We start from the raw sequence: 57,671 nt of genomic DNA on the forward strand, positions 1-57,671 counted from the left end.
GGGGTTGTCCTGGCGCGCCGCCTGACGAACCTGCCAGGCAATCTGCTGGTCCCCTCAGACCTGGCTCAAGCTGCGCTGGAGCTTGCTGAGCGGTATGGTATGGAAGCGGACATTATAGATGAAGAAAGATTGGCGCAGCTAGGCATGGGAGCACTGCTGGCTGTCGGCAAGGGCAGTGCCCACCCTCCTCAGATGATCGTGATCAAGTATCAGGGGACAGATACGTGGGAGCATGTGACAGGACTTGTCGGCAAGGGGATTACCTTTGATACTGGAGGCATATCTTTAAAGCGCGGCAGCGGTATGGAGGAAATGATCGGTGATATGGGCGGCGCTGCTGCCGTCCTTGGCGTCATGGAGGTGCTGGGACAGCGCCGGCCCAAGGTGAATGTGGTCATGGTGGTGCCAACAGCAGAAAATATGCCAGACGGCAATGCCGTCAAGCCCGGCGATGTGATCACCACGCTGAGCGGCCGGACCGTTGAGGTGCTCAACACCGATGCCGAGGGAAGGATGGTGCTGGCGGACGGGGTAACCTATGCCAAGGCGCTGGGAGCCGAGCGAATTATCGATGTAGCGACATTAACCGGCGCGGTTGAGGTGGCACTGGGACAGGCCGCGACGGGAGCGGTCACCAACGATGATGTGTTTATGCAGGAGCTGATCACCGCTTCCCGGAGAGCGGGAGAGAATGTGTGGCCGCTGCCATCGTATCCGGAATACTGGGATATGCTCAAAAGCGATGTAGCAGATCTCCGCAATTCCACGGGACGTATGGCGGGCGCAATTACAGCGGGATTGTTTGTCGGCACCTTTGCAGACGGACTGCCATGGATTCACCTGGATATCGCCGGCACCTCCTGGAGCCGGAAAGAGAGCGGCCTGGAAGCGAAGGGCGGTACCGGTGTCATGGTGCGCACCCTTACGGAATGGGTACGCTCCCAAGAGGAAATCTCCGACATTAGGCCATAGGTAAGAGGCAAAGTCAGGCATTGCCTGCTCTGTGAAGTCCGCGTTCAGCGGACTTTTTGCTTTACTTTTCCACAGCCATTCAAGTATGATGAAGAGAAAAACCGGGGTGAAGGGAGTTTAGCTTGGATGAAAAGTAGTCATACCAAAATCGTAGATTGTACCATCCGTGACGGCGGTTTGGTCAACAATTGGGATTTCAGCGTGGAATTTGTTCAGAATTTATATGCCGGCTTGAATGAGGCAGGCGTAGAATATATGGAAATCGGTTATAAGAATTCACCAAAGCTGCTGAAGGGAGCCGACAAGGCAGGGCCTTGGCGCTTTTTGGACGATGATTTTCTGCGTGAAGTCATTCCGAACAAGGGCACCACGAAGCTGTCCGCGCTGGTCGATATCGGCCGCGTTGAGGTGGACGACATTCTGCCGCGTGAACAAAGCATGCTGGATTTGATCCGTGTAGCCTGCTACATCAAGGATGTGGACAAGGCGCTGGAGCTGGTTCGCGTATTCCATGAACGCGGCTATGAAACCACCATCAACATTATGGCATTGTCCAATGTGATGGAGAACGAGCTGCTGGAAGCTTTTGAGATGATTAAGGACAGCGTTGTCGATTTCGTCTATATCGTGGATTCCTACGGAAGCCTGGATCACAAGGATATTGAATACCTGGTCAACAAGTTCAAGTCGCATCTGCCGAACAAGCGCCTGGGTGTGCACACGCATAACAATATGCAGCTGGCCTTCTCCAACACGCTGGTGGCTGCAGAGCATGGTGTAGAGCTGCTGGACGCCTCGGTATATGGCATGGGCCGTGCGGCGGGCAACTGCCCAACTGAGCTGCTGGTTACCCACCTGAAGGGCACTAAATATCAGCTGCGCCCTGTGCTCGACATTATTGAGCGCTTCATGATCCCACTGCGCGAGAAGGAAGAGTGGGGCTACATTATCCCGTACATGATTACAGGTACGCTGGACGAGCATCCAAGATCCGCGATGGCGCTCCGGGCCTCCGAGGACAAAGATAAGGCTGTAGACTTCTATGACAAGCTGACCACCCCTGAAGTGACGTTTGACAAGTAAGTGCACTGACAGTCCCGAGCCTGAAGAGGCTTGGGGCTTTTTTGCTTGCTCAAGAGCAGGTGAACTGCTGAAGTCATTCCGTTGCACCGTGCGCTTCAAGCTTAAAAAAAGAGTTGCAATTTATATTGCTGCGTGATATATTTATTTTTGTCGTTAAGACGGCTTACTGCTAACGGGACGTAGCTCAGCTTGGTAGAGCACCTGGTTTGGGACCAGGGGGTCGCATGTTCAAATCGTGTCGTCCCGATTTTTTAGTTGATGCGGGTGTAGTTCAATGGTAGAACTCCAGCCTTCCAAGCTGGTAGCGTGGGTTCGATTCCCATCACCCGCTTAATCATGAAGAACCCTTGCGCTGCAAGGGTTTTTTGTTTGCGCATTTTTCGAGATATTATGTCTTGCAGCTCATCCGGCAGCAAGAAAGGAATAGCGTATCCTAAACCACGACGATGAAAGAGCGCCGGACCCCATTCACAGGATGGGGTCCGGCGCTCTTTGCTGTCCGCAGGGAACAAGCCTTTATCCCCGCTTGGCTTTGGTTACCTTCAGATTGTAGCGTCTGCCATAGGCGCAGCCGTACGCAACGATTCTGCGAATAAACCGCTGGTGATCCGGCAGCAGCATAAATGGCTTGGGGTCCGGGATCGTATTCACTTCCAGAATCCAGGGCCGAAGATTGCGATCGAGGCATATATCCAGGCCCAGCTCATTCAGTTCACGATGGTGCACTGAGAGTGTGGATGCAGTGACGTGGGCGAGCCGGTTCATGTGCCGCAGCAGCTGCTGCGTCCGGCGCTGGCTGGCGAACCGGCGAAGCAGTACCGATGGCGGATAGATCGAGCCGCCTTGGCTGCCGTTCGTTACCGCTTTGCGAGGATGCGCCAGTCGAGCGAAGGTGCCCGTGCACTCCCACTGCCGCGCAGGATTGCGCTGAATCATAACCCGAAAGTCAAACGGTCTTCCCTGAGAGCGAAGCAAATGTACTCCGCGCTGGACCAGATATTTGCGCTGCTTGAAGTAAGGGCTCAGCGATACATACAAGTCCTGAAACGTCTTGAAGCAGTAAACTTGGGTGCCATATTGATAGCAATAGCTCTCTTTGAGCCGCTCTACACGGATCACGCCGCGGCCCTGAGAGCCGTAGTCGGGCTTTACGTACACCATGCCGTATTGATGAAGCATGTGGAATAAGGCTTGTCGATTCAATCGCTGGGTGTGGGGGATATGTTGAGCCAGCATGCGGCTGGACTGCATCATGGCTGTTCGTTTCAGCTTCCCGCCCAAAAGCTTTTTGGCCACCTTGGTTTCCTTCCTTTCACAGATTCAGGATGTCAATCAGCACCTTATTATATGGCGCTGTAACCGTATTGGGTATGGTTTACAGCCCAGAGAGGCGGAGGAGAATGATCTCCGAAAGTGTACAGATGCTGTAAGCATAGCCGTCTGTGACGGACCTTGCGGCATGGATTTGCATAAGCTGATTTGAATCGCACATCCATGAAAGGGGAGCTTCTGCCCATGATATCCTCGGAACAATGCCATGAAATGATTGCCCGGGTCAGCGGCTGCTGTCCCTGGTATGTCACCTGGGCCGGGCTGGATTTCAAAAATCGGAATCTCCGGCTATCCTCACTTCCGCTGATGACTTCTTCGGTGCTGGAGCAGTATTACTACACGCCGGATTCCGGCCTGTCTGCTCAAAGCGGGATGCTGGAATACCGCACGTCCGGTACGAGCTCGGGGCGGCGCAAGTCGATTTTTTATAGCCCTTCTGATGAAAATCATTACGTTAACATCAAGCTGGACGTATACCGTACCATCCTGGGCGCTGACTCCTACCGCTCTGCCTTGGCGGACATGGGCACCGGTCACGCCGAAGCGACAGCGGTGGAGGTGTTTCGGCGGCTCGGGATGACGGCGGAGTCCATTTCCTTCAGGCTGCCCATTGAGCAGCATTTGGAGAAGCTTTTGGAGTTTCAGCCAGAGGTGCTGTATACCATGCCTTCCATTTTGGAGCGGATCCTGCTGGCCTCTCCCGACCCGGCGGCTTACGGCATTCGGAAAGTGATTCTCGTCGGTGAAATCGCGCCGAAGGGCTGGATGGCCCGCGCCGCGGAGCAGCTAAACCTGACGCTTGCGGACATGACAGATACGTACGGCTCGATTGAGATCGGAACGATGGCCTATTACTCTCACGAGCACGGACGATACGTGCTGACAGACGGGCTTACAGCCGAAGGCGTGGGGGCTGAGGAGCTTGGAGAGGGGCTGGAGCCGCTGCCGCCCGGAGAGCAGATTCTGGTGCTGACCTCGTCGGTCAGAGAGGCGTTCCCCGCCATCCGTTATGTCACCTACGATGTGGTGCGGGACTTGAGACCGATTGAGGTAAACGGGGTGCAGCGGATGAGCTTTGACAGCATTGTTAAACGGGTAGGGCCAGATCTGAAGCATGGCGAAAAAATCAGCATCTACGATATTGAGGATGTCCTTTACCGTCGTTTGGGAACGGGAAGTGTGCGGGTTCATATGGATCTTCACGGATTGCAGGTGATCGTCTATTCCCCTGCCCATCCTACTAGCGGAGAGCCTGCGTTTACATCGGCTGAGCTGGAAGCGGCAGGAAGAGAGCTGGAGCAGCGGATTCCGGAAATCGCCGCAATGGTTCAGGCTGGAATCATCGGAAGGATTACCGTCACCGAGCAGCGCTTTCAGGACGAGGACCACCGCAGCGCGGTCAAACAGAAAAAAATACATTATAACCATCGTGAGGGATCGGCATGAAGCTGGAGGGAGGCATTGTAGATAGCATCGGGAAGACCCCGCTGGTGCGGCTCTCATCTCTGTTTGCCCGCGAGCCGTTTGCTGTATACGGGAAGCTCGAGGGCATGAATCCCGGCGGCAGCGCCAAGGACCGCCCGGCGCTCTATTTGCTGAAGGAAGCCATTCGGCGAGGTGATCTTACTGCCGGCAGCGTGGTGATCGAGTCCAGCTCGGGGAATCTCGCGATCAGCCTGGCCCAGCTGTGCTGCTTCCTTGGTCTGCGCTTTATCTGTGTGGTGGACCCGCGTACGACAGAGCAGCATAAGTCAATTATCCGCAGCTTTCAAGGGGAGATCGAGCTGGTGGAGCAGCCCGACCCGGTGACCGGTGAGTATCTGCCTGCACGGATCGCGCGAGTCCAGGAGCTGATGTCCCAGATTCCACAGGCGTATTGGACCAATCAATATGGTAATCCAGATAACAGCCGGGCGCATTATGAAACGACCATGACTGAAATCGGAGATGAGCTTGGCGAGGTGGACTACTTGTTCTGCGGTGTCAGCTCCTGCGGGACGATTCGCGGCTGTGCCGATTATATCGCGGCGAAGGGCTGGAGCACGAAGGTGGTCGCGGTGGATGCGCGCGGCAGTGTTATTTTTGGCGGAGAGAAGGGGTCACGTCAATTTCCGGGCCTGGGAGCAGCCATGATTCCGGGGCAGTTCAGATCCGGGATGACGGATCAGGTCCGGTACGTCACCGACCGGGATTGTGTAGAGGGCTGCCGGCTCCTGGTGGAAAAAGAAGGCATCATGGCCGGCGCCTCCTCCGGCGGCGTCATCGCGGCCTTGCTGGGGATGAAGTCATCCATTCCGCGGGATGCTGTTTGCTGCGCCATTTTGCCGGATCGGGGTGAGCGGTATCTGGATACAGTGTACAACGATGACTGGGTGCAGCGGGTGCTAGGCTGGAATCCCCGCGGTAGCAAGGGAGGCCTATGATGCTGTATTTAAATGATAAAGATATTGCCGCTATGGGTACGGATTGGCATGCTCTGAGGGATACGGCCCGGCATGCGCTGATGATGGATGCTGCCGGGGACAGTGCTCACCCAATCAAGCCATATTTACGCTTCCAAAATCCGCAGAATCGCATCATTGCTATGCCGGCTTACGTCGGGGGCGACATCGGACTATCCGGGATGAAGTGGATTGCAAGCTTTCCGGGTAATGTGGAAAAAGGGCTTCCGCGTGCGCATAACACAGTTATTTTGAACCATATAGATACGGGCGAGCCGTTGGCCTTCTTTCACAGTGCCCGGCTTAGCGGACTGCGGACCGCCGCCGTCAGCAGCCTGATGGTGCAGGCCTATATGGATGCGCGGCAGCCTGTCAGCGTCTGTCTGGGCATTCTCGGCTGGGGACCGATTGGACGTCTTCATCTGGAGATGTGTGCCGCTATGCTGGGTGAGCAGCTGGAGCAGGTGTATATTTATGATCCTCGGGGAATCGATCCCATAACGACTCCTGAGGTCCTGCGGTCCAAGACCGTCATCACAGAAAATTGGCAAGAGGTATACCGGCTTGCAGACATCATGGCCACCTGTACGGTAGCCTCCTCCCGCTATATTGATGAAAAGCCGAGAGAGGGTATGCTGCTGCTGGGCGTTTCTCTTCGGGATTATCTTCCGGAAAGCGTCGCCCATCTGAAAGGAATTGTGGTGGACGACTGGGATGAGGTGTGCCGGGAAAATACCGATATTGAACAGCTGCATCAGAAGTATGGCCTGCACAAAGAGGCTGTTCACACGCTTGCAGATGTCGTTTGCGGGCAGCGCTTGCGTTCTATGGATCGATTGGAGCCGATCTTTTTTAACCCGATGGGTCTTGCTATCTTCGATATTGCTGCCGCGGGCTATTACTGGCGTAAGGCTGTGGAGCATGGTATCGGAGTGAAACTCTCGGTGTAATAGCTAATCGAAGGCGCAAAAGTAACATTACCGGAACATCTGTCGGTATTGCGAGGGGGATATCTGTGTCCAGCGCTTGAACTGTTTGCTGAACTGGGAAGTGTCCTTGTATCCTAACCTCTCCGCGATGGCGTCGATCGTTAGCTCTCCATTCAATAGAAGCAGCCGTGCCTCTCTCAATTTCATCTTAGATAGATATTGTCTCGGAGACATTCCAAACACCTTGCGGAAGATGCGATTGCAGTATGCCGCGCTGTAGCCGAGTTCTTCCGCGATGGCAGATATACGATAATCATCGTCAGCATCTCCATGTCGCTCAGCGAGCAGTCCATTGAGCCGCTCTGCAATCCGGTTTGCGAGTCCACCAGACTCCTGCGAGGATCCTAACAATCCTTCCGGTGCATTTGACAAAAGGCGGCTTAAGGCGGTGAGCAGCTGGAAAATAAACGGGAGCGCTTCCCACTTCGTAGGCTTCGCTTCAGCAAGATGGACCAGAATCGGCCGAAGCGCGGCTGCCAGCGGGGACTCCGCCTTATGATATGTATGGTGAATGCTACACAGAGCCTGGCGCAGCGCTGGCTCGTCGAGATCAAAATGAACGCAGCAATAATGCACCTTCAATAATCCCGTGGCCTCACACTCATGCTTTACCTCCGGCTTTAGCAGCACGATATCGCCTGGCTCCATGATGTACTCTTTGCCATCTGCGCGGCAAAGTTGCTGCCCCGAAAGCACCATATTTAATTCGAACATGGGATGGTTGTGGCTCTGAAACAACCATCCTGGCTCAACGATCCGGCTGTGAGCAGCATATGACCTCACGGCGATGTCCACGTCCGTAAGGAACAATTCCTCGAATCTGCTTTCATGTGAATCAGTCCGTTTGTTCGCCATCGATAAACCGCCTTTAGATTTAGAATCCTTCATGCTCTCTATTATAGTCAATTCATTATTAGTCAGGTAAGCTTTGTCCATAAAGTTGCACGGTTTGCCCATCCATTTTTACTCATTTCCTTCGTATTGTTAGACTATTATGAAGGAAGGGAAGAAAAACTGAATGACAACTCCACAATTTTTCAACGCACATCATTCTCCGATCGGGGCATTCTCGAGCTTTACACTCGGATTTCCAGGGGCAAGCGGAGGTTTTGACTTGGAGAGAGGCCAGCCACCAAAGGAGAACGTATTCTTGCTGCTTGAGGACGCCGCTGGTGCAGTCTACCGTGGGCTTCCTTTTTTTGAGGCGGGTGAAGATGAAAGTAAACGGTACAGTTCAGAGCACTCTCCGGATGAGCCTAAATCACAGAGACTGCTGCAAAGGTACGACCAGGAGGAGATTCATCGGAGCTTCAGTGTCGGCAGTGACGTATGGCGCGCTGGCGACTTGACCTTCTCGATTTATTCTCAAATGAGTCCTGTTCCCGATCCAGAGAAAGCTGGAGAAGAAGAGCTGCGTATGGCACTTGTTCCGGCCGTGATCGCTGAAGTGACAGTCGACAATACTCAAGGGAAACAACCGCGCAAGGCATGGTTCGGATACCAGGGTGCCGATCCGTACAGCGTAATGAGGAGACTAAAGCCGGAGTTAACCGATGGCATCTGCGGCGTTGGGCAAGGCCGCATGTCCTTGATAGCGACTATGGATGAAGGCGTGACGCCGACACAGCATTTCTCGATGGAGAAGCTGATTACAAATGTGCATGAAGAAAATTATGATTTCGGGCTGGGCGGTGTCGGTGCACTGCTGATGGAAACACCTGCAGGGATGAAACGAACGTACCGATTCGCCCTTTGTTTCTATCGTGGCGGCTATGTGACAACCGATATCGATGCCAGCTACTGGTATACGAATTACTTCGCAAATATTGAAGCAGCCGCCAGGTTTGCTCTGGAGTACTTTGAGGAATTAAAGTCCCGTGCTCTCGAGGCGGACACTTGGTTGGCTGGCACCGGATTGTCCGAGGAGCAGCGCTTCATGCTGGCTCACTCGATCCGAAGCTACTACGGCAGCACTCAACTGCTGGATTGGAACGGCAAGCCGCTCTGGAATGTGAACGAAGGCGAGTATCGGATGATGAATACATTTGATCTGACCGTGGATCAGCTGTTCTATGAAATCCGGATGAATCCGTGGACGGTTCGCTGTGAGCTGGATCTTTATGCAGACCGCTACAGCTATCAGGATCAGGTCTTGTTCCCCAATGACGATACGCTGTATCCCGGCGGGATCAGCTTCACGCACGATATGGGTGTGGGTAACTCCTTTTCACGTCCCGGCCATTCTGCGTATGAATTGGCGGGGCTGGATGACTGCTTCTCCCAGATGACTCACGAGCAACTGGTTAATTGGCTATTATGCGCTGCGGTATACGTTCATCGTACGAATGACACGCTGTGGCTTGAGAAACGGCTCCCGCTGCTGGAGCAATGTCTGACCAGCATGCTGAACAGGGATCATCCGGATCCCTCGAAGCGCAACGGCATTATGGGACTGGACAGTTCTCGCTGCAAGGGAGGGGCAGAGATTACGACGTACGACAGTCTGGATCAATCGCTCGGTCAAGCGCGTAACAACATCTACCTGGCCGGTAAATGCTGGGCTGCCTATGTGGCTCTCGAGCAAATCTTTCGCAATGCCGGCAACGACGTCTCCGCAGGCATTGCTGCGGAACAGGCAGATCGCTGTGCCGCATCAATAGTCTCCTTCGCCAAGGAAGACGGCTATATTCCTGCCATCTTGGGAGAAAATAACGATTCCAAGATTATTCCTGCTATTGAAGGACTTGTATTTCCGTACGCGTTCGGCTGTATTGATGCGCTTGACGAGAATGGACGTTTCGCATCCTACATCGCTGCCATGAAGCGCCATCTTGAGCATGTGCTCCGCCCCGGCATCTGTTTGTTTGAGGATGGAGGCTGGAAGCTTTCTTCAACCAGTGATAATTCATGGCTGAGCAAAATCTACTTGTGTCAATTCGTCGCCCGCAGCATACTGGGTATGCCTTGGGATGAGCAAGGACGTCAAGCTGACGAAGCTCATGTCGCATGGCTGACAGATCCACGGAATGCGTTCTGGAGCTGGAGTGATCAAATGTTGTCAGGAATTGCGATTGGCAGTAAATATTATCCACGGGGTGTGACGTCAATTCTGTGGACAGAGCTCCCGGCAATAAGCTCACCCGCTTGTCATCTGCACCAATAATGCATATAATGATACCAGATCATTTTGTGCATAGTTTGAAATGCTGGGATGGAGAAGAGTAAGCAGTGCTTCTGTACAGGGAGCGGACGCCGTGGATTGAGAGTGTCTGCATAGAATCAGGCTGGTGAAGTTCGCTCCGGAGCAGTTCTTTGAACTCTTGGGTCTATAGACGCGAGACAGTAGGAGATATCGGGCGCCGATCCGTTACGTCGGTTAAAGTGAGCCCCATAGCCATGGCATGTTTCATGGAGAACGGGTTAACAAGGGTGGTACCACGGTCTTTTCGTCCCTTTACGGGAGAGAAGGCCTTTTTTTGCTGGTTCTGTGCACAGCGTGGAAGAGGACAATTATGCAAGGAGGCGTGAAAGACCATGAAAGACAAATTATTGGCATTGAAGGAAGAAGCGCTTGGACAGCTGCAAGGAGTCACGGACCCCGGGACCCTGAATGATCTGCGCGTCAAGTATTTAGGCAAAAAGGGAGCGCTCACGGAAATTCTGAGAGGGATGGGCGCACTCAGCGCCGAAGAGCGTCCGGTCATCGGACAGGTGGGCAACGAGGTTCGCGGTGCGATTGAGGAGCTTATTACCAGGAAGCAGGAGGAGTTTCAGCGCCGGGAGACGGAAGAGCGCCTGCGCGCCGAAAAGGTGGATGTGACGCTGCCGGGCCGCCCGATGACTCAAGGTGCAGTGCATCCGCTTAGCCGCGTAATTCAGGATATTGAGGATATTTTTATCGGCATGGGGTATCAGGTGGCAGAAGGACCTGAGGTGGAGACGGACTACTTTAACTTCGAAGCGCTCAATCTGCCCAAAAACCATCCGGCACGCGACATGCAGGACTCCTTCTACCTGACCGAGGACCTGCTGATGCGCACACAGACATCCCCGGTTCAGGCCCGGACGATGCTGGCCAAGAAGGGAGAAACACCGGTCAGAATTATTTGCCCGGGACGCGTGTTCCGCCGCGACGACGACGACGCGACGCATTCCTTCCAGTTCCATCAGATTGAGGGGCTTGTGATTGGCGAGGGAATCCGCATGAGTGACCTGAAAGGCACGCTGCTGCAGTTCGTTCAGGAAATGTTCGGCGAGCACACCCAGATACGTCTGCGTCCGAGCTTCTTTCCGTTCACCGAGCCGAGTGCCGAGGTTGATGTATCCTGTGTCAAATGCGGCGGCAGCGGCTGCCGGGTGTGCAAGCACACGGGCTGGCTGGAAATTCTGGGCTGTGGCATGGTCCATCCGAAGGTGCTGGAAATGGGCGGCTATGACTCGCAGACACTCAGCGGCTTCGCCTTCGGTATGGGTGTAGAGCGGATTGCGATGCTGAAATACGGTGTCGATGATATCCGCCATTTCTACAATAACGATCTAACGTTCCTGAAGCAGTTTGCGCGTATTTAATTTTTGGTGAAAAGGAAGTGAGCTTGTCATGAGAGTATCAACCGAATGGTTGTCCCAATATATTTCCCTGAGCGAGGTAACCGCGCCCGAGCTTGCCCGGCGTATTACAGCGGCTGGCATCGAAATTGATGTCATCGAGAACCGGAATCAGGGGATTCACAAGGTCGTTACCGGCTATGTGAAAAGCAAAGAGAAGCACCCGGATGCCGATAAGCTGAACGTATGTATCGTGGATGCCGGACTGGATGAGGATATTCAGATTGTATGCGGCGCGAAAAATGTAGATGCCGGTCAGAAGGTGCCGGTTGCTCTGGTGGGGGCGAAGCTTCCCGGCGGACTGGATATTAAAAAAGCGAAGCTCCGCGGTGTTGTATCCCAAGGAATGATCTGCTCCGCCAAAGAGCTGGGCATGAACGACAAGCTGCTCCCGAAAGAACTGCAGGAGGGCATTCTGGTGCTGCCGGAGCAGACTGCCATCGGCTTGCCGATTGAAGACGTACTGGGCTTGAATGATCAGGTGCTGGAGCTCGATCTTACGCCCAACCGTTCAGACTGCCTCAGCATGCTCGGCACCGCGTACGAGGTGAGTGCTATTCTGGGCCGCGAGCTGGTGCTGCCTGATCCACAGGAGCAGCTTTTCGAGGTGAGCAGAGCGGCGGCGGAGCATATTTCTGTAGCCATTGAGGCCGAAGAGCAGTGCCCTCATTACAGTGCGCGCTACATTACCGGTGTAACCGTCGGCACATCGCCGCTGTGGATGCAGAACCGTCTCATGGCTGCCGGCATCCGCCCTATTAACAACATCGTCGATATTACGAATTATGTCATGCTGGAGTACGGTCAGCCGCTGCACGCGTTTGACGCCGACCGTCTGCCGGGCGGAGGGGTTACGGTGCGCCTGGCCCGTGAAGGCGAGAGCATGGTTACACTGGATGGACAGGAACGCAAGCTGGAGCCTCATATGCTCGTCATTGCGGGTGAGAATGGTCCTGCTGCGCTTGCGGGCGTGATGGGCGGACTTCATTCCGAGGTTACAGATCAGACCGTAAATATTATGCTGGAGTCTGCCCGTTTCGATGGCGGTACAGTGCGCAAGACATCAAGACAGCTGGGGCTACGATCGGAAGCCAGCTCCCGCTTTGAGAAGGAAGTGGATCCGGCTGCCGTGATTCCTGCCTTGAATCGCGCCGCAGCCCTGATGGCGGAGTACGCCGGAGGAGCTGTTCATCAAGGCGTTGTCCAGGACGGCAGTGATGTGACCGAGAAGACGACAATTACGCTGTCCTTGTCTAAAGTGAACAAGCTTCTTGGTACGGCGCTGTCGCTGCTGGAGGTCAAAACCTTGTTCAGCCGCCTGCACTTTCCATTCGGCGATGCCGGCGAGGATCACATCGAGGTGGAGGTGCCGACCCGCCGTGGAGATATTACGCTGGATGTGGATCTGATCGAAGAAATTGCAAGATTGTACGGGTATGATAACATTCCGACGAGCGCGATTGAGGGCGAGACCACACCGGGCTCCCTGACCAAGCCGCAGATGGTGCGCCGCGCGCTGCGCCGCTTCCTGACGCATGGCGGCTGGCAGGAGGTGCTGGGCTACTCCTTCATCGACCCTCAGCAGGCGAAGACCTTCCACTCGCTGGTTCCCGGCCGCAAAGCGGTTCCGCTGTCCATGCCGATGAGCGAAGACCGCAGCGTGCTGCGCACAAGCCTGCTCCCGCAGCTGCTGGATATGGCCGTCTATAATATGAACCGCAAGCAGCCGGACCTGGCTCTGTTTGAGCTGGGCAATCTGTTCCACACCGAAGAGGACCAGCTGACCCGCCAGCCGGAGGAGCAGCCAGCGCTGGCGCTGCTGCTGACAGGACGCCAAGGGATGAAGCAATGGAATGTTCAGCCTCAGCCTGTGGATTTCTTCGATCTCAAGGGAGCGGTAGAGTCTATTCTTCATTATTTGGGAGTAACTTCAGATCAGGTGAAATATAAAGCGGATGAGCCGGCTGATTATCATCCGGGACGTTCAGCTACACTCTATGCGGATACACCGCTGGGAGAGGTCAAGCTGGGCACACTGGGTCAGCTCCATCCTCAGCTGCAGCAGGATAAGGATCTGGAGGACACGTATGTGGCCGAGCTGCTGCTTGCTCCGCTGTATGAGCTTGTCAACAGCACGGTCGTCTATCGTGATTTGCCAAGATATCCGGGAATGGAGCGGGATCTGGCGATTGTGGTGGATGAGCAGGTGGAGGCAGCCGCGCTGATCGAGACGGTGCAGAAGCATGCCGGTGATTTGCTGCAGCGCGTCCGGGTGTTTGACGTGTTTAAGGGCAGCAAGCTTGGCGAAGGCAAGAAAAGCATCGCCATCTCCCTAAGCTTCCGCCATCAGGAGCGTACGCTGACTGATGAAGAGGTTAGCAGCGCTGTCGAGACAGCGGTTGCGGCACTGGAGCAATCTTTTGGAGCGGAATTAAGAAAATAGCAGGAATTCATAGAAGCCGCATCGAATTACACCATTCGATGCGGTTTTTTTGGCATCCTAAGGTTTCCCGTTTGCGTGAATATGAGCATTCACGAACCTATACATGACTGGATAGGCGGCTCTTTTCCGGGCAGGAATTTCTCATGGGCAGGCATCTCCTATATAATCATATATATAGCATAGTGAAGACCCGGCAAGGCCGTGAAGACATCCTAGAATCCACAGACCATACAAGGAGGGCACAACTGTGACTACACCGGACCGTAATCGCGTGACCGTAGAAATCTACGGCACTTCCTATAAGCTTGTCGGCAGCAGCAGTGAATACATGAAGCAGGTTGCCAATTATGTAGATGAGCGTATGCGCTCTATATCCAAGAATCATTCCCGCCTCGACACGCCGCGGATCGCGGTCCTGGCTGCGGTACATATGGCTGAAGAGGCTGTGCAGCTGCAGCAGTTTCAGCAGGAGGTCAAGCTGCTTACGTCTGAGCGCAGCGAGCTCCGTTCCGAGCTCGCCCGGGTGCAGGGCCTGCTCTCTGAGCAGCAGCAGCGATTTGAGCAGATGAAGGGTGGCCTGGAGCAGCAGCTGAAAGAAACGAAGGGCAGCTTAGAGCAGCAGCTGAAGGAGACGAAGAGCAGCCTGGAACAGCAGCTGAAGGAGAAGACAGGGCTCGTAACAGAGCTTCAAGCAGCCAAGGAGAGCCTTACTGCAGATGCCAAGCGCAGCAAGGAGCTGCTGGAGAAGGAGAGCGGGCGTTCTGCCGAGATTTCCAAGGAGAAGCAGCAGCTGCAGGATCAGCTGAGAAACAAAACCCAGGAGTGGGAGAAGAAATATAAGCAGGCGCAGGAAGAATGGAAGGCCCAGCAAGAAGTGCAGCTGCAGGCGCTGCAGAAGAGCCATAAGCAGTCTGCCGAGCAGTCGGAGCAGAGCTACAAGCGCAAGCTGCAGGAGCTGGAGCAGAAGTACAAGGGCGATATGGACAAGCTTACCCAGGATCAGCAGCAGCTCCTGGAGCAGCTGCAGCAGGAGCTTGCTGCGGCGGTGCAGTCCGCGGAGCAGATGAAGCAGAAGCATGCGGAAGAAGTGGAGTCCTTGCAGCGCGAATATCTGGAGCTGGCCGAGCAGCTGGAGACCCAGCAGCAGGAGCTTGTGCAGCAGCTGGAGAGCCGCCATCAGGCAGCCATAGAAGAGCTGAAGCAGCAGCACCAGGCGAAGATGGAGGCTTTGGAGCAGCAGCATCGGGACGAGGTGGAAGGCTTGCAGCAGGGACATCGAGCCGCCGAAGAGGAGCTGAAGCGGGAGCGCCAGGAGGCCCTCGAAGAGCTGGAGCTTCAGCATGCACTGCAGGTGGAGGAGCTGGAGCAAAGCCGGGAGCAGGCAGTGAAGCAGCTGACAGAGCAGCATACCGAGGCTGCAAGCCAGCTGGAATACAGCCATTCCAAGGCGTTAAGAGAGGCAGAAAGCCGCCATACTCAGAGTGTTCGGGAAATGGAAGAGAAGTACAAGCAGTCGGCTTCCCAGCAGGAATCGCGACACCAGTCCGCCGTGAAGGAGCTGGAAACAAGGCTTGCCTCCCAGCAGGAGGCAGCAGCAGCTCTGCATAAGCAGGCTGCCAGCCGGGATCAGGAGCTGGCCGTCTTGAAGCAGCAGGAATCATCGCTGAAGAACCAGCTGGAGCAGGCTCGGAAGAAGCTGGAGACCGTAACCGGGGAGCACCAAGCCTTCAAGCAGCAGCTGGAGAATGCAAAGACCCAGGCCGAGAAGCTGATTCAAGAACGCGATGGCCTGAAGAGCCAGGCTGCTGCTTCGGAAGAGGAACGGCGGCGGCTGCAGCGCCTGGTGGTCGATGCTAATGAGCATTCCCGCAAGCTGCATGAGGATCTGGAGCAGACTGTGAATGAATGCTCGACCTGGAAGTCCTTGGCGGAAGAGCGTCAGGGCGAGAAGGATCATCTGGAGCTTCAGCTTGTACAGGCACTGGAGGCTGCTGAAGGGCAGGATCGGGAGCTCTCCGAGCTGCGTGAAGAGGCTGAGGGTCTGAAGGAGGAAGCACGCCTTCAGAGCTCCCGCCGCCAGACGGCGGAGCAGGAGCGCAAAGAGCTGCAGCTGCAGCTGGAGAAGGCTGAGCAAGGAAGAGCCGAAGCGTATCGTCAGGAAGAAGAGACCCGCAAGCTGTATGGAATGCTGGAGGAAGAATATCATGAAGCATCCGTGCAGCTGGAGCAGCTGCGCAGACGTTCCGCCGAGCAGGAAGCCAAGGAGAGCAGCCTGACAGACCGCCTGAAGCAGGTGGAGGCGGAGCTAGAGGAATGGCAGTCGGAGGCGGACTCTTTATCGCGCTTTAAGGATCAATGGGAGCAGCAGGAAGCCGCATGGAAGGAAGAGCTGAAATCCTGGCAGGAGCAGATTGCAGCGTCCGAGCAGAGCCAGGATCAGCTGCTGCAGGAGAAACAGGATATATCCCGTCAGCTGTCGGAATTAGGGGAACAGTATGAGATTATTTCCCATCAATACCGGCTGCTTCAGACGCAGCAGGAAATGCAGTCCGGACATGCAGCCCAGCTTGAAGAGGAGCATCAGAAGCTTCAGGATGAATATGCTAAGCTGCAGGTAGAATATAATGAGTGGATTGAGCTGATTGAGCAAGATCAAAGCTGACAAACAACAACCTCCGGCTTTCGATGGATCGCCATCGAACATGCCGGAGGTTGTTGTCTTGTTTATTCTTCAATAATAAGCTTGGAGATCATCTGTGAATGTCCTGTTCCACACATGATCGAGCAGGAAATGTCGAAGGTGCCAGTCTTGTCCGGGGTCACCACGATCGAATCCTTGTTGCGATCCAGCTGCACACCAAGTGCCGGGATCATAATGCCATGATTTCCTTCCTTATTTTCATACTTGATTTCAACCGGAACGCCCTTCTTCAGCGTATACTCCTGCTGATTGAACTCATAGTTCGTTGCCGAGATGACCAGCTCCGCTTCAGGCGCAACTGCGGGATCGGTAACTGCTCCCCCGGAGGACGCGTCATTATTTCCACCGCATGCTGCAAGCACGAACAGAAGCATGAGGGATAACAGAGACATTAAGGCTTTTTTCATGAATAGCTCTCCCCTTACCATAAATAATGTAAAACCGTATCTTTGTTTATGATAACGTAAAATGCGGGACAATGCCTCATGTTCATTATGTAGAATTGGTGAACAAGAGTTTAGAGGTTTAGAAATAGCGAAACACGGAGCACTTCGTTATAATAAGGTCATGCATGAGAGGAGTTGTGCTTCTTGGACGAAAAGATTCTACACACACTAGAATACCGTAAAATTTTAAATACATTGGCAGGATATACCCAGACTACGATGGGCAAGGAGGCCTGTGAGCAGCTGCGGCCCAGCGTGATGCTGGATGACGTGATCCGCCTGCTGTCAATTACCGATGAAGCGTACACGGTGGATCGCTTGAAGGGAACGCCCTCCTTCCGGGGAATTAGTAACATAAACGAGCCTCTCAAACGAGCAGCGATCGGCGGTACGCTCAATGCGCATGAGCTGCTCGCTATAGCCAATACCATTCTTGGCTCCCGGCGGCTGAAGCGGTTGATCGCGCAAATTCATGAGGATGAGAAGATTGAACGGCTGTATCAGCTGAGTGATTTTATTTCGGAGCAGAAGCCGCTTGAGGACAGCATCCGCCTGTGCATTGATGACAGCGCAGAGGTGGTGGATACGGCAAGTGCAGAGCTTGCCAAGATTCGCCGGGAGCTGCGGGGCGGTGAGGCGCGGATTCGGGAGAAGCTCGAAGGCATGATCCGTTCCCAGAGCGTCGCCAAAATGCTGCAGGATCAGCTCATCACCATTCGGGGAGACCGGTTCGTCATTCCGGTCAAGGCGGAGTATCGCTCTTATTTCGGCGGGATCGTGCACGATCAGTCAGGCTCGGGAGCGACACTGTTCATTGAGCCGGAGTCCATTGTCATGATGAACAATAAGCTCCGCGAAACGCGAATGAAGGAAGAGCGCGAGATTGAGATCATTTTGCAGAAGCTGACTGCGCTTGTCGGAGAACAGGTCGAGCTGCTTGCTTATGATGTCGAGGTATGCGGTCAGCTGGATTTTATTTTTGCTAAAGCACGCCTGGCTCATGTGAGTAAATCCACCCTGCCCGTGATGAACGACAGAGGCTATCTAAAAATTAAAAAGGGCCGCCATCCGCTCATTCCTGCAGAGCAGGTCGTGCCGCTGGATGCAGAGCTGGGCAATGATTTCACCTCAATTATTGTGACAGGTCCTAATACGGGCGGTAAGACGGTAACGCTCAAAACCGTCGGTCTCCTCAGCCTGATGGCCATGTCCGGGCTGTTCATCCCGGCGCAGGAAGGAAGCCGCATGTGCGTCTTCGATGCCATTTATGCGGATATCGGCGATGAGCAGAGCATTGAGCAGAGCTTGAGTACTTTTTCCAGCCATATGACAAACATTATTTCTATTCTTGGCCGGATGACAGAGAAGAGTCTGGTGCTGCTGGATGAGGTCGGTGCCGGCACGGACCCTGCTGAGGGCTCCGCGCTTGCGATTGCCATTCTGGAGCACATTCATCAAAAGGGCTGCCGCATGATTGCAACAACTCACTATTCCGAGCTAAAGGCTTATGCCTATGAGCGCAAAGGGCTGATCAATGCCAGCATGGAGTTTGATGTTCAGACGCTGAGTCCGACATACCGGCTCCTTGTCGGCGTACCGGGCCGAAGCAACGCGTTTGCGATTGCCGAGCGCCTGGGACTGCCCCTGCACATTCTGGAGTTCGCCCGCGGAGAAGTGAAGGAAGAGGATCAGCGTATCGAGCATATGATTGCATCGCTGGAAGAGAACCGTCACGGAGCCGAGGTAGAGCGGGAGCAGGCTCAGGCGGTGCGTCAAGAGCTGGAGGAGCTTCGGGCGCGGCACAGCCGCGAGCTGGAGAGGCTGGAAGAGCAGCGTGACAAGCTGGTGGACAAGGCGCGGCAGGAAGCCCGCAGCCTGGTGGACAAAGCACGCAGCGAGGCAGAGGAGATTATCGCGGATCTGCGGAAGCTGGCGCAGGAGGAAGGCGCCTCTGTGAAGGAGCATAAGCTGATCGCCGCCCGCAAGAGGCTGGATGAGGCAGAACCGGAGCAGAAGAAGAAATCGGCGGCGAAGCGAAGCGCGAATGAGAAGCGGGCCATCAGCGCCGGGGATGAAGTTATGGTATACAGCCTGAATCAAAAAGGCCATGTTGTGGAAATGGCAGGGAGCAAGGAAGCTCTGGTTCAGCTGGGAATTATGAAGATGAAGGTCGCTTTAAGTGATCTGGAGCTGGTGTCCAGCGGAAACGGCAAAGAGGCCGCCAAGCCGCAAAAAACAGCAACCGTCCTCAAGCGTACCCGGGACGCCAATACCCGAAGTGAGCTGGATTTGCGGGGCGAGAACCTGGAAGAGGCGTTAATCGCCGTAGACCGCTTTATTGACGAGGCGTTTCTTGGCAATCTCGGACAGGTGTACATTATCCACGGCAAAGGGACGGGCATACTGCGCACCGGTATTCAGGAATATTTGCGGAGACACCGTCATGTCAAGAGCTACCGGCTTGGCAATTACGGCGAAGGCGGTACCGGCGTGACGATTGCAGAGCTGAAATAACCGCCAGGTGATGTGGCAACGCAGCGGGGGAGGGAATCTGAGATGATGGAAGCCGTTGATGAGCTGCTGTCCCATCCGGTGGGAGCGCTAATCGGCTATTTTTCGGTCGCTATTCTGGCTTTGATCGTATATCTGGCCTGTTTCGAATGGGTCACCAAGTACAAATGCTGGGACGAGATTCGGAAAGGCAATGTGGCGGCGGCCATGGCGACGGGCGGCAAAATTTTTGGCATCTGCAATATCATACGTTTCTGCATTGAGCATAATGAGACCGTATATGGCATGATGAAATGGTCGTTCTTCGGCTTCATTTTGCTGCTGGCTGCTTATTTGCTGCTGGAATTTATGACGCCGGTGTTTTCCGTAGATGAGGAGATCGGACGTGACAATCGGGCTGTCGGCTTGATTGTTCTGATCATCACCGTTTCTCTCTCCTATGTGATCGGAGCTGGCATTACTTAACGGAGGTTGAGGAGCTTGAAATATTTACCTAGAATTTTGTTTGTGGCCGCCTTGCTTTTTATGGTGTCAGGCATTGTATACTTGTCGATGAATTAATTAGGGGTCATAAGACTGCATTGGCGATGACGCCAAAGGCTGTGAAAGGATGAATGAAACAATGGAACCGATAGTCTGTCCCTGGTGTCAGAGTGAGATTGTGTGGGACGAAGAGATCGGACCGGAGGAGCATTGCCCGCACTGCGAGAATGAGCTGAAGGGCTACCGGACGATCAATGTAGAGATGGATACAGAAGCTGAGGCAGATGAGGCTTCAGAGGATGAATATAGTGAAGATCCAGAAGAGGTTGTAGGGTTTAACCAGCCTTTCTGGAGCGGTGAAACCACTCTGGATCCGGGCGTTCGGGTGCTGGAGCAGTACGGTGATGATTATGACCTCATTTCTTACGAAGAGGGGGTCGAAAAAGCACTGGATCATCAGGATGAAGTGCCTGAATGCATTCACTGCCGGGAGTACATGCTGTTTGCCGGCAAGCAGGCTATGGGCGGCGAAGGCTTCCAGCCTATCCAGCTCCCCCATCTGCAGGGCCCGCTGCTATCCTCGCCGATTCATGTGAATATGTACGTCTGCTCTGGCTGTTTCCAGGTGCAGTACACCTTAGACGAGGATGATCGTCAGCGACTGATCCAAAGGCTGTCGAAGCCGTCTGTGGAATAAGCAAGCATATATTAATCAAGCAGCCCGTTCAGGGCTGCTTTTTTTAGTGAGAGTCTCTTCTAATGCTTCTGCTTTCTCCGAATCGGAGAGAACCAGGACAGCTCCTCCGGCTCCTTTCCAGTCAGCGTATCTGCCAGCATGTCTGCCGCGATCATGCTGTATACCGTGCCGTTGCCGCCATATCCCTCTACGAAATAACTGCTTGGAAAACGGGGGTCGCGTCCAATCAGCGGCAGACCGTCCTTGGTGGAGCCAAATACGCCGGACCAGCTGCATTCTATATTTAGAGGGCCGAGCTGTGGAAAAAGTGCCATGACTTCCTTCAGCAGCTTCCGGCTGCGCTCCTGAACAATCTCCTCGGTCAAGCCGCCTTCGGCGAGCGGCTCGTCCAGCCCGCCGGCTACTATGCGCCCGTCAACCGTTGTGCGCAGGTACAGATAAGGCCTGGCAGCTTCCCAGATGAGCGCCCGCTCATGCCACGAGGAAAGATCCTCGACAGGCTCGGTCGTAATGGCATAGGTGTATTCAAGCACAGCCTGGGCGTCCTTTTTCCAGTCCTGGGCTTCATAGCCGACGGTCCAAATCAGTGTTTTGGCGTGAACCTTGCCCATGCCATGAGTATATGCAATGGCCCTGCCCAGATGATCCTCCTCCACCCGGACTACACCACTGTGCTCGTAAATACGCAGGCCCTGCCGGATGTGGCTGTAGTTCAGCAATGCCTTGACCATATGTACCGGATTTACCTCGGCATCTCCATGGCAGTACAGCGCCGCCGGCTTCGTGAACGGAAACCTTGCAGCAATGTCCTGGGGCGTCCAGTACTCGACATCGAACCCGTAACGGCGCAGGTTCTCATACTCCTGCTGCAGCAGCTTCACATCCTGCCGGGTGCTGGCGCAGTAGAGGCTGCTCCGGCGGCGAAAGCCGATATCTTCCGGCAGTTGGGAGGCAACGGAAGCGAGGCGCTCTACAGCTTCCAGACACATTTTATAGAAACGGCTGCCTTTATATTCACCGAACCTCTTCATCAGCTCGGTTATGGAATCATCATTCATAAATTGCAGCAGAGCTGTACTGGCAGAGGTGCTGCCGCCTGCTACGGTGTGCTCTTCCAGAAGCAGGACATCCAGTCCGCGCTTTGTAAGCTCATAAGAGACGAGCGCTCCACTGATGCCGCCGCCGATGACGAGGACGTCACATGTGACGCTGTCCTCAAGCTGTGGATAGGAAGGATAAGTATTGTTGAATTCCTGTTCCCATGGACTTGGCCCGCTGGTAAGCTTCATGTCAAATACCCTCTTTCTTTTTATGGGATATCAGCTCTCTTGCACAAGCTTTACTATTTACCACATAGAACCATACAATCCAAGCCATACTATTGAAGCTACTTCAAAGGGAAAGGTGGATGGAAACCGTGAACAACGCAGAAATGAAGCCGCTGACGTCCAAGGAGCTGGACTACCTTGTAGACTGCATCTCTAATGAAAGCACGCTTGCGAAGCACTGCGCAGCTACAGCTGCAGCGATAACAAATCCGGCAGTGCAGCAATCTCTGCTCGGTATGATGCACAAGCACGAGCAGCATATGGACAGGCTCGTTCAGTCCCTGCAGCAGCACCAAAGCCTGGCTGTATCCCCGTCGCATTAAAGGTTAGCTTTGCATGATTCAATCGCAATCTATGACCACCATTAAAGGAGGAGCCAACATGCCATCCCAACAAGGGACATCCTTTCTTCCGGAAGAAGATCTGCTCAACAGCATCCTGAATGAATTGAAGCGTACCGTACGTGAGTACACCACAGCAACGACCGAGGCTTCCTGTCCTGCAATTCGCCGAATGTTCTCGGAGCTGACGGCTGAAACCCTGCAAATGCAGGGTGATCTGTATCAGCTTATTGAGCGGCAGAAGCAATACCCGGCTTCCGTGCCGACGGCGATTAAAGCAGATGTCGATAAGCAGCTGCAGGCTATGCAGCAAACGAGTCAAGCGACCCGTGACTTTACAGCACAGAGAACCTCGGGGCTGGAGTCGTACTCGCATACGCCCAACGTGACCAGTCATCCTACGAACGTACAGCCTGGTCACTAATTTCTTGTACCCGGTCCGTTGACCGGCGACTCAGCACCCATGAACCGATGGTTTGATCGGACTTTATCCGAGCCATCGGTTTTTCTTTGCACAGAAAGCAAAAGTTATTGTAATATAGGTATTAATCTCTTTACAGGAACCGGCTGAATGCAGCCGAATGGCCTGATAAATGCGCTGGAGGATGGCAAGTATGGAAGAGCTGAGCCCGTTTAAATTGAAAGTGCTTGACCTGTTGAAAGAGGATGCGAGAAGGACTCCGGCCCTTTTATCGACCCTGCTGGGGGCATCTGAAGAGGAAGTGAAGGAAGCCATCGCGGAGCTAGAGCGTGATCATGTTATCGTCAAATACGTGACGGTTGTGAATTGGGGCAAGGTGGAAGAGGAGAAGGTGTACGCACAGATTGAAGTACAGATTACACCGGAGCGCGGAAGAGGCTTTGAGGGAATTGCGGAGCGTATTTATTTGTTCCCTCAGGTGAAGTCGGTGTACTTGATGTCCGGAGCCTATGATCTCTTGGTAGAGGTAGAGGGGCGCAGTCTTCGAGAGGTCGCGAACTTTGTCTCGGAGAAGCTGTCTCCCATTGATTCGGTGCTGTCCACGAAGACGAATTTTATTCTCAAAAAATATAAACAAGACGGGATTATTTTCGAAGAAAATCCAGAAGACAAGCGTCTGCTGATCTCGCCGTAAAGGAAGAGTGGATATGATTGTGAATCAGGAACGTTCAACCGGAAATGACAACAAATCAATGAGCTCTTATTTGGCCACGGGAGTCAAGAATATTCAGCCGTCAGGAATCCGCAAGTTCTTCGATCTGGTCAGCGGGAACAAGGATATTATTACACTGGGCGTCGGGGAGCCGGATTTTGTAACTCCATGGCATGTCAGAGAAGCGTGCGTGTACTCTTTGGAGCGGGGATTTACTCAATACACATCAAATGCGGGCATGCCGGAGCTGAGAGAAGAGATTTCCCGTTATCTGGAGAAGGGCTTCCAGGTTTCGTATGATCCCAAAGACGAGGTGCTTGTTACCGTCGGAGGCAGTGAAGCGATTGACCTTGCACTGCGTGCGCTGCTGGAGCCGGGAGATGAGATTCTCGTTCCGGAGCCTTGCTATATCTCTTACTCACCCATTACGTCGATTAGCGGCGGCATTCCCGTGGGCATCGAGACGACTGCGGATAACCATTTCAAGCTGACAGCAGAAGCGCTTCAAGCCAAGATCACACCGAAATCCAAGGTACTGATTCTGTGCTATCCAAGCAATCCGACAGGGGCCACAATGACATATGAGGATTGGCTTCCCATTGCAAAAGTGGTGGAGGAGAATGATCTCATCGTCATTTCGGATGAAATTTATGCAGAGCTGACGTATGACGGCACTCATGTCAGCTTCCCTTCTATGCCGGGCATGAGAGACCGGACGATTCTCGTCAGCGGCTTCTCCAAAGCGTTCGCCATGACCGGCTGGAGAATGGGCTATGCCTGTGCTCACCCGGACCTGATTGGGGCCATGACCAAGATTCACCAGTACACGGTCATGTGCGCACCGGCTATGGGCCAGGTGGCAGCGCTGGAAGCGCTGAGAAACGGACTGGGGGAGAAGGACCGGATGGTGGAATCCTACAACCAGCGCCGCCGAATGATTGTTCAAGGCTTGTGTGAGATTGGACTGGATTGCCATGAGCCTCAAGGTGCGTTTTATGCCTTCCCGAGCATCAAGCGCACAGGCCTGTCCTCTGAGGAATTCGCGCAGCGCCTGCTCACAGAAGCCAAGGTAGCTGCAGTTCCGGGCACAGCCTTCGGCTCGGGAGGAGAGGGCTTTATTCGCTGCTCCTACGCTACGTCGATTGCGCAGCTTGACGAAGCATTGAAGCGTATGGGGAAATTTGTCGAAAAGTTAGTATGACAAGAAGATAGTTGTTCCTTTTCCTTGATTTAGCAAAAATAAATCTTTTCATAACTCAAAACTATGATATAATTTTGTTTCGGGAGAAGAAATACTTTATCAAGGAGGGAAGCTTATGTTCTGTGAATACGAACTGTCGAATTACAACGGTGATCTCACAGCAGAACGTTCTGACCGTGAAGAGTGGAACGTAGAGACGGCAGACTCTGAACCGCAGGACATTTCCCTAGAAGAAGAGATTCATCTGCTTCGACAGAGAATGGAGCAGATCTTTCTGGAAGAGCAGTCCTTTACTTCTGAAATTGTGATCGAGATCAGCAGCCTGCTGGATCTCAAGATTAATGAATATATGAAAGCCCAGCCGAAGAAGAAGTAGGCTGAGCCTTTATGAGGCCCTGCGGTAGTCTGCAGGGCCTCTTTTTCGTGGAGAGCGGGATATGATATAGTGAGACGTGAGAATAGCTGAACCACGAAATTGTGTAGTGATATGGAGGGCAAAATTCATGAAAATGTATACAAGAACCGGCGATGCCGGAGAGACTTCCATCATTGGCGGACGCGTGCTCAAGGATGATCCCCGGATCGAGGCTTATGGCACGATCGATGAGCTGAACAGCTTCGTGGGTCAGGGGCTATGCCTTGCGCAGGACGTCGGCTTTACCAAACTGGCGAAACAGCTGCTTCAGATTCAGCACGAGCTGTTTGACTGCGGCTCGGATTTGGCCTATGCCAAGCCTAAAGAAGATCAGGTTAAGGTTCATGCCGGAATGGTGGAGCAGCTCGAGCAGTGGGTGGATCTCTTTGAAGAGGAGAATCCGCCGATTGAACGGTTTATTCTTCCGGGGGGCAGCCACCTTGCAGCATCCCTTCATGTCTGCCGCACCGTCTGCCGCCGTGCCGAGCGACTGACGGTTACACTGTCCCGTACGGTGGACATTAACCATGAGGTGACTCGATACTTGAACCGGTTATCCGATTACTTCTTCGTGGCAGCGAGAACCGCAAATGTCCGCGCCGGTGTGCCGGATGTAGAATATGAGCGCAGCGGAAAGGTGTTCCGGTAAACGTATGACGCAGTATTACCCGCCAATCACTTATATGGTTTCAGAGCAGGAGGACGGGATGCTGCTCAAGACCATTTTGCAGAAGCGGATGGGGGTGTCCCGGAAGCTCCTGTCCCGGCTGAAGCTGACGGAGGAAGGAATTCAGCTTAACGGTGTCCGGGTATTTATCAGCGCAGCCGTCAAAGCGAGGGACCGGGTCGAAATCCGGATGGAGCAGGAGACCTCGGCGGATATTATGCCGCAGCCGATGGAGCTGGACATCCTCTATGAGGATGAGGATCTGCTGGTGCTGAACAAGCCTCCGGGAGTTATTGTTCATCCGACTCATGGACATTACACGGGAACGCTGGCGAACGGTGTGGTGGACTATTGGGAGAAGCAGGGCTTGAAGTATCGTTTCCGGGCGGTCCACCGTCTGGATCAAGATACCTCCGGCGTGCTCTGCATTGCAAAGAACCCATACGTTCATCAGCATATTTCAGAGCAAATGATTGCCAATACCGTAGACAAAAGATATGTGGCGCTGGTGCATGGGGTTCCCGCTAAGGCTCAAGGCGAGCTGGACGGCCCGATCGATCGTGATCCCGAGGAGCCGCACCGCCGGATAGTCACGCCCTCCGGCTATCCCTCGCTGACCCGGTATGAGGTACAGGAGCGCTACGGAGACTGGGCGTCCATGGTGGGACTGAAGCTGGAGACCGGGCGAACCCATCAGATTCGGGTGCACATGAGCAGCCTGGGCCATGCATTGATCGGCGATACCATGTATCCTCAGGAATTATTGCAGCCGGAGCGTAAAGAAGAGTGGGAGCGTCTGGATTCGCTGATCCCGCGGCAGGCTCTTCATGCCGCCAGCCTTACGCTGTTTCATCCGATCCAGCGAACGGAAATGATCTTCAAGGCGCCGCTGCCCCAGGATATGTCGCTGCTGCGAAGCCGGCTGATACAGCACAGCGATGACAGATAGCACGAGACGCTATTTCCAATGTGAGATGTGAGAGCATACGGCTGGCTTGTTTTATAAGATTAGATTTCTTTAAAGGAGTGTCGCGCGATGAGATTATTAACCGTATATCATTATCCCGCCTGCGGGACCTGCAAAAAAGCCGTGAAATGGCTGCAAGGCGAAGGCCATGAGCTGGATCTTCAGCATATCAAGGATCAACCGCCGTCTGCAGAGGAGCTGCAGGCCTTGATTCAGCGAAGTGGGCTGGATATCAAGAAGTTCTTCAACACTAGCGGGGAAGTCTATAAACAGATGAATTTGAAGGACAAGCTCGCCGGCATGACCGATGATGAAAAAATCCGCCTGCTGTCCTCTAACGGAATGCTGATCAAGCGCCCGATCGTCAGTGATGGAGCGAAGACGACGGTCGGCTTCAAGGAAGAGGTCTTTAACGAGAATTGGAAGGCGTAAACTGCGTTTTCCCCGCCATTCGAAATGCGGAATATGATATACTGAAACGAGCTGTATGTAAGTCTGAGAGAAAGGGGAGCTTTAGATATGACAACATTACCGCAGCCGTCCCTGATGCTCGTTGACGGTATGGCTCTATTGTTCCGCGCGTATTATGCCACAGCGTCGAGCGGATATATCCGCAGAACGAAATCCGGCCTGCCCACAAACGCGGTGTACGGGTTTTTGAGATATTTATGGGATGCAATTGACCAGTTTAAGCCGACCCATGTTGCCTGCTGCTGGGATATGGCATCGAAGACCTTCAGAAGTGAAGAATTTGCCGCATACAAAGGCAACCGACCGGAGGCACCGCTGGATCTCGTGCCGCAGTTTTCATTGGTGCGTGAGGTGACCGACAGCCTGGGCATTCCGAATCTCGGGATGGAGGGCTATGAGGCGGATGACTGCATTGGTACCTTGTCCTGCCGGTACAAAGACCAGATGCATATTATGATCTTATCGGGAGACCATGATCTGCTGCAGCTGGTTGATGACTCCACCTCGGTTATTATTATGAAGAAGGGCCACGGCAATTATTTGAAATATACACCGGAGGTGCTCCTGGAGGAGAAGGGGCTGACCCCGCGGCAAATTATTGACATGAAGGGGCTTATGGGCGATACCAGCGATAACTACCCCGGAGTGAAGGGCATTGGAGAGAAGACGGCATTAAAGCTGGTTCAGCAGTTCGGATCCATTGAGGGGATCCTTGCGAATATGGATGCTCTGGCGAAAGGCGTGCGGGCCAAGATCGAAGCTGATCTGGACATGCTGCACCTGTCCCGCCGGCTCGCTGAAATTCATTGTGAGGTCCCGCTGGAATGTGAAATCAGGCAGTGCTTGCTTCACATTGACGATCAGGTGGCGCATGCCAAGCTGGAAGAGCTGGAGATGAAGAGCCTTAGCCATCTGATTGGCGCGGCGAGCGTATCATAGCAACACGGAGTACAACAAGTTTTAATCAGCGCCTTGAGCTGTGCTTGGCTTGTTTAAGGCGCTATTTTCAATTACATATAAACAGCTTGCGAGAGGATGACAGAGATGAGATTGGGAGCCATTGAAGCAGGAGGAACCAAATTTGTATGCGGCATCGGTACGGAGGACGGGACAGTTCTGGAGAGAACAAGCTTTCCAACGACGACACCGGAAGAGACGATGGCGCAGGTATATGACTTTTTTGCAGATCAAGGGGTTGAAGCGATCGGAGCAGGCTTCTTCGGACCGATTGATCCCGTGATTGGCAGTCCGACGTATGGATCGATCACGACAACCCCCAAGCCGCACTGGAGCAACTTTAATGTTGTGAATGCCTTGAAGGAGCGGTTCGATGTCCCTGTCGGCTTCGACACTGACGTCAATGGAGCCGCGTTGGGCGAGTATACGCTGGGTGCAGCACAGGGTCTGGATAGCTGCCTGTACATTACGATTGGCACAGGCGTCGGTGCAGGGGCTGTGGTAGGCGGCAAGCTCGTGCATGGACTATCCCACCCCGAAATGGGACATATCCTGGTGCGCCGTCATCCGGAGGACCGCTATGAAGGCACCTGTCCGTACCACAAGGACTGCCTGGAGGGTCTGGCAGCAGGTCCGTCCCTTGGTAAACGCTGGGGCGTTGCCGGTGCAGAGCTGACGCCGGATCATCCGGCATGGGACATGGAAGCCTATTATCTGGCGCAGGCGTTGATGAACTATGTGCTGATTCTGTCTCCGCAGCGGATCATTATGGGCGGCGGTGTGATGAAGCAGCCACAGCTGTTCCCGCTGATTCGGACCAAGCTGCAGGAGCTGCTGAACGGCTATGTCCCTCATCCGAGCCTGAATGATGGCATTGACCAGTATATCGTGCCGCCGCAGCTGACAGACAATGCAGGGCTGTGCGGAGCGTTGATGCTGGGCAAGCTGGCTGCGAAGGGCTAAGACAGGCTGAAGCCGTAGTGAGGCTCTTCTGGAATCTAAACCATAACAAAAGACATGGCGATGCGGGAGATCATCCTGCGCTGCCATGTCTTCTATTTATTGTAGCCTATGAATTCTGCCGCAGATCAGTCCGTAAAATGAGGGCTGCCCAGTACGAGGCTCAAAAAGCTGCGCATATCGTCGGCCTCTTCCCGCTCCAGCCGGAAGGTGCGCTCCAGTAAGCCTTCTTCCTCCAGATCATCATCGGCTAGGATCGCCGAGCGTCCGAACTGCAAATCGGTCACGAGCTTCTTGCCGTAAAAACGATCTGTGGAGGTCACTGCGAGATCGAAGCGCTTCAGGGACGGTCCAATAAAGGTAACGAACCGTGTAGAGGTTGATTCCGTGCTGTCGGATAAATAGTCAAGCTGCTCTTTGTCTTGATCCATGAGTAGAGATGCTCCTTTTCTGCGTGCTATGAATACGAAACATTATAACGCAAAATTAAGATGGGACAAAGCTTCAAAATAATAGGGATTGACCTTGTTACAAATCCTGGATAATATATAGAGTAACAGTATAACGAACGTAAGTATTAAAGGGAAGCACCTTTCATTCGCTGCGAAAGCGAGATGGAGGGTGCTTTTTTTGCGTGTGCGTGTGCTGAAATATTCAGGAATAAGGGAGGAAGAGGTATGGATATCGTGTTTATGAACCAGATGAGCCGCCCGGGGTCGGGTGGACACGAAACAGCACAGCTATGGATTGGTGAGGAGGAAGGTAGCTGGTACCTGGGCTGGCGCGGATCTGAAGGGGAGGGAGAAGCCGGTGATGAAGCCTGGTATGAGGGAGGGTCCTGGCAGGAGCTGCTCTGTGTGTACCGCCATGGACTCGCGCAGAAGCTTGCACTAGGCTATCGGCCGGTCATTGCAGGTGTCTTCCATGAGCCGGAGGAGAGCGGGAGCAGCAACCGGCACGCGCTGCGCCTGCAATGCTACAGCGAACGCCGTGGCAGTGAAGAGCTGTATAGTGAGCTGTGCGCCTGGCGAAGAAGAAAGGCGGCGGCAGGCAGAAAGGCACCCTACTTCATCGCGAGCAACCGGGTGCTGAGAATGATCAGCGCCTTCATTCCAAAGACGCAGGAGGAGCTGCTACAGCTGCCGGGCATCGGCAGCACCAAGGCGCAGGAGCACGGGGAGGATTGGCTTGAAATGACATCCCGTGTGGAGAGGGCGTATGGCTTTCCCTTAAACTGGGTTGAGGCTGCTCTGGAGGAGGATGAGTTCATGTCCTGGTTATATACGCAGAAGGAGCAGAAATACAAGCTGGAGCTGGAGAAATATCGGACCAACCGGCAGCTGCTGGAAGGCATTGCGGGGAGCCTGAATATGGAGGCACTGAGCGAGGTCACCGGAATGTCCCGGCGCGCGGTCATTGAGGCTGTGGAAGCGCTGGAGAAGGCAGGATATAATACGGAGCCGTTGATCTCTGCCGAGCTTGCCGTTATGCCGGAAGAGGAGCAGGACCATGTATGGAAGGCGCTGGAGGAGCTTGGGGACACCTTTTTAAAGCCGATTTTGCAGCGTGTTTACGGGGAAGAGGAGAGAGAAGGGCTGTCCCAGGAACAGCTGTACGAACGGCTGCGGCTCATACGAATCCGGTACCGGCGGGAAAGGGAGTCACATGGCCGTCGGGCCGTGTAGGCAGAGCGCTTCATTTGAAAGAGGCTGTCCCAAAGTAGATTCTTGTTTAAAGAGGCAGCTCACTTGAGTGAAATATGAAGCAAAAATAAAGACTTGTACAAATGAAACCGCTCCTTTTTAGATGGTTGCTAGACACTTCCATTCTGCCAAAGGGCGGTTTCTTTGTGTTACCTGTTTTTTGGGGGCAACAGCGAGGGGAAGCCCCCTCTTCCTACAGCGACCACGCCTTCGTTGGCGGATACACCATCTTTTGCGTTAACCTTATTTTACAACAAAAAAAGGTATTGCTCCCTTAATTATTTCGGGTGCAGTACCTTCTTCGATTCAGTCAGGACTTTTTCAGTGGCCTCCGCAAGACCCTAGATCTTTTGGGACAGCCTCTCTTGTAACTAAAGCCATTCTTTTTTGCGGAACAAATAATACATTCCGAAGCCCACGGCAACCATGACCGCCAGTACAATGAAATATGAATATTTCCAGTGCAGCTCCGGCATGAAATCAAAATTCATGCCATAGATGCCGGTAATGACAGTCAGCGGCATAAAGATGGTGGTGATTACGGTAAAAATGCTCATCGTTTCGTTAGCGCGGATCGCGATACTGGACTGGTAGGCCTCCCGCAGGTTGCCCATCAAATCGCGGTACGTTTCGAAGATTTCCGAGATCTTGACCGCATTCTCGTACGTGTCGCTGAAATACTTCTGAAGCTGATCGTCGATCAATCGCAGATCCTTCTTATTTAAGGTATGGATCACATCCCTCTGCGGCCCGAGAACACGCTTCAGCCACAGAATTTCACTGCGAAGCCCGACAATCTCGTTGAGATGCGACTTCTTGGTATGCATTAGAATATCCTCTTCCAGCTGCTCGATCCGCACTTCGATCCGGTCGCCCACCGTGAAGTAATTATCGGTGACGAGATCGATCAGAACATACAGGAACCGGTCCGGGGAGTTCACTTCCTCTTCCCACAGCAGCGGCTTGATGGCACGCAGCTCATGAATCTTCTGGCGGGTCACTGTAATAATAAAATGCCGTCCGAGAAAAATATTCAGCGCCCGCAGAAAGATCTCTTCATCATCAAATCGGATGCTGTTCACAACGATAAAATAATGGCTCTCATAAATTTCAATCTTGGGACGCTGCTCCTCTTCCGTCAAGCAGTCCTCTACCGCCAGATCATGCAGAGAGAATAAGGGCTGAAGCGCAGCCAGATCCTCCAGATCCGCATCTATCCAGTAGAAGCCCTCGGCTGGCGGAGTGAGGGTCGTTTCAAGGTCATCCACCGAAGTAAAAACGCCGGCGTTTACCAGTCGGATCTTCATCTGATATCCTCCTTTTCACAGAACACGTGGATACGGTCGTTGAATAAGGCACAGGTATCAGCAGCCAGCCTGAATTGGTTCATTATATTTATGTAATTACCATAAAAATAACGTCGCCGCAGGCCGGGAAGCTGATGGGTCTCCTATGCGATTGTATGTCACGGAGTACAAGCCTCTGGCCCGGGTCACCGTCCATTTTTATGTCACCTCTTTCCCTGCAAACGATTAGCACTCGTCTAGTATAACGCCGGGTTAGGGACCTTTCAAGGCTGAATTCCGCGCATTCAAGGCCCTTATCTCACCGTATGAAGGAAAAGAGAAACAGGTTCTTCAAAATGCGCCTTAAACCGTCTTGACGGGAAAAAAAGAATGTTTTAAAGTAAATGTCAGAAGTGATTCATGTCAGTCATTATTAAAATTTCATATCGTTGTCAATCTTATCAAGAGCAGGTGGAGGGACTAGCCCGATGAAACCCGGCAACCGGCAGCAATATCGCACGGTGCTAATTCTTGCAGGATGAAGTGAATGCCGGGACAGGCATTTGCGGCATTCTGACAGATGAGAGAGAATCATAATCTACGTTTACGTACATATGACCTTTCTCAGCTATAGAGAAGGGTCATTTTTTGATGGAATCAAAGAAGGAGGAACACGCTATGCCCATTAAAATTCCGGATACCCTGCCAGCTAAGGAAGTGCTTGCAGGGGAGAATGTTTTCACTATGGATGAGAGTCATGCCTTTCAACAGGATATCCGTCCGCTGCGGATTGCAATCCTGAATCTGATGCCGAACAAGGAAACGACGGAAACCCAGCTGCTGCGCCTGATCGGGAACTCCCCGCTGCAGGTCGATGTCGTACTGCTGCATCCGAGCTCACATACATCCAAGAACACGTCGGCAGAGCATTTGGAGGCGTTCTACAAAACCTTCGAGGAAGTGAAGCACCGCCGGTTCGACGGAATGATTATTACAGGTGCTCCGGTGGAGCAGCTGGATTTTGAGGACGTGAATTATTGGGATGAGCTGAGGGAAATTATGGAGTGGACGAAGGATAATGTAACCTCGACGCTCCATATTTGCTGGGCTTCCCAGGCGGGACTGTACTATCACTATGATGTGCCCAAGTACACATTGCCTGACAAATGCTTCGGGGTGTTCCCGCATACGACCAGTGACTCCACCGTGCCTTTGCTGCGCGGCTTTGACGAGATGTTTCATGCTCCGCATTCCCGCCATACGGAGGTGCGCCGGGAGGATATTGAGCAGCACGGGGATCTTCAAATTCTGTCCGAGTCCGAGGAGGCGGGCATTTATCTCGTCGCTTCCCGCGATGGCCGCCAGATCTTCGTTACCGGTCATTCCGAATATGACGCGGATACGCTGCGGTGGGAATATGAACGAGATGCCGCCAAGGGCCAGGAGGTCGAGCTTCCGAAGCATTATTATCCGTCAGATGATCCTTCGCGCAAGCCGCCGGCAATCTGGCGGGCCCATGCCAACTTATTGTTCTCGAACTGGCTGAATTACTATGTCTATCAAGCGACGCCGTATGACATCGGTCCGCAAAACTAAAATATCATGTCAAGGATAGGTATCTGGAGAGGAGTATACCAAGCGTGGACAAAAACCAGTTGAACATAGAAAGCCGCCTGGCACAGATCGGGTCGGTTGAGGAGCCGGTTACCGGCGCGATCAATTTTCCAATATACCAGGCTACGGCGTTCCGCCATCCAAGGCTTGGCCAGAGCACGGGCTTTGATTACATCCGCACCAAAAATCCGACCCGGCAGGTGCTGGAGGAGGCTTGTGCAGGACTTGAGTCCGGCGATGCCGGCTTCGCCTGCAGCTCCGGTATGGCTGCCCTGCAAACGGTGTTTGCCCTGTTTAGCCAGGGTGACCATCTAATCGTCTCGCTAGACCTTTACGGCGGGACTTATCGGCTGCTGGAGGCGATCCTGTCTCGTTTTGGCGTCAGCGCAAGCTACGTGGATACCAACGACCTGGACGCACTGGAAAGCTGCCGGAAGCCGAGCACGAAGGCGGTGTTTATCGAGACACCGACGAATCCGCTTATGATGATTACTGATATTCAGGCCGTCAGCCATTGGGCCCACCGGCACGGCCTGCTGTCCATCGTTGATAATACGCTGCTGACACCGTTCTTTCAGCGGCCGATCGAGCTGGGGGCAGACGTCGTTGTGCACAGTGCGACGAAATATCTGGGCGGACATAATGATGTGCTGGCGGGTCTGATCGTAACGAAAGGTAAGGAGCTGTCGGACAAAATGGCCTTTCTTCACAATTCCATCGGCGCCGTGCTAAGTCCGTCCGATTCGTACCAGCTGATGCGTGGCATGAAGACCCTTGCGCTGCGGATGGAGCGCCATGAGCAGAATGCGCTGGCTGTAGCCAACTTCTTAAGCAGCCATGAGGCTGTGGAGCAGGTGTTCTATCCCGGCCTGCCGGATCACCCTGGCTATGACATTCAATGCAGGCAGTCCAGCGGAAATACAGGCATTCTGTCCTTTAAGGTGAAGGATGCGCGCTATGTAGAGCCAATTCTCCGCCACATCTCTTTGATTGCCTTTGCCGAAAGCCTGGGGGGCGTAGAGTCTCTTATGACGTATCCTGCGGTGCAGACCCATGCCGATATTCCTCTTGAAATCCGTGAGGCGGTCGGTGTTGATGAACGCCTGCTGCGCTTCTCGGTCGGGATTGAGCATGAGCACGACCTTATTCAGGATTTGGACCAGGCGCTTGCCAAAGCGGCGGCTGAGGTTGAGGGAGGGACGCGGTCATGAGCGGGGAGCATTCGAACCGGGAAGGGCATCGGAACGCAGCCGGCCCCAACGAGCTGAAATTTGAAACCCGGCTTCTGCATTTCGGGCAGGAAATCGACGAGGCCACTGGAGCGTCAAGTGTTCCGCTGTATCAGGCCTCGACCTTTCATCATCATGATATCCACAGCCCGCCGCTCCATGATTACAGCCGTTCCGGCAATCCAACCCGCCAAGTGCTGGAGGATTACATTGCCCAGCTGGAAAGAGGTGCTTGCGGCTTCGCATACGCATCAGGCATGGCTGCCATTTCAAGCACCTTGATGCTGCTCTCCTCCGGTGATCATGTGATCGTCACAGAGGATGTATATGGAGGCACATACCGGCTGCTGACGAGCATTCTGAGCCGGCTGGGCATTGAGTGTACATTCGTCGATATGACGAATCTGGAGCAGGTTAAGGAGGCCCTAAGAAGCACCACGAAGGCTGTATACATGGAGACTCCGTCCAACCCTACCCTCAAAATTACCGATATCGAAGCGGTCAGCTGCTGGGCGAGGGAAGAGGGGCTGCTTACAATACTGGACAACACCTTTATGACGCCGCTTTACCAGCGGCCGATCGAGTTTGGTGTCGATATTGTGCTTCACAGCGCCACCAAGTTTCTGTCAGGACACAGTGATGTGCTGGCAGGTCTTGCGGTGGCCCGGACAGAGGAGCTGGGACAACGCCTCAAGCAGCTGCAGAACGGACTGGGCACCGTGCTGGGCGTGCAGGATTCCTGGCTTTTGATGCGCGGCATGAAGACCCTGGGCGCCCGGATGGCGCACAGTGAGCAGAGTGCAGCGAAGCTGGCAGCCTGGCTGAGCGGGCGCAGCGATATACAAGCTGTCCATTATCCCGGGCTTTTTCACCATCCCGGCCGGGAGATTCATGAGAAGCAGAGCAGCGGCTATGGCGCGGTCGTCTCCTTTGATGTTGGCTCTGGCCAGCGTGCCAAGGAGGTGCTGAATGCGGTGAAGCTGCCGCTGGTCGCGGTGAGCCTGGGCGCGGTCGAGAGCATCCTTTCGTACCCGGCCATGATGTCTCACGCCGCGATGGGGGAGCAGGTGCGTCATGAACGGGGCATTACAGACGGCTTGCTCCGCTTCTCCGTAGGCTTGGAGGATATTGATGATTTGATCTCCGATCTAAGCCAGGCGCTGGAGGCAAGCATCTAAAGCTGTAACATAAACGACATCCCTGAAAGCGAAGGGATGTCGTTTTTGCGGTCCTGATGTGATACGATGGGAAGGAAGACATGTATACACCGTAAATGAGGAAAGGCCTTCTCGTCGAAGGAGCAAAGGAGGATTTACATATGGGCACAATTGACCGTATTTTAGACAAAGCGCTCCGGGGCGAGCGATTGCAGGTGGAGGATACCACACGGCTGTTTGAAAGTGATGAGCTGGAGAAGATTGGCCACGCCGCCGATATTATGACCAAGCGCAAGCATCCGGATCCCGTGACGACCTTCGTCATCGGCCGGAATGTTAATTATACGAACGTATGTGATGTGTACTGCCGTTTCTGTGCATTTTATCGCAGACCGGGCCATGAAGAGGGCTATGTGCTGTCGGACGAAACGATTCTGCAAAAAATCCAGGAAACCGAGGATGTCAATGGCACCGAAATCCTGATGCAAGGCGGAACAAATCCGAACCTGCCGTTCAGCTATTACACAGATCTGCTCCGCAAAATTAAAGGGCGGTTTCCCAATATTACCATGCACTCCTTCTCCCCAGCAGAAATTATGAAGATGGTCGAGGTATCAGGCCTTCCGCTGCACGAGGTTGTACGGGAGCTGCGTGATGCGGGACTGGATTCCCTGCCGGGCGGCGGCGCAGAAATTCTGGATGACCGGATTCGCTCCAAGGTGAGCAGGCTGAAGGGAAGCTGGCGTCAATGGATGGACGTTATGCAGACAGCGCATCAGCTTGGCATGAATACGACGGCGACCATGGTTATCGGATTGGGTGAGACGATGGAGGAGCGGGCTCTGCATCTGCACCGGATACGGGATGCGCAGGACGAGTGCATTCAGAACGGCTGGAATTCCAAGGGCTTCCTGGCCTTTATTCCATTTACGTTCCAGCCTGACAATACGAACCTGAAGCGCGAGCGCGAAACGCCGGAGGCGTACCTCAAGAGCGTGGCCGTCGGCCGGCTGGCGATTGATAATGTGCCGAACCTGCAGTCCTCCTGGGTCACGATGGGGCCAGAGATCGGCAAGCTGTCGCTCTCCTACGGCTGCAATGATTTCGGCAGCACCATGATGGAGGAGAATGTAGTGTCAGCAGCAGGGGCTGTACACAAGGTCAACATTGAAACGATTCTGACGATGATTCGGGAAGCGGGATATATTCCGGCACAGCGGAATACCCGATATGAGATTTTGCGTACATTTGACGGTAATTCCTCTGTAGAGCGTGACTTTATCATGCAAAACTAAGACCGGACCCCATAATCTGCAGGATGTCGGCTGCTGATTTGGGATCAGGACATGCCCCTTTGACCCTTACGGCTGAGGGGCTTTTTGATGCTTGGAAGAGGCATAACACACTTTTCCAAAAGCCAGCTCCGTATATCCCCATCAGGCTTCCCATATACTGAACAAGGGAACCCGAAAGGAGCGATTCCATGGAGCTGTTCAGCATTACAGTCAACACGCGCACCGAGCTGGAGAAAGAAAGCTTTTACCGCATTTTTCTAGACAAGCAGAAGGCATTACATAAGCAGTGCAAGCCGTTGAAATTCAAATTCAGTGCCAGTCAGAACCGGGTCATCTGGACCTGCTCCGGTAAATTGCCGCTGACATCCTGGGGCATGAGCGGAGAGCTGCTGCGGGCTGAAATATCGGAGGCCGTCACCGCGTATATTGCCAAGCAGAAGGAGCAGGAGATTGCGGCAAGACTGCTGCAGGAGGAGTTTGAGTTTCAGGATGGCGAGGAGCTGGAGCAGGTGCTCCGTTGTTTTCTGCAGCTGCTGGAAAAGGATGAGGGCACCTCGGCGGAATTCGCCCGGCGGCGCCGGCAAAAGCTGGACCGCACCATACGGCAGTGCCTTGCCGAAAGCGCCGAGCTGAATCTCGATGGGCTGCTGGCGTTCCGGCTCCGCGATTATGAGCAGGAGCTGCGGGAGTTGGCCGAGTATGCGGTGGATGAGTATATGCTGGACCAGCAATATGAAGAATTTATCAGCCTGCTCAAATATTTCGTCTATTTTCAAGAGCCGCTGACTCCGCTGGTTCATGTGATTCAGCGGGGCGGAGAAGATCTGCTTCTGCTCGACGGAAGACTGAAGCCGATTGAGGCCGGCAAGCAGGAGGGTCTCGTCATGGAAAGGCTCGATCAGGAGATGGAAGTCGAGGATATGGTCGTCAGCACGCTGATTTCGGCGGCGCCGGCAAGGCTTATCATTCATACCCGCCAGCCGGGATTACCGGTCATCGGGACACTGCTTCAGATTTTTGATCATCGGGCTGAGGTCTGCTACAGCTGTCAGGAGTGCACTCCGTTTATCGAGGGGCTGAATCACATAGGCTTGACGCTGCACGCCGGACGGGATTATAATAACTGATAATTCACGTTTACGTTGAAAAGCACCGACAAAGACATGAATCTGTTCAGAAGACAGCACCGCTTCAGAGAGAGGAAACCAGGCTGCAATTTCCTCCGGTGAACCTGCAGATTTACCCCTTTGTAGCTGCGTCGTCGAACCAAGCTCCAAGGCTAGTCCTGAAGAGACCAGTAGGCTTCGCCGGATCATGACCGTTACCTCATGCCAATGAAGGATTCTTCCAAGCAACCATGACCTCGATGGCAGGCTGCGCGGCGGGATCGAATTAGGGTGGAACCACGAGTGTAGCACTCGTCCCTTTGCGGGACGGGTGCTTTTTATATTGTCCTGCAAAAAGTGATGGCGTTCAGACGTGAAAATATCCGGCTCCGGTGACGGAGCGAAAATACACCACTTTTATGTTGGAGGAATGTGTCATGGCAATCAGCATCAAGCTGCCGGACGGCTCGGTCCGGGAATATGCAGAAGGCAGCAGTATTGAAGACGTAGCCGCTTCCATCAGCAGCGGTTTGCGCAAGAACGCGGCGGCTGGCAAAATGGACGGCATCGTTGTGGATTTGGCGGCCCCGCTGCAAGAAGGAGCCCTGGTTGAAATTGTAACGCTGGATTCACCGGAAGGCCTGGAGGTCATGCGGCACAGCACGGCTCACCTGCTCGCACAGGCGACCAAGCGCCTGTACGGGGAGAAATCCGTAAAGCTGGGCGTCGGTCCTGTTATTGAAGACGGCTTCTATTACGACATGGATCTGGAGGAGCCGCTGAATCCGGAGGACCTGCAGAAGCTGGAGAAGGAAATGGAACGAATTGTGTCCGAGAACCTTCCGATTGTCCGTAAGGAGGTCAGCCGGCAGGAAGCACTGTCGATCTTCGGAGATCTGGGTGATCCATACAAGGTGGAGCTGATTGAAGCGCTCCCGGAGGACAGTGTTATTACGATTTACGAGCAGGGTGAATTCTTCGACCTGTGCCGCGGTCCGCATCTGCCCTCGACAGGCAAGATCAAGGTGTTCAAGCTGATGAACGTCGCCGGCGCCTACTGGCGTGGAGACAGCAAGAACAAGATGCTGCAGCGTGTTTACGGTACAGCTTTTGTCAAAAAAGCACAGCTTGATGAGCATCTGCGCCTGCTGGAGGAAGCGAAGAAGCGCGATCACCGCAAGCTGGGCAAGGAGCTGGAGATGTTCACCTTCTCGCAGCTCGTTGGACAGGGACTTCCCATCTGGCTGCCGAACGGTGCGAAGCTGCGCCGTACGCTGGAGCGCTACATTGTAGATCTGGAGGAGAAGCTGGGCTATCAGCACGTGTATACACCGGTCCTCGGAAATGTAGAGCTGTACAAAACCTCAGGCCACTGGGAGCACTACCAGGAGGATATGTTCCCCAAAATGGTCATGGACAACGAGGAGCTCGTGCTCCGTCCGATGAACTGCCCGCATCATATGATGGTGTATAAGAGCAGCATGCACAGCTACCGGGATCTGCCGATCCGGATCGCCGAGCTCGGAATGATGCACCGCTATGAAATGTCCGGCGCATTGACCGGTCTGCACCGCGTACGCGCGATGACCCTGAACGATTCGCACATCTTCTGCCGTCCGGATCAGATCAAGGAAGAGTTCGCGCGGGTAATTGAGCTGATCAAGACCGCTTATAAGGATTTCGGGATTGAAGACTACCGCTTCCGCTTGTCCTACCGCGATCCGGAGGATACAGAGAAGTACTTCCAGAATGACGAGATGTGGGAAACGTCACAGCGTATGCTTCGCGAGGTTGTAGAGAGCCTGGACATGCCGTTCTTCGAAGCAGAAGGCGAAGCAGCGTTTTATGGTCCGAAGCTGGACGTTCAGATCAAGACTGCCCTGGGCAAAGAGGAGACCCTCTCCACGGTACAGCTGGACTTCCTGCTGCCAGAGCGCTTTGAGCTGGAATATGTCGGTGAGGATGGACAGAAGCATCGTCCCGTTGTGATTCACCGCGGTATTCTGAGCACCATGGAGCGCTTCACGGCGTTCCTTCTGGAGAACTTTGCAGGGGCACTGCCGCTGTGGCTGTCTCCGGTTCAGGTGAAGGTCATCCCGGTATCGACCGCATTTGACGGGTATGCCAAGGAGGTCACCGAGCAGCTGCAAAAAGCCGGCCTGTCTGTGGAAGCGGACCTTCGGAACGAGAAGCTGGGCTACAAGATCCGTGAAGCCCAGCTGGAAAAAATACCGTATATGTTCATCGTCGGCGAGAACGAGCAGCAAGCACAGGCTGTATCGGTCCGCAAGCGCGGTGAGGGAGATCTCGGGGCTCAGCCGCTGAGCGAGGTCATCCAAAAGCTTCGTGAAGAATTGACGACCCGCGCGGTCTAACGCCAGGGTACAGGTAAGAACAAGCCTCTGTTCATAGGTATATTTCAAGGATCGTGTGGGAACCCTCGCTAGTAAGGGGGAGGTATTCACATGAAACATTGGAATCTATGGCAGAGGCTTTTATTATGCACGGGTCTGGCGTTAATATGGTGGGGCGGAGTATCACCCGCAGAAGCAGCAGCACGGCTGCTGCCGGTGTCCGCTGATTCCTATAGCGTTACGGATTCCGGGGAAGAGGTTATCCAGGGCAGCTATTTTGTGGAGATTTCACGGTTGTACGCGTTTCATGCCGCAGGCATGGGCGAGCTGGGGCAGTATCTCGTACATCATGCGGAGCGGCAGCTTCATAGGCCTGTGGAGGAGCAGCGCGATCCTTCCGTTCCCGTCTCGGCGCCGCGGTCGAATCAGGTGCTGAGAACGGTAAAGGTAACGGCGACCGGCTACACGGCCGGCTATGAATCAACCGGCAAGAAGCCGGGACATCCGCAGTACGGCATTACGTATTCCGGCGTGAAGGTGAAGCGGGACCGGGAAGCGTTGTCCACTATTGCAGCAGATCCCAAAGTTTTTCCCATCGGCAGCATTATATATATTCCGGATTACGGCTACGGCATCGTGGCGGATATCGGTTCAGCCATTAAAGGCTCCAAGATCGATTTGTATTTTACTACGACACAGCAGGTATTTAAGGAATGGGGCAAAAAAGATGTCGAGGTGCAGGTCATCAAACGGGGCTCCGGCCGCTGCACCCAGGAAATGCTGGAGCGCGTGGGCGAAGCCATAGCTACGTACCGCTACCTGCCTTCTTCTTTTTTGGATGAGGCCATTTAAGTCATTTCTGTGAGCTGCTTTCGCACTGCGGAGGTTTCGCAATCCCTGTATATTGAGCATCGGTCCGTCACATACTATGGTTCGGGGAGCAGTCCCCGAAGAGGATGAGGTATTGAGACTACAGGGAGGTGACAATCATGAGCAAGAAAAAAGTGCAAGAAAGCTACCAAACACCGAACGAGAAGTACAACGAGGAGTTTGGACAGGAAAACGTGAGCCGCAAGGTATCCGAGCAGGGTGCCAAAAAGGTACAGGAGAGCTACAGCACACCGAACGAGAAATACGATGCGGAGTTTGCTGAGTTCAGCCAGACGAACAACCCGAAAACGAACCGCTAACCTGCATTTTATATGATGGTACCCATCAGAAGCTGTCCCTTGCGCAGAGCGTCATCTGCAGGGGGCAGCTTTTTTACGATTAGAGTACGATGGCCGGCAACTGCTGAAAAAGGTATCCATTCCCAGCCTATCGGTCTGTAGACCGATTCCAGTTTCATCCCGCCGCAGCTGTTCAATCGAAGGCTGGTTGTCGTACACTGTACATATCACATAAGGAACTAAAGAAAGGCAAGGGATGCAGGGATGAGTAAAAAAACATGGAACCAGCTGTTTGGCGGCTTGCTGCTGATTGGCATCGGCGCGCTGTTTATTTTGAATGAATTGGGAATCCAGAGCTTCAGTCTGGGTGAGCTGTTCTCCACATTCTGGCCGGTCATTCTGATTTATGCAGGACTGCAGGGCATCTTCAGTGCAAAGCAAGACGGGTGCGCCGTATTAGGCTCCTTCATCCCGCTCATTATCGGCGTGTATTTCCTGGGGCATAACTTGAACCTGCTCTGGTTCTCATTCGGAGACCTGCTGCGGATTGCAGTGCCTGTGATCCTGATCGGCAGCGGATTGTACGTTATCTTTAGTCCGAAGCGCAAGCGGGATAAAGCCTTTAAGGCGACAAGTGATGATGACTATCGCAAGCCTGGGCGTGAGAATGATGCATATGATGCATATGATGCGCATGATGCGCCGCCTCCTCCCGCACCGGGAGAGCTGGAATCGTCGCTGGATGAGGTGTTTGAGCAGCGATTTGGCTCCGGCGACCGGGATCTCAAGGGTCCCCGGGATGCAGACCGTAACAGGCGGGAGGGGGACAGCAGCTATCGGGATTACAGCGACCGTCATGAGGAGCAGGAATACGAAAGCAGCCGCAGGAGATCCCGCCGCAAGGGTGACAGTCACTACGAATATGGAGATCAGGACGATGATGGAGCGTACGAGGAATACCATAACTGCGGTAACAGCAAGCGCTACACGAATAAATCAAGCTTCATTGGCGATATTCATCTGGGTAAGGATTATTTCGAACTAAAGCCGACCAACATCTCGCAATTTATCGGAGATACGGTCATTGATCTTACCCGGGCGCAGATTCCGTACGGCAAGACCAAGATTAATATCTCAGCCTTCATCGGCGACATTAAAGTGTTCGTGCCGAATGATCTCGATGTGGGCATCCGAGTCTCTACCAGCTCGTTCATTGGCGATATGTCGGTGCTGGGACAGAAGCGCAGCGGTTTCTTGAGCAGTGTCGGACTGGAAAGTCCGGATTACCGCGAGTCTGGCAAAAAGATCGTGATTCATATCAGCGCCTTCATCGGCGATGTCAAAGTGAACAAGGTAGGGTAATCGGATGGGATTTGTCAAAAATACGAAGTGGGTCATTGTCATGTACTTCCTGACCATCGGGGCTGTTGTTGCGCTGTTTCTGTACCTTGCGGGCGAGGGAGGCTATCTGACGATTCGGGATCACCGGCTGTGGTGGTATTACACAGCCGGTATCCTGCTGTTTACTGTCATTGCAGGATATATTGCCGCGCAGCGCATTCAGCGCCCGCTGGATCTCCTGCACCTGAACATGCTGCAGGTGGCCAAGGGAAATTTGACTGTGAGGATGCCGGAGGCAGAGGATGAATCCTTCGCCGGCGTATATTCTGAATTTAATGCCATGACAGAAGCGATTGAGAATAAAATGAAGCTGCTGCAGCGCCTGGGCGAGCAAGAGGTGCTGGAAAAGGAATTTGCAGCAGAGTCTGCGGTGCTGGAGGAACGGCGCCGGATGGCGCGGGATCTCCATGACACGGTAAGCCAGCAGCTGTTCGCTATCCATATGTCGGCTTCCTCGCTGTCGGGGGTCCTGAAGCAGGATCCTGTTCAGGGACAGCAGGTGCTGGAGCAGCTCGTCTCCATGTCCCATACGGCGCAGAAGCAGATGCGGGCACTTATCGCCCAGCTGCGCCCGGTGGAGCTGGAGGGCAAGACGCTGGAGGAGGCGCTGGAGCGCTGGTTCCCGGATTACTGCCGCCAGAACGGCTTGAAGGGGATACGCGAGGTCGAGCTGTACGGAGGCTTGTCGGATGCAATCGAGCATCAGCTGTTTCTCATTATCCAGGAATCAATTGCTAACATTGTCAAGCACGCAGAAGCCAGTATGATCAGCTTGTCGCTGCGGGAGGAAGAGAAGCGGGTCGTGCTGAGCGTCAGCGACGACGGCAAGGGCTTTGATGAAGGCAGACCCAAACAGGGGTCTTATGGGCTAAGCACGATGAAGGAGCGCGCCGACAAGCTGGGGGGACAGGTGGAGATTGTGAGCCGCCGGGGAGCAGGCACAACGGTGAGAGTACATATACCGCTGTTTATGGCGGGCGGAGCAGAACATACTGAGCAGGATCCAAGCAGGGAATAAGAGCAACAGGGGGAGGAAGCTATGACGGCTGTTAAAATACTGCTGGTCGATGACCACGACATGGTCCGGATGGGACTCAAAACATACCTGTCGCTGGAGCCCGCCTTTGAGGTCATCGGTGAGGCTGCGAATGGAATGGAGCTGCTAGACATGCTGCGCAGCAGCGGGCCGGAAGAAATGCCGGATTTGATTCTGATGGATCTCATGATGCCGGTGATGAACGGGGCCGAGGCGACTCGGGCGGTCATGCAGGAGTTCCCGGATCAGAAAATTGTAATTTTAACGAGCTTTCTGGAGGATGAGCTGGTGCTGGAGTGTGTCGAAGCCGGAGCTGTAAGCTACGTTCTCAAGACGGTATCTGCGGATGAATTGATTTACGCCCTGCAGGGAGCCTGCCGGGGAATGCCGGTCATGACCCGGGACGTATCGGAGGCACTGACACGGGGCATCCGTCAGCATCAAGCCCAGGACGATCAGGAAGGTCTGACGGAGCGGGAGAAGGAAGTGCTCCTGCTGATCGCCGAAGGCAAGAATAATAAGGAAATCGGAGAAGAGCTGCATATTAGTATCAAGACGGTCAAGACCCATGTCAGCAATCTGCTGATGAAGTGCGAGCTGGAGGACCGGACACAATTGGCCATCTTTGCCCACCGCAAGGGCTGGGTAAAATCATAGGTTGATCGTACACAGCTTTTATCTCCTTTTTAATTGTTTTTAAGGTGTCGTTAAGGTTTATAGTACACAATAAGAGCATATCAAACACAGCCACCGGCCGCAGGCACGGTGATCTTATAGGAGGTAGAAGCATGGACGATCAAAGAAACCGGTTTGGAGGCTTCGGAGACGGGCAGGACGAGGAGCACAAGCGGGAGCCTGAAGCTGGCCGCGAATATGAAAGTGAGGCTGAACCTCGTCAAGCATCTGAGACCCAGTCAGAATCACCATCGAACTCATCATCTTATTATTCATATGGACCGTTCAAGTCATTGGGCGACTCCGAGAAACAAGACGAGGGCAGCCAAAGCCACTATGTCCGTAGAGATCCGCAGGAGGTGGAGGTTAGTCATCCCCAGCCGGTAAAGCCGGTTCCATCCATGTCCTCCTTCGAAGCGGGCCGCTCACAGCGCCCGGCCGGCGGTAATGGAAGCGGTGAGAAGCCGAAAGGGAGCTGGAACTACAGCCGCAAGCAAAAGAACCCGGTAAAAGCGGTGCTCCTCTCCTTCCTCGCCGGTATGATTGTCATGGTAAGCAGCATGTATGTGGCTGATCGCAGCAATTTGTTTACACCGGACCAGCCGCTGGGCACGCAGGGGAGTGGCAGTGAGGTAGCCGCAGCGCTGGCTCCGTCTAATCAAGGCGGCGGCGCGTCCACGGCAGCCGCAATGATACCTTCCGGACAAGGCGACGTAGCCTCTGTGGTCGATCATGCGAGCCCCTCTGTCGTTCTGATCGAGACGATGGTCAGCAGCCAGGGACAGGGCGGCCGCAGCATGGATGACGATATCTTCCGTTATTTCTTTGGAGACCAGTACGGCTCCCAAGGTAACAGAGGCGGCAGTAGCAGCGAAGGCGGCGCCGATTCCTCGCAGCTGCAGCCTTCAGGCATCGGCTCCGGATTTATTTTTGACAAAGAGGGCTATATCCTAACGAATGAACATGTTATCCACGGAGCGGATCTTATCCAGGTTACCGTAGAGGGAACGAATAAGCCTTACGAAGCAAAACTGCTGGGATCTAGCTACGAGCTGGATTTGGCCGTGCTGAAGATTGAGGGCGAGGACGGTTTCCCGGCCATTCCGCTGGGCAGCTCGGAGGATCTGGAGGTAGGTGAATGGCTGGTGGCGATCGGTAACCCGCACGGCTTCTCGCATACTGTGACCGCCGGGGTACTGAGCTCGAAGGAGCGCCAGATCGACATTGCCGGCCAGAACGGTGAAGCTGACCGGAATTATGAGGATCTGCTTCAGACGGATGCGTCCATTAATCCTGGTAACTCCGGCGGGCCGCTCTTGAATCTGAGAGGAGAGGTCATCGGTATGAACGTAGCCGTTAGTGCAGAAGCTCAAGGCATCGGCTTTGCGATTCCGGCGGAGACGATTAACGAAGTGCTTGACTATTTGAAGAACAATGAAGAAGTTCCGAAAGAGCCGCAGCCGTTTATCGGAGCCAGCCTGGGTACACTGACGCCTCAAATTTCCGAACAGCTGGGAACCGAAATTACAGAAGGCACCTACGTGAACTCGGTCGTTTTCCGTTCCCCGGCGTATGAAGCCGATTTGCGTCAGTACGACATCATTGTTGGTGCAGACGGCCAGAAGTACGCCACGGCTGCGGAGCTGATTGAGTACATTCAATCCAAGAGCGTTGGCGATGAAATGACCTTGAATGTGAACCGCAATGGCAAAGCACTGGATCTGCCGATCAAGATCGGTGACCGCAACGACTATGATCTGACAGAGCAGCAGTAAGCTGTATTTTAATAGACAAGCGGAAGGGATCGCTCCCTTCCGCTTGTCCTGTTTACAGCCATATCGTTATAATAACTATACAACGACAGAACGGTAGAGGTGACGGAATTTCATGAGACCGCGTATTTTGATTGTGGATGATGATGAGAAGATTATTTCAATGCTCCGTAGAGGACTGGCCTTTGAGGGCTATGAGGTGCATACTGCAGCCAATGGTGCAGAGGGCCTCAAGATGGTGCTCAATGAGGAGCCGGATGCCGTCATACTGGATGTCATGATGCCGCAGGTGGATGGTTTTGAGGCGCTACGTCGATTGCGTGAGGGGGGAAGCCGTATTCCCGTTCTTATGCTGACCGCTAAGGATGAGCTGGAGAACCGGGTAAAGGGCCTGGATACCGGAGCGGATGATTATCTGGTCAAGCCCTTTGCGTTGGAGGAGCTGCTGGCGCGGATCCGGGCATTGCTTCGCAGAAACAGTGGCGACGAGCAGAGCACCAGCAAGCTTACGTTCGAAGATATCAGCATGGATGTGAGCGCCAGAGAGGTGCTTCGCGGCGGACAGCGGCTGGAGCTTACGGCGAAGGAGTTCGAGCTGCTTCATCTGTTCCTGCTGAACCCGAAGCGAGTGCTCTCGCGAGATCTGATCATGGATAAGATTTGGGGATATGATTACAGCGGCGAGTCCAATGTCCTGGAAGTATATATTGCCATGCTGCGCCAGAAGACAGAAGAGCATGGAGGCAAGCGTTTAATCCAGACGATCCGCGGGGCTGGCTACATACTCAGAGGGGAGCGCTAGCATGTCGATCCGTTGGCGGCTTACAGCATGGTACTCCGGCATTTTATTCGTCACGCTGCTTCTGTTCAGCTTGGCCGTCTACGGATTCGTACATTTGTATACGTACGATGAGCTGAAATCACGCATTCAGCAGCAATATAACAAGATCCGCCCTGTGGTCTCCATCAACGCCGACGATGGCGGCCTGGTCTTCATTCCTGACCGATCTTCAGTCCTGCGGATGGAGGAAGCGGATTTCTATGTCCAGACGTATACCTATCATAATCAAAAAGCATGGCAGTCAGACAATATGAGGCTTCGCGGCTTGGAATATGAAGTGCCGTCCATGGAGGATGGCCAGAAGCAGCGCGGCTTCAAGTCAATCAATGTATCCGGCAACCCTTTTCTGATCTATCAGGATTATGTCGTTCTGCCCAATACGGGGCAGGTGTATGGCTGGCTTCAGGTTGGAGCCTACACAGGCACCTCGGAGAATACACTGGACCGTCTGCAGTCCATTCTGATTATGGGAACACTCGCTACGCTTATTACCGCCTCGACGCTCGGCTTGTTTCTGGCCCGCAAGTCCATGAAGCCGATTCAGAAGGTGGCAGATGCGGCCAATCAGATTCAGAAGGGGACCGATCTCAGTGTGCGGATTGAATATGACGGTCCGCAGGATGAGATTGGCAGCTTGATCGGCACCTTCAATGATATGCTGTCGAGGACGGAGAGCTTTTACAAAGAGCTGGATGATGCGTACGCGGCTCAGCGGAGATTTGTCTCGGATGCCTCGCACGAGCTCCGGACTCCGCTGACGACCATCCGCGGAAATGTGGATCTGCTCCACAAGATCTGGACCGGGCCGCAGGGCGATCGTCCGGATCTCGATGAGGAGACGCTCCGTCAAATATCAGCTGAAGCCATCGGCGATATTTCGGATGAAGCGAAACGCATGACACGTCTGGTTACGGATATGCTCTCTCTTGCCCGTGCGGATACAGGCCAAACCTTTGAGAAGGTACCGATCGCCCTGCAGCCGCTGCTGATCGAGGTGATCCGCCGCGCCCAGTTTCTTCCGAAGACGGCTGCCTGGAGCGCCGGTGACCTCTCCTCCCTGAATGGCGTCTATGTAGAAGGAAATCGGGACTACCTGCAGCAGATGCTGTTTATCTTCATAGAGAACGGCTTCAAGTATACGCCGGAAGGAGAGGTGTCTCTGGATGTTGTCCTGTACCGAGGTCAGGTTGGCATCCGTGTGGCGGATACGGGAATCGGGATGGCGAAGGATGAGGTTCCGCATATTTTCGAGCGCTTCTACCGCGCAGATCAGTCTCGCGGCGCCACGGAAGGCACAGGACTCGGACTTTCTATTGCAAAATGGATTATCGACGTGCACGGCGGCTCGGTAGAGGTCGTAACCAAGCTGGGAGAGGGGAGCACGTTTATAGTGTGGCTGCCGGCAATCTTTGCCGCGCCGTTGGAATAGCGTTATAATACAGGGAGTGTAATTAAGCAGACAGAAAGCAGGTGAGGACCATGGAAGTGATCAAAATATCGCCCCGGGGCTATTGCTACGGCGTCGTTGACGCGATGGTGCTGGCTCGCCAGGCGGCACAGAATCTGGATCTTCCCCGGCCTATATATATACTTGGCATGATTGTGCATAACAGCCATGTGACCCAATCGTTTGAGGATGAAGGCATCATTACTCTGGATGGGCCGAACCGGATGGACATTCTGAAGCAGGTGGAGCACGGCACAGTGATTTTCACCGCTCACGGCGTGTCTCCGGAAGTCAGACAGCTGGCGCGGGAGAAAGGGCTGACAACACTCGATGCTACCTGTCCCGATGTGACCAGGACGCATGATCTGATTCGGGAGAAGACCGCTGATGGCTATGAGGTCATTTACATCGGCAAGAAGGGCCATCCGGAGCCGGAGGGCGCGATTGGAGTTGCGCCGGAGCACGTGCATCTGATTGAGAAACTGGAGGAAATCGAAAGCCTGCACATTCCCGCCGACCGGATCATCATTACGAATCAGACGACGATGAGTCAGTGGGACATCAAGCATATTATGAGCCGGCTGCTGGAGAGATTTCCGGGTGCCGAGATTCATAATGAGATTTGTCTAGCGACCCAGGTTCGTCAGGAAGCGGTGGCGGAGCAGGCCGGTCAGGCCGACCTCGTCATCGTCGTCGGAGATCCGCGCAGTAACAACTCCAATCGGCTGGCCCAGGTGTCTATGGATATTGCCGGGGTGCCTGCTCACCGGATCAGCGATGTTACCGAGCTGCAGAGGGAATGGCTGAGCGGGGTCGAGAAGGTGGCTGTGACCTCGGGCGCTTCCACGCCGACGCCGATTACGAAGGAGGTCATTGCTTATTTGGAGCAGTATGAGCATGACCGGCCGGAGACTTGGGAAATCAAGCGGACAGTGAAGATGAACAAGCTGCTGCCGCCTGTCAAGGCAGCGACGAAGAGCTGATTACAGTTTGATGATGAGCTATCCCTGTACAGAGGTACGCAGCAGGGGTAGCTTTTTTGTGCGTAAAAAAGGAAATAGGGCTTTCATTCTCCTTTTCTTATTAATGTAAGCGTTTCAAAAATAGAATTGAATAGTATCATTTTTCGTTGCTCAGGAAAATAGTTTGAATGTCCCCCTTCCGCTATAATAAAGCTATCAGATGACAAACACATATGAAGATGTCATGGGAAGGTGGTTATGTCACAAATATCCGTTGAATCCAAGCCTGCCGCCGCTGCCGCTGGAGCAGGTTCAGGCTTAAATTGATATCTTTTCCGTGAAGTGTTGACGGTAAAGCTGTAATCCTGTATATTTACTTTAGTCATTAAAAGCATAAAAGCTTAAAAGCACACAAGCGTAAAAGCGAACAAGCGATAAAGTATAATCCTGCAGAACAGGCACCGGGCATCCGGAAGGCTGCTGCAGAATCCATAATATGAAAGAGGGATCCCACATGATTGTCATCACATCGGGCCAAGTGCCAGAGGAGCAGCTTCACCATATCGTAGCCGAAATTGAGAAGGAAGGCCTTCAGGCTCATATTTCCAGAGGTACCGACCGCATCGTCATTGGACTGATCGGAAGCGTTAACCCCAAGCTCGCAGAGCATTTACGGCAGATGAAGGGCGTCGAGAACGTGGTGAAGATTACGAAGTCTTACAAGCTGGCCAGCCGTGACTTCCATCCTGAGGATACGGTGATTGAAATGAAGGGCGTCAAGATCGGCGGCGGAAATCTGGTCGTCATGGGCGGGCCCTGTGCGGTAGAATCGGCGGAGCAGATAGACGACATTGCGAAGCTGGTCAAGGCGGCGGGTGCTCAGGTGCTTCGCGGCGGTGCGTTCAAGCCGCGTACCGGGCCGTACAGCTTCCAGGGCATCGGGGTGGAAGGCCTGATTATGATGGCAGAGGCCGGGAAGAAGCACGGGCTGTTGACCATTACCGAGGTAATGACTCCGGAGTATGTAGACATTTGCGCTGAATACGCTGATATATTACAGGTAGGGACGCGTAATATGCAGAATTTCGATCTGCTGCGCAAGCTGGGCAGCTGCGGCAAGCCAGTGCTATTGAAACGGGGCTTCAGTGCGACCTATGATGAATTCTTGAATGCGGCGGAATACATTCTGGCTGGCGGAAATCAGAATGTTATGCTGTGTGAGCGCGGAATCCGAACGTTCGAAACCTACACCCGTAACACCCTGGATTTGTCTGCCATTCCGGTGCTGCAATCGCTCAGCCATCTTCCAGTCATTTCTGACCCGAGCCATGGCACGGGCCGCCGTGAGCTGGTTGCTCCCATGTCGAAGGCTTCCGTAGCAGCAGGGGCAGACGGACTGATTGTGGAAATGCACACCGACCCGGATAACTCCATGACGGGAGACGGAGTTCAGTCGCTGTTCCCGGATCAGTTTGCAGTTCTCTTGAAGGAGCTGGAGCAGCTGGCTCCATTGATGGGTAAATCATTCAATACCGCTAAGGCGCCCGCTGCAGATTTTGCGAGAGTGTAAGAGGTTCTGGAGGTCTCTGAGCCACGCCTGAACAGCAAGAGATAACTATGCTTCTCATAGCTTTAACGAGACGTCTTTCCCTGCGAAAGACGTCTTTTCGTGTCGAAGGAGGATAAAAGTCTAAATGTTATGTTATATAACACAAATGAAGAAAAATACCTTACATGAGTATTGACGACTTGCTTCTAGACAGAATATAATAACGGAAAAGAAATCGAAAATCATGAACATTCACAGAGGTTTATTCGCTTAATGTTCGGGTATTAGGAGGAAGAGACATGTCGGTAGAGAACGTGTTAAAGACAATTGAAGAGAATAACATTGAATGGGTGGATTTCCGTTTTGTTGACCTGTCGGGTCGGGTACACCATATTACCCTGCCGGCATCCGCGGTAGACAGTGAAACCTTCGTGAACGGCGTAGCGTTTGACGGTTCGTCGATCCCGGGCTTCCGTGGAATTGAAGAATCCGATATGGTGATGATGCCAGATCCGGAGTCCTGCTATGTGGACCCGTTCACTGCACATCCTACATTGAATATTATGAGCAACATTCACACACCAGACGGCGAATCCTATGAGCGTGACCCTCGCTGCATCGCTGCACGTGCCGAGCAGTACCTGCAGGACAGCGGCGTAGGCACAGCGGCATTTTTCGCACCGGAATCGGAGTTCTTCCTGTTTGATGATGTTCGCTACGAAAGCGGCATGAACAGCTCCAGCTTCTACGTAGAATCCGAAGAAGCAGCTTGGAACACAAACCGCAAGGAAGAAGGCGGCAACCTCGGCTTCAAGGTAAGAGTGAAGGGCGGGTACGTTCCGGTAGCTCCTGTAGATACACAGCAGGATATCCGCAGTGAAATGTGCCGTTTGCTGGATGAAGCGGGCCTGAGTGTAGAGCGTCACCATCACGAGGTAGCTACTGCAGGTCAAGCGGAAATCAACTTCCGTTTCGATACATTGAAGAAAACGGCTGACAACCTGCTGGTTTATAAATACATTGTACACAACACAGCTCGCCAGTATGGCAAGACAGCAACCTTTATGCCGAAGCCGCTCTTTGGCGATAACGGCAGCGGAATGCACGTGCATCAGTCCATTTTTGATGGCGATACTCCACTCTTCTATGAAAAAGGCGGCTACGCTAACCTGAGTGAAACTGCACTGCATTACATCGGCGGCATCTTGTACCATGCACCGGCCCTGATCGCTCTGACGAACCCGAGCACGAACTCGTTCAAGCGTCTGGTACCTGGCTATGAAGCTCCAGTAAACCTGGTATACTCCAAAGGTAACCGTTCTGCAGCCGTACGTATTCCGGTAGCTGCAGTAACACCGAAAGGCTGCCGTATTGAGTTCCGTACACCGGACTCCACAGCCAACCCTTACCTGGCCTTCTCCGCGATGCTGATGGCTGGCCTTGATGGCATCAAGCGCAAGATTAACCCGCAAGAGCTGGGCTATGGTCCATTCGACAAGAACATCTACGAGCTGTCGGATGCGGAGAAGAAGGAAATCCGCAGCGTGCCTGGCACCCTGGATGAGGCGCTGGACGCTCTGGAAGCGGATCATGAGTTCTTGACCGAGGGCGGCGTGTTCACGAAGGAATTCCTGGAGAACTTCATCTCCCTGAAGCGCGGCGAAGCGAAATCAGTATCCATTCGGGTACATCCACATGAGTATTCGCTCTACTACGATCTGTAATAATTGTTAATACGAGACGCAGGAGGTACATCCTCCTGCGTTTTCTCGTTACTCATGAATGGTGTCTTTAAATAGAGAAAAAAAGCACTTGCAGACCCCTCCGGGTTATTGCTATGATATTCGATAACATGAAATGAGCGTACATACGAAAGGGTGGAGAGTGGAGTGAGCAAGAGAGCATATAATTTTAACGCCGGACCGGCAGCGCTGCCTTTGGAAGTGCTGGAGCGTGCCCAGGCAGAGTTTGTGGATTTCCGGGAAAGCGGCATGTCTATTATGGAAATGTCCCATCGCAGTGACATTTATGAATCCGTACACAATGAAGCACAGAACAGGCTGCTGGGCTTGCTCGGGAACCCTTCGGGTTATAAGGTGCTATTTGTACAAGGCGGAGCGAGTACGCAATTTGCCATGATTCCTATGAATTTCGCGCAAGAGGGCAAGCAGGCTAACTACGTGAAGACCGGCAGCTGGGCGAATAAGGCGATTAAGGAAGCGAAGCTTCTTGGACAGGTTCACATCGCAGCTTCGACCGAGCAGGATCAGTATATGAGAGTGCCGGAGCTGTCCGAGCTTCAGCTGTCGGAACAGCCGGCTTACTTGCATATGACCTCGAATGAAACGATTGAGGGCACCCAGTTCAAGCAATTTCCAGACACCGGTTCGGTGCCGCTGATTTGCGATATGTCGAGTGATATTTTAAGCCGTCCTTTCGATCTCAATGCGTTCAGTATGGTATATGCGGGGGCTCAGAAGAATCTCGGTCCTTCCGGCGTAACCGTCTTGCTGGTTCGCGAAGAGATGATTGAGAGCTCGCCGAGCCATCTGCCGACGATGCTCCGCTATGATACTCATTCCGGCAATAACTCTCTATACAATACACCGCCTTCCTTTGGCATTTATATGATTAACGAAGTGCTGAAGTGGATTGAAGAGCACGGCGGTCTGCAAGGTGTAGAGGCCATGAACCGGAAAAAGGCTGAGCTGATCTACAATGCCATTGACAGCAGCGAAGGCTTCTATCGTGGCTGCGTAGCAGCAGGCAGTCGTTCGGACATGAACGTAACCTTCCGCCTGGGCTCAGAGGAGCTGGAGAAGGCTTTTGCCAAAGCATCTGAGCAGGAAGGCTTTATCGGTCTGAAAGGACATCGGAGCGTGGGCGGGATGCGCGCATCCATTTACAATGCGGTTCCTTACGAGAGCTGCAAGGCGCTGGTGGAATTCATGCATGACTTCAAAGCCAAGAACCAATAAGTTCCTGGCAGATTGCATAAGCATGCCGGGAGCCGTTCAAGCGCTCGGCTGGCGCATTCATGAAAGAGAAGAGCCTTCTCTGCTAATGGCAGCAGGAGGCTCTTTTTTCATGACAGAATGCGTTATAATAGACAGAAATAGACGATAAGGTGGTTAGACAGCACATATGGCATTACACATCGTACTCGTGGAGCCGGAGATTCCGGCTAACACAGGAAATATCGCAAGAACCTGCGCGGCAACCGGGATTCATCTGCATCTGGTGCGTCCGCTGGGATTTAATACGGACGACAGAACACTGAAGCGGGCCGGACTGGATTACTGGTATGCCGTCAATCTGGAGTACCATGATTCCTTTGCGGAGCTGCAGGAGAAATATCCGGAAGGCCGATATTTCTTCTCGACCACCAAGGCGAAGAAGCGCTACACCGACGTTCAGTTTCAGGACGGTGACTTTCTAGTGTTCGGGAAAGAAACCAAGGGATTGCCGGAGGAGCTGCTGGCAGCTAACCGGGAGCATTTGATCCGCATGCCCATGACAGACAAGGTCCGTTCTCTGAATCTGTCCAACTCCGCAGCCATTGTCGCCTTCGAGGCCCTGCGGCAGCTGGATTTTCCGGGTATGGAGTAAAGGTAGGAAGCATCTCCAACGATGGTTGGGGGTGCTTTTTTTTAGTAGCTGCTTAGAACGGGATATACGCTCACCAATCCTTGCAGTAGCACCATGGAGACCATCGTCTGAGTTAGACAGCATGAACCCTGTCATGGCCATAGAAATTCGCAGCGGCCAGGCAGACGGGCGGGGAAGTTACTATCGCATAATTGCCTTTAACGCTCGTTAGCTCATTCCAAGTTAGTCGAGATTGTAGCATCCAAGGTCGATTTTCTTGCTTATTTCATCAGTCCTGTATCCGTTATAATAAACTTAATTTAGGAAAGCGCTTTATTGTTTTATTATAGAATGATCCAGAGGAGTGAATATGGCTTGAGAGCATTAAAGGATGAGAATCGGAAAATTCATTTAGACTTTCATACGCCTTATTGGGTAAAGGAAGTAGGGGCAGAATACGATGCACAGGAGCTAGTAGCGACATGGAAAAAGGCGAATGTGAATGCGGCTACAGTCGTTTTTGGATTATGCGCTTGTGGAAACGCTTATTATCATTCAGAGCATGCACCTGTACATCCAGGGCTGAAAGCAGATTTGCTTCGCGAGCTCTTGCCGGCTGCTGAAAAGGAAGGTATCACGATCTATGTCCATTTCGGGCCTGGAATTAATGATCGATCGGTTATTGAGCATCCGGAGTGGGCGATGGTTACGAAGGATGGAGCCCGACTGGATACCAATGGCGGCAAGGATTGGGGTTGGGTATGCTTCAATTCACCATACGCTGAAGAATGGTTCTATCCGCAGCTCCAGGATTTTGTTCGTCAGTTTCCGGATGTAGCAGGTGTATTCCTAGACATGGTAACGTATCCTCGAAACACCTGCTACTGCGGGTATTGCCGTCAACGGGCTTCAAAGCTGGGACTCGATATGAATCAACCCGCTGAGTTGGCAGCGTTATGGGATCGCACTATTGAGGATTTCATGAGTAAGTCTCGCAGTATTGTTAAGGAAGTCAATCCGGAGATGGGCTTTACCTCGAACTGCAGATGGTTTATAGGAGGTGCGCGGTCACCGTCTCTGGATTCTATTGAACTTGAAGCGCCAGTGAGTTGGAACAGCTATCACTATGCGGTGATGTCTCGTTATATTCGTACGCTGGGTATCCCGCACAATGCCCAAACTACACGATTCCCTAAGAATTGGGGGTACTTTGGCAGCTTGAACAATGAGGTACAGCTTACTTATGAATGCGCAACGATATTAGCCACTCTGGGCTCTTGCTGTATCGGGGATCATTTGCCGGCCAACGGTAAACCCGATCAGGCTGTGTACGATTTAATCGGTAAGGCGTATGCCTTTGTAAAGGAACGGGAAGAGTGGGCACTCGGTGCAACATCCGTTCCGTATATTGCAATTTTAGGAGATCGACAACGAATGGTCCGGGGAGATATGTCCGAGATGTTCGGACATCAGAAGCCGGAAGCCTTATATGGAGCAGGACTTACGTTGCTGGAAGGCAACCGTCATTTCGATATTATCGACGATCTTGCGGATCTGGAGCCCTACAAGCTGATCTGGCTCGCGGAGAATATCTCTCTGGATAAGAAGCTGATTGATAAGATGGATGACTATATCCAACGTGGAGGGAAGCTGCTCGTAACAGGCGGAGGATTGTGGTTAAATGAAGCCTGGAGAAGCTTTCTTGAACGGGCCGCAAAAGTGCGCTGGACAGGGAGCGGAGACCTCAGTGGTGAATTTATTCAGCCCATTGGTGAGTTTGCGGAGCATATCCCTGACACGCCGATGTTCGTGAAAGGAAGGTTCCCACGATGGGAAGTCCAAGGAGCAGAAATTGTGGCCGAGGTGTACCGACCTTTTGAAGACATTGATCCTGTTGTACGCTATAGTCACTTTCACGCGCCTGCCGGCGAACTAGCGGAAACTCCGGGAGCGGTAGCTGCTCATTATGGACATGGAACCATCATCGTCTGTGCAGCATCCTATGCAGAGGATTATTTTAGAATCGGCAGCAAGCATACGCGCCAAGCCCTACTTAATATGGCTGACTTTCTCTTGAAGCCCGATGAACGCATTGTAGAGGTCCAGGCAAAGACACCTGCCGTGGAGGTGTCGCTGATGCAGAAGCCGTCAGAATGGATTTTACATCTTACCCAATTCAGTGCGAAGAGACATACAGGCAATACGGTTGTCGAGGAAATCCCCATGCGCTATCATATTCCTGTAGTCTTGCGTCCGCCAACTCCGCCTAAGCGAGTCTATCTTGCACCGGAGCAGGAAGAGTTGAAGTGGGAATGGAATAACGGTGAACTGACATGCACAATAC

Annotated in this window: 49 protein-coding genes, 2 tRNA genes and 1 riboswitch (2 of these 52 only partly in view); of the genes, 45 read left to right on the forward strand and 6 right to left on the reverse strand. The window is 53.4% G+C overall.

What is annotated here, in order from left to right; genetic code table 11:
• The 4 genes from ACH6EH_RS04760 to ACH6EH_RS04775 form a co-directional block, all read left to right on the forward strand.
• Positions 1-972: the 3' portion of a leucyl aminopeptidase gene (locus ACH6EH_RS04760; RefSeq protein ID WP_397331331.1), read on the forward strand. 555 nt of this gene lie to the left of the window's left edge; only the last 972 of its 1,527 coding nucleotides appear in the window; its start codon lies beyond the left edge, outside the window; it ends in the stop codon at positions 970-972.
• 126 nt (positions 973-1,098) lie between these two features.
• Positions 1,099-2,055 carry an aldolase catalytic domain-containing protein gene (locus tag ACH6EH_RS04765; RefSeq protein WP_397331332.1) on the forward strand — a complete coding sequence of 319 codons (957 nt, stop codon included), beginning with the start codon at positions 1,099-1,101 and terminating at the stop codon, positions 2,053-2,055.
• Positions 2,056-2,228: 173 nt separating this feature from the next.
• A tRNA-Pro gene (locus ACH6EH_RS04770) sits at positions 2,229-2,302 on the forward strand.
• Positions 2,303-2,315: 13 nt separating this feature from the next.
• Positions 2,316-2,386: transfer RNA gene (locus tag ACH6EH_RS04775), tRNA-Gly, on the forward strand.
• A gap of 185 nt (positions 2,387-2,571) precedes the next feature.
• Here the strand turns inward: ACH6EH_RS04775 and ACH6EH_RS04780 are convergent.
• Entirely contained in the window at positions 2,572-3,351 is a 780-nt protein-coding gene (locus ACH6EH_RS04780; RefSeq protein ID WP_397331333.1) for a YheC/YheD family protein, read from the reverse strand.
• A 219-nt stretch (positions 3,352-3,570) separates the two neighbouring features.
• On the opposite strand from ACH6EH_RS04780, the gene ACH6EH_RS04785 reads away from it, so the two are divergent.
• The 3 genes from ACH6EH_RS04785 to ACH6EH_RS04795 are packed head-to-tail and all read left to right on the forward strand — an operon-like array spanning position 3,571 to position 6,778.
• The gene (locus tag ACH6EH_RS04785) at positions 3,571-4,833 is read left to right on the forward strand and encodes a phenylacetate--CoA ligase family protein (RefSeq protein ID WP_397331334.1); all 1,263 of its coding nucleotides are present in this window, start codon (positions 3,571-3,573) and stop codon (positions 4,831-4,833) included.
• Positions 4,830-5,810: a 2,3-diaminopropionate biosynthesis protein SbnA gene (gene sbnA / locus ACH6EH_RS04790; RefSeq protein WP_397331335.1), complete on the forward strand. Its 981-nt coding sequence runs from the start codon at positions 4,830-4,832 to the stop codon at positions 5,808-5,810. Before ACH6EH_RS04785 ends, sbnA begins: the two co-directional genes overlap by 4 nt.
• The gene (locus ACH6EH_RS04795) at positions 5,807-6,778 is read left to right on the forward strand and encodes a 2,3-diaminopropionate biosynthesis protein SbnB (RefSeq protein WP_397331336.1); all 972 of its coding nucleotides are present in this window, start codon (positions 5,807-5,809) and stop codon (positions 6,776-6,778) included. Before sbnA ends, ACH6EH_RS04795 begins: the two co-directional genes overlap by 4 nt.
• A gap of 27 nt (positions 6,779-6,805) precedes the next feature.
• On the opposite strand, the gene ACH6EH_RS04800 is transcribed toward ACH6EH_RS04795, so the two are convergent.
• Positions 6,806-7,705, reverse strand: coding sequence for a helix-turn-helix transcriptional regulator (locus ACH6EH_RS04800; RefSeq protein ID WP_397331337.1), 900 nt, complete (start codon positions 7,703-7,705; stop codon positions 6,806-6,808).
• 130 nt (positions 7,706-7,835) lie between these two features.
• Here ACH6EH_RS04800 and ACH6EH_RS04805 point away from each other — a divergent pair, with 130 nt between their 5' ends.
• From ACH6EH_RS04805 to zapA, 4 genes are all read left to right on the forward strand, one after another.
• Positions 7,836-9,980: a glycoside hydrolase family 52 protein gene (locus ACH6EH_RS04805; protein WP_397331338.1), complete on the forward strand. Its 2,145-nt coding sequence runs from the start codon at positions 7,836-7,838 to the stop codon at positions 9,978-9,980.
• Positions 9,981-10,351: 371 nt separating this feature from the next.
• Positions 10,352-11,386 carry a phenylalanine--tRNA ligase subunit alpha gene (pheS, locus tag ACH6EH_RS04810; RefSeq protein WP_397331339.1) on the forward strand — a complete coding sequence of 345 codons (1,035 nt, stop codon included), beginning with the start codon at positions 10,352-10,354 and terminating at the stop codon, positions 11,384-11,386.
• Positions 11,387-11,414: 28 nt separating this feature from the next.
• Positions 11,415-13,865 (forward strand): phenylalanine--tRNA ligase subunit beta, encoded by a 2,451-nt coding sequence (pheT, locus tag ACH6EH_RS04815; protein ID WP_397331340.1) that lies wholly within the window; start codon positions 11,415-11,417, stop codon positions 13,863-13,865.
• A gap of 247 nt (positions 13,866-14,112) precedes the next feature.
• Entirely contained in the window at positions 14,113-16,527 is a 2,415-nt protein-coding gene (gene zapA, locus ACH6EH_RS04820) for a cell division protein ZapA (protein WP_397331341.1), read from the forward strand.
• A 62-nt stretch (positions 16,528-16,589) separates the two neighbouring features.
• Here the strand turns inward: zapA and ACH6EH_RS04825 are convergent, their stop codons facing one another.
• A complete protein-coding gene (locus tag ACH6EH_RS04825) occupies positions 16,590-16,973 on the reverse strand; it encodes a cupredoxin domain-containing protein (protein WP_138226707.1) in 384 nt (127 codons plus the stop codon).
• Positions 16,974-17,156: 183 nt separating this feature from the next.
• Between ACH6EH_RS04825 and ACH6EH_RS04830 the strand changes: the two genes are divergently transcribed.
• From ACH6EH_RS04830 to ACH6EH_RS04840, 3 genes are all read left to right on the forward strand, one after another.
• Positions 17,157-19,526: an endonuclease MutS2 gene (locus ACH6EH_RS04830; protein ID WP_397331342.1), complete on the forward strand. Its 2,370-nt coding sequence runs from the start codon at positions 17,157-17,159 to the stop codon at positions 19,524-19,526.
• A gap of 42 nt (positions 19,527-19,568) precedes the next feature.
• Positions 19,569-19,988, forward strand: coding sequence for a DUF350 domain-containing protein (locus ACH6EH_RS04835; RefSeq protein WP_397331343.1), 420 nt, complete (start codon positions 19,569-19,571; stop codon positions 19,986-19,988).
• A gap of 145 nt (positions 19,989-20,133) precedes the next feature.
• Positions 20,134-20,703, forward strand: a complete 570-nt coding sequence (locus ACH6EH_RS04840) for a hypothetical protein (RefSeq protein WP_397331344.1) — start codon at positions 20,134-20,136, stop codon at positions 20,701-20,703.
• A gap of 59 nt (positions 20,704-20,762) precedes the next feature.
• Here the strand turns inward: ACH6EH_RS04840 and ACH6EH_RS04845 are convergent, their stop codons facing one another.
• Positions 20,763-21,992, reverse strand: coding sequence for an NAD(P)/FAD-dependent oxidoreductase (locus tag ACH6EH_RS04845; protein ID WP_397331345.1), 1,230 nt, complete (start codon positions 21,990-21,992; stop codon positions 20,763-20,765).
• A gap of 128 nt (positions 21,993-22,120) precedes the next feature.
• On the opposite strand from ACH6EH_RS04845, the gene ACH6EH_RS04850 reads away from it, so the two are divergent.
• From ACH6EH_RS04850 to ACH6EH_RS04895, 10 genes are all read left to right on the forward strand, one after another.
• Positions 22,121-22,354 carry a hypothetical protein gene (locus ACH6EH_RS04850; RefSeq protein ID WP_138226701.1) on the forward strand — a complete coding sequence of 78 codons (234 nt, stop codon included), beginning with the start codon at positions 22,121-22,123 and terminating at the stop codon, positions 22,352-22,354.
• A 58-nt stretch (positions 22,355-22,412) separates the two neighbouring features.
• Entirely contained in the window at positions 22,413-22,796 is a 384-nt protein-coding gene (locus tag ACH6EH_RS04855) for a spore coat protein (RefSeq protein WP_397331346.1), read from the forward strand.
• A 190-nt stretch (positions 22,797-22,986) separates the two neighbouring features.
• Positions 22,987-23,487, forward strand: coding sequence for an Lrp/AsnC family transcriptional regulator (locus ACH6EH_RS04860; protein WP_138226699.1), 501 nt, complete (start codon positions 22,987-22,989; stop codon positions 23,485-23,487).
• A 13-nt stretch (positions 23,488-23,500) separates the two neighbouring features.
• Positions 23,501-24,706: an aminotransferase class I/II-fold pyridoxal phosphate-dependent enzyme gene (locus ACH6EH_RS04865; protein WP_397331347.1), complete on the forward strand. Its 1,206-nt coding sequence runs from the start codon at positions 23,501-23,503 to the stop codon at positions 24,704-24,706.
• Between the two features lie 115 nt (positions 24,707-24,821).
• Complete coding sequence (locus ACH6EH_RS04870; protein WP_397331349.1) at positions 24,822-25,082, forward strand: aspartyl-phosphate phosphatase Spo0E family protein; 261 nt, start codon at positions 24,822-24,824, stop codon at positions 25,080-25,082.
• A 127-nt stretch (positions 25,083-25,209) separates the two neighbouring features.
• Positions 25,210-25,770, forward strand: a complete 561-nt coding sequence (locus ACH6EH_RS04875; RefSeq protein ID WP_397331350.1) for a cob(I)yrinic acid a,c-diamide adenosyltransferase — start codon at positions 25,210-25,212, stop codon at positions 25,768-25,770.
• Between the two features lie 4 nt (positions 25,771-25,774).
• On the forward strand, positions 25,775-26,737 hold the full coding sequence (locus ACH6EH_RS04880) for an RluA family pseudouridine synthase (RefSeq protein ID WP_397331351.1): 963 nt from the start codon (positions 25,775-25,777) through the stop codon (positions 26,735-26,737).
• 87 nt (positions 26,738-26,824) lie between these two features.
• Entirely contained in the window at positions 26,825-27,187 is a 363-nt protein-coding gene (locus ACH6EH_RS04885) for an arsenate reductase family protein (RefSeq protein WP_397331352.1), read from the forward strand.
• Between the two features lie 87 nt (positions 27,188-27,274).
• Positions 27,275-28,165 carry a 5'-3' exonuclease gene (locus ACH6EH_RS04890; RefSeq protein WP_397331354.1) on the forward strand — a complete coding sequence of 297 codons (891 nt, stop codon included), beginning with the start codon at positions 27,275-27,277 and terminating at the stop codon, positions 28,163-28,165.
• 105 nt (positions 28,166-28,270) lie between these two features.
• A complete protein-coding gene (locus tag ACH6EH_RS04895) occupies positions 28,271-29,146 on the forward strand; it encodes an ROK family protein (protein ID WP_397331355.1) in 876 nt (291 codons plus the stop codon).
• Between the two features lie 125 nt (positions 29,147-29,271).
• Here ACH6EH_RS04895 and ACH6EH_RS04900 read toward each other — a convergent pair whose 3' ends face one another.
• A complete protein-coding gene (locus tag ACH6EH_RS04900; RefSeq protein ID WP_138226691.1) occupies positions 29,272-29,574 on the reverse strand; it encodes a DUF3055 domain-containing protein in 303 nt (100 codons plus the stop codon).
• A gap of 246 nt (positions 29,575-29,820) precedes the next feature.
• On the opposite strand from ACH6EH_RS04900, the gene ACH6EH_RS04905 reads away from it, so the two are divergent.
• A complete protein-coding gene (locus ACH6EH_RS04905) occupies positions 29,821-30,828 on the forward strand; it encodes an HRDC domain-containing protein (protein ID WP_397331356.1) in 1,008 nt (335 codons plus the stop codon).
• Between the two features lie 389 nt (positions 30,829-31,217).
• Here the strand turns inward: ACH6EH_RS04905 and corA are convergent, their stop codons facing one another.
• Complete coding sequence (gene corA / locus ACH6EH_RS04910; protein ID WP_138226689.1) at positions 31,218-32,153, reverse strand: magnesium/cobalt transporter CorA; 936 nt, start codon at positions 32,151-32,153, stop codon at positions 31,218-31,220.
• 434 nt (positions 32,154-32,587) lie between these two features.
• Positions 32,588-32,719, forward strand: a riboswitch (SAM riboswitch).
• Positions 32,720-32,810: 91 nt separating this feature from the next.
• On the opposite strand from corA, the gene metA reads away from it, so the two are divergent.
• The 20 genes from metA to ACH6EH_RS05010 all read left to right on the forward strand — a co-directional run.
• A complete protein-coding gene (metA, locus tag ACH6EH_RS04915; RefSeq protein ID WP_397331357.1) occupies positions 32,811-33,728 on the forward strand; it encodes a homoserine O-acetyltransferase MetA in 918 nt (305 codons plus the stop codon).
• 44 nt (positions 33,729-33,772) lie between these two features.
• Complete coding sequence (locus tag ACH6EH_RS04920) at positions 33,773-34,957, forward strand: PLP-dependent transferase (RefSeq protein WP_397331358.1); 1,185 nt, start codon at positions 33,773-33,775, stop codon at positions 34,955-34,957.
• Positions 34,954-36,153: a trans-sulfuration enzyme family protein gene (locus tag ACH6EH_RS04925; protein WP_397331359.1), complete on the forward strand. Its 1,200-nt coding sequence runs from the start codon at positions 34,954-34,956 to the stop codon at positions 36,151-36,153. Before ACH6EH_RS04920 ends, ACH6EH_RS04925 begins: the two co-directional genes overlap by 4 nt.
• Before the next feature lie 140 nt (positions 36,154-36,293).
• A complete protein-coding gene (mqnC, locus tag ACH6EH_RS04930) occupies positions 36,294-37,427 on the forward strand; it encodes a cyclic dehypoxanthinyl futalosine synthase (protein WP_397331360.1) in 1,134 nt (377 codons plus the stop codon).
• A gap of 188 nt (positions 37,428-37,615) precedes the next feature.
• Positions 37,616-38,554 (forward strand): putative sporulation protein YtxC, encoded by a 939-nt coding sequence (locus ACH6EH_RS04935; RefSeq protein ID WP_397331361.1) that lies wholly within the window; start codon positions 37,616-37,618, stop codon positions 38,552-38,554.
• A 416-nt stretch (positions 38,555-38,970) separates the two neighbouring features.
• On the forward strand, positions 38,971-40,908 hold the full coding sequence (gene thrS / locus ACH6EH_RS04940; RefSeq protein WP_138226682.1) for a threonine--tRNA ligase: 1,938 nt from the start codon (positions 38,971-38,973) through the stop codon (positions 40,906-40,908).
• 90 nt (positions 40,909-40,998) lie between these two features.
• Entirely contained in the window at positions 40,999-41,739 is a 741-nt protein-coding gene (locus ACH6EH_RS04945) for a 3D domain-containing protein (protein ID WP_397331362.1), read from the forward strand.
• Between the two features lie 137 nt (positions 41,740-41,876).
• On the forward strand, positions 41,877-42,077 hold the full coding sequence (locus ACH6EH_RS04950; RefSeq protein ID WP_233281033.1) for a hypothetical protein: 201 nt from the start codon (positions 41,877-41,879) through the stop codon (positions 42,075-42,077).
• A 243-nt stretch (positions 42,078-42,320) separates the two neighbouring features.
• Positions 42,321-43,418, forward strand: a complete 1,098-nt coding sequence (gene liaF, locus ACH6EH_RS04955) for a cell wall-active antibiotics response protein LiaF (protein WP_397331363.1) — start codon at positions 42,321-42,323, stop codon at positions 43,416-43,418.
• A gap of 4 nt (positions 43,419-43,422) precedes the next feature.
• Entirely contained in the window at positions 43,423-44,475 is a 1,053-nt protein-coding gene (locus ACH6EH_RS04960; RefSeq protein ID WP_397331365.1) for a HAMP domain-containing sensor histidine kinase, read from the forward strand.
• Positions 44,476-44,496: 21 nt separating this feature from the next.
• On the forward strand, positions 44,497-45,150 hold the full coding sequence (locus tag ACH6EH_RS04965; protein ID WP_397331367.1) for a response regulator: 654 nt from the start codon (positions 44,497-44,499) through the stop codon (positions 45,148-45,150).
• Positions 45,151-45,281: 131 nt separating this feature from the next.
• Positions 45,282-46,943: a S1C family serine protease gene (locus ACH6EH_RS04970; protein ID WP_397331368.1), complete on the forward strand. Its 1,662-nt coding sequence runs from the start codon at positions 45,282-45,284 to the stop codon at positions 46,941-46,943.
• A 112-nt stretch (positions 46,944-47,055) separates the two neighbouring features.
• Positions 47,056-47,742, forward strand: coding sequence for a response regulator transcription factor (locus tag ACH6EH_RS04975; protein WP_397331369.1), 687 nt, complete (start codon positions 47,056-47,058; stop codon positions 47,740-47,742).
• Between the two features lies 1 nt (position 47,743).
• Entirely contained in the window at positions 47,744-49,210 is a 1,467-nt protein-coding gene (locus tag ACH6EH_RS04980; RefSeq protein ID WP_397331370.1) for a sensor histidine kinase, read from the forward strand.
• A 50-nt stretch (positions 49,211-49,260) separates the two neighbouring features.
• Positions 49,261-50,211 (forward strand): 4-hydroxy-3-methylbut-2-enyl diphosphate reductase, encoded by a 951-nt coding sequence (locus ACH6EH_RS04985; RefSeq protein WP_397331371.1) that lies wholly within the window; start codon positions 49,261-49,263, stop codon positions 50,209-50,211.
• A gap of 493 nt (positions 50,212-50,704) precedes the next feature.
• A complete protein-coding gene (aroF, locus tag ACH6EH_RS04990; protein WP_397331373.1) occupies positions 50,705-51,760 on the forward strand; it encodes a 3-deoxy-7-phosphoheptulonate synthase in 1,056 nt (351 codons plus the stop codon).
• A gap of 278 nt (positions 51,761-52,038) precedes the next feature.
• Positions 52,039-53,463, forward strand: coding sequence for a type I glutamate--ammonia ligase (glnA, locus tag ACH6EH_RS04995; protein WP_397331374.1), 1,425 nt, complete (start codon positions 52,039-52,041; stop codon positions 53,461-53,463).
• Between the two features lie 165 nt (positions 53,464-53,628).
• Positions 53,629-54,717, forward strand: a complete 1,089-nt coding sequence (gene serC / locus ACH6EH_RS05000; protein WP_208203071.1) for a 3-phosphoserine/phosphohydroxythreonine transaminase — start codon at positions 53,629-53,631, stop codon at positions 54,715-54,717.
• A 166-nt stretch (positions 54,718-54,883) separates the two neighbouring features.
• Positions 54,884-55,348: a tRNA (uridine(34)/cytosine(34)/5-carboxymethylaminomethyluridine(34)-2'-O)-methyltransferase TrmL gene (gene trmL, locus ACH6EH_RS05005; RefSeq protein ID WP_397331375.1), complete on the forward strand. Its 465-nt coding sequence runs from the start codon at positions 54,884-54,886 to the stop codon at positions 55,346-55,348.
• 354 nt (positions 55,349-55,702) lie between these two features.
• A protein-coding gene (locus ACH6EH_RS05010) for a hypothetical protein (RefSeq protein ID WP_397331376.1) crosses the window boundary here: on the forward strand, positions 55,703-57,671 show its 5' portion. Its footprint extends 47 nt past the window's final position; 1,969 of the gene's 2,016 nt are visible here — the first part of the coding sequence; the start codon lies at positions 55,703-55,705; its stop codon lies beyond the right edge, outside the window.

The organism is Paenibacillus sp. JSM ZJ436 (assembly GCF_044383795.1).
GTDB lineage: Bacteria > Bacillota > Bacilli > Paenibacillales > Paenibacillaceae > Paenibacillus_AQ > Paenibacillus_AQ algicola.

Coding starts and splice junctions, on each gene's coding strand:
- ACH6EH_RS04765 (WP_397331332.1), top strand. CDS start 1,099: ATGAAAAGTAGTCATACCAAAATCGTAGATTGTACCATCCGTGACGGC.
- ACH6EH_RS04785 (WP_397331334.1), top strand. CDS start 3,571: ATGATATCCTCGGAACAATGCCATGAAATGATTGCCCGGGTCAGCGGC.
- sbnA (WP_397331335.1), top strand. CDS start 4,830: ATGAAGCTGGAGGGAGGCATTGTAGATAGCATCGGGAAGACCCCGCTG.
- ACH6EH_RS04795 (WP_397331336.1), top strand. CDS start 5,807: ATGATGCTGTATTTAAATGATAAAGATATTGCCGCTATGGGTACGGAT.
- ACH6EH_RS04800 (WP_397331337.1), bottom strand. CDS start 7,705: ATGAAGGATTCTAAATCTAAAGGCGGTTTATCGATGGCGAACAAACGG.
- ACH6EH_RS04805 (WP_397331338.1), top strand. CDS start 7,836: ATGACAACTCCACAATTTTTCAACGCACATCATTCTCCGATCGGGGCA.
- pheS (WP_397331339.1), top strand. CDS start 10,352: ATGAAAGACAAATTATTGGCATTGAAGGAAGAAGCGCTTGGACAGCTG.
- pheT (WP_397331340.1), top strand. CDS start 11,415: ATGAGAGTATCAACCGAATGGTTGTCCCAATATATTTCCCTGAGCGAG.
- ACH6EH_RS04825 (WP_138226707.1), bottom strand. CDS start 16,973: ATGAAAAAAGCCTTAATGTCTCTGTTATCCCTCATGCTTCTGTTCGTG.
- ACH6EH_RS04835 (WP_397331343.1), top strand. CDS start 19,569: ATGATGGAAGCCGTTGATGAGCTGCTGTCCCATCCGGTGGGAGCGCTA.
- ACH6EH_RS04840 (WP_397331344.1), top strand. CDS start 20,134: ATGAATGAAACAATGGAACCGATAGTCTGTCCCTGGTGTCAGAGTGAG.
- ACH6EH_RS04845 (WP_397331345.1), bottom strand. CDS start 21,992: ATGAAGCTTACCAGCGGGCCAAGTCCATGGGAACAGGAATTCAACAAT.
- ACH6EH_RS04855 (WP_397331346.1), top strand. CDS start 22,413: ATGCCATCCCAACAAGGGACATCCTTTCTTCCGGAAGAAGATCTGCTC.
- ACH6EH_RS04860 (WP_138226699.1), top strand. CDS start 22,987: ATGGAAGAGCTGAGCCCGTTTAAATTGAAAGTGCTTGACCTGTTGAAA.
- ACH6EH_RS04865 (WP_397331347.1), top strand. CDS start 23,501: ATGATTGTGAATCAGGAACGTTCAACCGGAAATGACAACAAATCAATG.
- ACH6EH_RS04870 (WP_397331349.1), top strand. CDS start 24,822: ATGTTCTGTGAATACGAACTGTCGAATTACAACGGTGATCTCACAGCA.
- ACH6EH_RS04875 (WP_397331350.1), top strand. CDS start 25,210: ATGAAAATGTATACAAGAACCGGCGATGCCGGAGAGACTTCCATCATT.
- ACH6EH_RS04880 (WP_397331351.1), top strand. CDS start 25,775: ATGACGCAGTATTACCCGCCAATCACTTATATGGTTTCAGAGCAGGAG.
- ACH6EH_RS04885 (WP_397331352.1), top strand. CDS start 26,825: ATGAGATTATTAACCGTATATCATTATCCCGCCTGCGGGACCTGCAAA.
- ACH6EH_RS04890 (WP_397331354.1), top strand. CDS start 27,275: ATGACAACATTACCGCAGCCGTCCCTGATGCTCGTTGACGGTATGGCT.
- ACH6EH_RS04895 (WP_397331355.1), top strand. CDS start 28,271: ATGAGATTGGGAGCCATTGAAGCAGGAGGAACCAAATTTGTATGCGGC.
- ACH6EH_RS04900 (WP_138226691.1), bottom strand. CDS start 29,574: ATGGATCAAGACAAAGAGCAGCTTGACTATTTATCCGACAGCACGGAA.
- ACH6EH_RS04905 (WP_397331356.1), top strand. CDS start 29,821: ATGGATATCGTGTTTATGAACCAGATGAGCCGCCCGGGGTCGGGTGGA.
- corA (WP_138226689.1), bottom strand. CDS start 32,153: ATGAAGATCCGACTGGTAAACGCCGGCGTTTTTACTTCGGTGGATGAC.
- metA (WP_397331357.1), top strand. CDS start 32,811: ATGCCCATTAAAATTCCGGATACCCTGCCAGCTAAGGAAGTGCTTGCA.
- ACH6EH_RS04925 (WP_397331359.1), top strand. CDS start 34,954: ATGAGCGGGGAGCATTCGAACCGGGAAGGGCATCGGAACGCAGCCGGC.
- mqnC (WP_397331360.1), top strand. CDS start 36,294: ATGGGCACAATTGACCGTATTTTAGACAAAGCGCTCCGGGGCGAGCGA.
- ACH6EH_RS04935 (WP_397331361.1), top strand. CDS start 37,616: ATGGAGCTGTTCAGCATTACAGTCAACACGCGCACCGAGCTGGAGAAA.
- thrS (WP_138226682.1), top strand. CDS start 38,971: ATGGCAATCAGCATCAAGCTGCCGGACGGCTCGGTCCGGGAATATGCA.
- ACH6EH_RS04945 (WP_397331362.1), top strand. CDS start 40,999: ATGAAACATTGGAATCTATGGCAGAGGCTTTTATTATGCACGGGTCTG.
- ACH6EH_RS04950 (WP_233281033.1), top strand. CDS start 41,877: ATGAGCAAGAAAAAAGTGCAAGAAAGCTACCAAACACCGAACGAGAAG.
- liaF (WP_397331363.1), top strand. CDS start 42,321: ATGAGTAAAAAAACATGGAACCAGCTGTTTGGCGGCTTGCTGCTGATT.
- ACH6EH_RS04960 (WP_397331365.1), top strand. CDS start 43,423: ATGGGATTTGTCAAAAATACGAAGTGGGTCATTGTCATGTACTTCCTG.
- ACH6EH_RS04965 (WP_397331367.1), top strand. CDS start 44,497: ATGACGGCTGTTAAAATACTGCTGGTCGATGACCACGACATGGTCCGG.
- ACH6EH_RS04970 (WP_397331368.1), top strand. CDS start 45,282: ATGGACGATCAAAGAAACCGGTTTGGAGGCTTCGGAGACGGGCAGGAC.
- ACH6EH_RS04975 (WP_397331369.1), top strand. CDS start 47,056: ATGAGACCGCGTATTTTGATTGTGGATGATGATGAGAAGATTATTTCA.
- ACH6EH_RS04980 (WP_397331370.1), top strand. CDS start 47,744: ATGTCGATCCGTTGGCGGCTTACAGCATGGTACTCCGGCATTTTATTC.
- ACH6EH_RS04985 (WP_397331371.1), top strand. CDS start 49,261: ATGGAAGTGATCAAAATATCGCCCCGGGGCTATTGCTACGGCGTCGTT.
- aroF (WP_397331373.1), top strand. CDS start 50,705: ATGATTGTCATCACATCGGGCCAAGTGCCAGAGGAGCAGCTTCACCAT.
- glnA (WP_397331374.1), top strand. CDS start 52,039: ATGTCGGTAGAGAACGTGTTAAAGACAATTGAAGAGAATAACATTGAA.
- trmL (WP_397331375.1), top strand. CDS start 54,884: ATGGCATTACACATCGTACTCGTGGAGCCGGAGATTCCGGCTAACACA.